The sequence below is a fragment of the Streptomyces rectiverticillatus genome (genome assembly GCF_013394065.1).
In the GTDB taxonomy this organism is placed as follows: Bacteria; Actinomycetota; Actinomycetes; order Streptomycetales; family Streptomycetaceae; genus Streptomyces; species Streptomyces rectiverticillatus.
This window is the reverse complement of sequence record NZ_CP040752.1, coordinates 5,302,648-5,359,419: the sequence shown is the minus strand read 5'-3', so window position 1 is coordinate 5,359,419 and position 56,772 is coordinate 5,302,648. Positions and strand designations below refer to the sequence as shown.

Here is a 56,772-nt window from a genome sequence, read left to right as displayed (position 1 = left end):
GCCGGGGCATGGGGCGGCTGCGGAGCCGCATGGGGCGGGGCCATGGCATAGGGCGCCGGCAGCGCATGGGGCCCGGAGGGTGTCACGGCGTCATGGGGACCGGGCTGCGCAGGAGGCTGAGGCGGTGTCACAGCGGTGGCACGAGGCGCCGGAGCGGTCCCGGCATGCTGCCCGGACGCCGGCCGGCCGGGCTTGTCGAGTGCGACCCGCCGCTTCGGCGGAGCCCAGGGATCGGGGTCCCGCGGCTCGGAGTGCCCATCGGCCCCGGCTGCCTTGCCAGACATAGCCCTCCCCAGTCGATACCCGTCATGCTAAGGCCTGAGGACAATCGTCGCGTACGTCCCGCATACGATGAACGGCACCCGTCGACAGGCTCCGGCCGACCGCGCCATGGAGGCATGCATGTCCGTACTCGACTCGTTCATCGCCGGGCTCCCCAAGGCGGAGCTCCATGTGCACCACGTCGGGTCGGCGTCCCCGCGCATCGTGGCCGAGCTGGCCGCCCGCCACCCGGATTCGCCCGTGCCTACCGACCCCGAGGCACTGGCCGACTTCTTCACCTTCCGCGACTTCGCCCACTTCATCGAGGTCTACCTCTCGGTCGTCGACCTGATCCGCGACGCCGAGGACGTACGGCTGCTGACGTACGAGGTCGCGCGCGACATGGCGCGGCAGAACATCCGCTACGCCGAACTGACCGTCACCCCCTTCAGCTCGACCAGGCGCGGCATCCCGGACGCCGCCTTCGTGGAGGCCATAGAGGACGCCCGCAAGGCGGCCGAGACGGAGCTGGGCGTCATGCTGCGCTGGTGCTTCGACATCCCGGGCGAGGCGGGGCTGGAAGCCGCGGAGGAGACCACACGGATCGCCTGCAAGCTCAAGCCCGAGGGGCTGGTCTCCTTCGGGCTGGGCGGACCGGAGATCGGCGTGCCCCGGCCCCAGTTCAAGCCGTACTTCGACCGGGCCATCTCCGAGGGCCTGCACAGCGTGCCCCATGCCGGTGAGACGACGGGCCCGCAGACCATCTGGGACGCCCTGGTCGACCTGCGCGCCGAGCGCATCGGCCACGGCACCAGCGCCCCGCAGGACCCGGCTCTGCTGGCCCACCTGGCGGAGCACCGCATCCCGCTGGAGGTCTGCCCGACGTCCAACCTCGCCACCCGCGCCGTGACCGACCTGGACCGCCACCCCATCAAGGAGATGGTGGCCGCGGGCGTCCTGGTGACCGTCAACAGCGACGACCCACCCATGTTCGGCACGGATCTCAACCGGGAGTACGGCGTCGCCGCGCGCCTCCTGGAGCTGGACGCAGCAGGCGTCGCCGGCCTCGCCAAGAACGCCGTGGACGCGTCGTTCATGGACGAGACGGGCAAGAAGGCGCTCCGGGCGGAGATCGACGCCTACACCGCGGCCTGGCGGGGCTGAGCTCGGCGGGCGCACGCCGCGGCCACAATGGGTCCCATGACCGGCCCGAACTCCCCTGCTGCAGACGCCCGCACCGTCACCGCCGTCGCCCACCGCGGCGATCCGTACCTGTTCCGGGAGAACACCCTCGCCTCGATCCGTTCGGCCCTGCGGGCCGGGGCGGGGGCGGTCGAGGTCGACGTCCGGCTGACGCGCGACGGCGTGCCCGTGCTGCTGCACGACGCGACGCTCGAGCGCCTGTGGGGGCACACTCGGGTCCTGGACTCGCTCACGGCGGACGAACTGCGGGAGCTGACCGGCGGCGGCGTGCCCACCCTGCACGAGGCCCTGCAGCTCGGCGCGGAGCGGTCCGGACCACGGCTGTTCATCGACCTGCCGGACGCGTCGGCCGCCGAGGCCGCCGTCGCCGAGGTGCACGCGAGTGGAGCCGCGGAGCGCGTGTACTACTGCGGTGGTGTGACATCGATGCTCGCAGTACGCCGCGCGGATCCGGCTGCGGAGACCGCCCTGACGTGGACGACGCTGGTGCCGCCGCGCCGGGCCCTGCTCAGCGCCGTGGCCCCGCGCTGGCTGAACTACCGCTTCGGGCTGGTGAGCCCCGGACTCGTCGCCCGCAACCACTCCGACGGGCTCCTGGTCTCCGCCTGGACCGCGGACACCCGCTTCACGATGCGCCGGCTGCTGGCAGCAGGCGTCGACGCGATCACCACCAACCGGGTCGGTACATTGCGGTCGCTGCTGCGGAAGTGAACGGGGTCCGGGCGGCGGGAGGCGCGGCACGAGGCGGCGGGCGCACGCCGCCGCATGGGGCGGCGTGAGGCGACCTGAGGCGGCCGCATGGGGCGGCATGCCCGGGGCCGCCCCATGCGGCGTGCGCGATCAGAGCCCGACGATCTCGTTCCACTCCTTGGTGAAGCCCGGCCGCTCCTTCGCGGTCATGTCGCGTGCCGTCGCGAGGCGTTTACGCATGTCGTCGCTCGGGAAGATGAGCGGGTTTCCGGCGAGCTCCGCGAGTTCCTTGTCGGAGGACGAGGCGAGAACGTCCCGCGCGGCCGGGACGGGGCAGACGTAGTTGACCGCCGCGGCGAGCTCGGCGGCCACCTCGGGCCGGTAGTAGTAGTCGACGAGTGCCTCGGCGTTGCGCTTGTGGCGGGCGAGGTTGGGCACCATGAGGCTCTCGGCCCACAGCTCGGCGCCCTCTTCCGGGACGACGAACTCGATGTCGGGGTTGTCGGCCTGGAGCTGGATGACGTCGCCGGAGTACGCCTGGCAAGCGAGCACATCGCCGGACGACAGGTCCTTGATGTAGTCGTTGCCGGTGAAGCGGCGGATGTGCCGCTTGCGCACGAGGCGGCGCAGCTGGTCGGTCATGGTGTGGAAGTCATCGGCGGTCCAGCGGGTGACGTCGGCACCGTTGCCCTGCATGAGCAGCGAGTACGCCTCGTCCAGGCCGGCCAGCAGCGTGACCCGGCCGCGCAGGTCGTCCTTCCACAGGTCGGAGGTGTGCCGGATCTCCCGGCCGAGCTTCTTTCGGTTGTACGCGATGCCCGTGATGCCGGACTGCCAGGGGACGGTGTGCAGCCGGCCGGGGTCGAAGGAGGGCTTGCGCAGCAGCGGGTCGAGGTTGCGGTCGACGTTCGGCTGGCGGGAGCGGTCCATCTCCTGGACCCAGCCCAGGCGCACGTAGCGGGAGGCCATCCAGTCGCTGACGACGATGAGGTCCCTCCCGGTCTCCTGATGGTTCATCAGAGCGGGACTGACCTTGCCGAAGAACTCGTCGTTGTCGTTGATCTCTTCGGTGTACTTCACCGATATGCCGCTGCGCTTCTCGAACGCGTCGAGCGTGGGGCGCTTCTGCGGGTCGTCCTCGTCGACGTCGATGTAGAGCGGCCAGTTGGCGAAGACGAGGCTCTTGTCGCGGCTGGAGCGATCCTCGCCGGCCCGGTCGGCCGGCTCGACGTACGCGGCGGGCACTCCGCACCCGGCGAGTGCGGCGGCCCCGGCGCCGGCGCCCAGCGCGCGCAGCAGGGTCCGGCGGGACAGGGGCTTCACGGGCTTCTCTCGCATTCCGGCAGCATGGCGGGGTCGGATCTTCGCGGACAATGTACGGCCTGTCCGGGAGGCGACCGCACTTCCCGACACCCTGACGGCCCGGAACGGCCGGCCGTCGATGATACCGGGGCACGACGCGCAGTGGTCCGTACCGGAAACGCCCGGTACGGACCACTGCAGGGTGTCTGCGTCCGCCCCGTGCCGCGGGACGGCATGGGGCACTGCCTTACCGCATGGGGCGGGCCGTTCTCACCGCATGAGGCGGGATTCCCTGCCGCACGGGGCGGCCCCGACCACACCGCAGAGACAGGCCCAGCCTCACCGCATGAGGCAGGCCCAGCCCCACCGCACGAGGCGGGCCGGCTTCGTCAGTCCAGCGACGTCATGACGTGCTTGACGCGCGTGTAGTCCTCGAAGCCGTAGGCGGACAGATCCTTGCCGTAGCCGGACTTCTTGAAGCCGCCGTGGGGCATCTCGGCGACCAGCGGGATGTGGGTGTTGATCCACACGCAGCCGAAGTCGAGCTTCTTGGACATCCGCATGGCGCGGCCGTGGTCCTTGGTCCACACAGAGGAGGCCAGCGCGTACTCGACGCCGTTGGCGTAGGCGACGGCCTGGTCCTCGTCCGCGAAGGACTGGACCGTGATCACGGGACCGAAGACCTCGTGCTGGATGATCTCGTCGTCCTGCTTGAGGCCGGAGACGACGGTCGGGGCGAAGAAGTAGCCCTTCTCCCCCACCCGGTGCCCGCCCGCTTCGAGCTTGGCGTGGCCGGGCAGCCGCTCGATGAAGCCGGCGACCTGCTTGAGCTGGTTGGCGTTGTTGAGCGGGCCGTAGAGGACGTCCTCGTCGTCCGGCCGCCCCGTCTTGGTCTCGGCGGCGGCCTTGGCGAGCGCGGTGACGAACTCGTCGTGGATCGACTCGTGGACGAGCACGCGGGTGGCGGCCGTACAGTCCTGGCCGGCGTTGAAGTAGCCGGCGACCGAGATGTCCTCGACGGCCTTGGCGATGTCGGCGTCGTCGAAGACGACGACGGGGGCCTTGCCGCCCAGCTCCAGGTGGACGCGCTTGAGGTCCTTGGAGGCGGACTCGGCGACCTGCATGCCGGCCCGCACGGAGCCGGTGATCGAGGCCATCGCCGGCACCGGGTGCTCGACCATGAGGCGGCCGGTCTCCCGGTCGCCGCAGATGACGTTGAAGACGCCCTTCGGGTGCCCGAGCTCCTCCAGCACGCCGCCGATGATCTCGGCGATGAGGACGGTGGACGCGGGCGTGGTGTCGGAGGGCTTGAGGACGACGGTGTTGCCCGCTGCGAGCGCCGGGGCGAACTTCCACACCGCCATCATCATCGGGTAGTTCCACGGGGCGACCTGGGCGCAGACGCCGATGGGCTCGCGCCGGATGATCGAAGTCAGGCCCTCCATGTACTCGCCCGCGGAGCGGCCCTCGAGCATCCGCGCGGCGCCCGCGAAGAAGCGGATCTGGTCCACCATCGGGGGGACCTCTTCGCTGCGGGTGAGGGCGACTGGCTTGCCGGTGTTCTCGGACTCCGCGGCGATCAGTTCCTCGGCGCGCGCCTCGAAGGCATCGGCGATCTTGAGGAGGACCTTCTGGCGCTCTCCGGGTACGAGGTCGCGCCAGGCCGGGAAGGCGGCCTCGGCCGCGGCCATGGCCGCGTCCACGTCCGCGGCGCCCGACAGCGGGGCGGTGGCGTAGGCCTCGCCTGTGGCCGGATTGACCACCTCGGTGGTACGCCCGTCGGCGGCGTCCCGGAACTCCCCGTCGATGAAATTGCGAAGACGACGCAGTTCGGTGGTCATGGCTGCCACCCCTCCTGTCAGATGTCCACTGGGTGAGACCGTCAGCCTAGTCAGTGAGGCCACGCTTTCGACATACCTCACACCCATGAACGACGGAATCAGTTATTCCTCAGCACCTAGACAACGAATTTCATCGCCTGAGGGTTGCCACACGGGCGAGACGCATGCACAGTGGAGTTGTGGCCACTCGTAGTCCAGACCCGAAGAGCGTGCACGGCACGCCACCGATCGACGCAGTCTCTCTGGCGATCATCGAGCAGCTCCAGGAAGACGGCCGCCGCCCCTACGCGGCGATCGGCAAAGCCGTGGGGCTGTCGGAGGCAGCCGTGCGGCAGCGTGTCCAGAAGCTGCTCGACCAGGGCGTCATGCAGATCGTCGCCGTCACCGACCCGCTCACCGTGGGCCTGCGGCGGCAGGCGATGGTCGGCATCAACGTCGAGGGCGACCTCGATCCCGTCGCCGACGCCCTGACCGCGATGGACGAGGTCGAGTACGTCGTCGTGACCGCAGGCTCCTTCGACCTCCTCATCGAGATCGTCTGCGAGGACGACGACCATCTCCTCGAAACGATCAACAAGCGCATCCGGACCCTGCCGGGCGTGCGCTCCACCGAGAGCTTCGTCTACCTCAAGCTCCGCAAGCAGACCTACACATGGGGAACCCGATAGCCGTGAGCAAGGACCTCTCCCAGACTGCATACGACCACCTGTGGATGCACTTCACCCGCATGTCGTCGTACGAGAACGCCCCCGTGCCGACCATCGTGCGCGGCGAGGGCACCTACATCTTCGACGACAAGGGCAAGCGCTACCTGGACGGTCTCGCGGGGCTGTTCGTGGTCCAGGCGGGCCACGGACGGGCCGAGCTGGCCGAGGCGGCCGCCAAGCAGGCTCAGGAGCTGGCCTTCTTCCCGGTGTGGAGTTACGCGCACCCCAAGGCGATCGAGCTCGCCGAGCGGCTCGCTCACCACGCCCCTGGCGACCTCAACAAGGTCTTCTTCACCACCGGCGGCGGCGAGGCCGTGGAGACCGCCTGGAAGCTCGCGAAGCAGTACCACAAGCTCACCGGCAACCCCACCAAGTACAAGGTGATATCCCGGGCCGTCGCCTACCACGGCACGCCCCAGGGCGCACTCGCCATCACCGGCCTGCCGGCCCTCAAAGCACCTTTCGAGCCACTCGTCCCCGGCGCGTACAAGGTGCCCAACACCAACATCTACCGGGCTCCGATCCACGGCGACGACCCCGAGGCGTTCGGCCGCTGGGCCGCCGACCAGATCGAGCAGCAGATCCTCTTCGAAGGCCCCGACACGGTCGCGGCGGTCTTCCTGGAGCCGGTTCAGAACGCGGGAGGCTGCTTCCCGCCCCCGCCCGGCTACTTCCAGCGGGTGCGCGAGATCTGTGATACGTACAACGTGCTGCTCGTCTCGGACGAGGTCATCTGCGCCTTCGGCCGCCTCGGCACGATGTTCGCCTGCGACAAGTTCGGCTACGTGCCCGACATCATCACCTGCGCCAAGGGCATGACGTCCGGCTACTCCCCCATCGGCGCGGCCGTCATCTCCGACCGGATCGCCGAGCCGTTCTTCAAGGGCAGCAATACCTTCCTGCACGGCTACACCTTCGGCGGCCACCCCGTCTCGGCGGCGGTCGCCCTCACCAACCTCGACATCTTCGAGCGCGAGGGCCTCAACCAGCACGTGCTGGACAACGAGGCGGCGTTCCACGCGACGCTCTCCAAGCTGCACGACCTGCCGATCGTGGGCGACGTCCGCGGCAACGGCTTCTTCTACGGCATCGAGCTGGTCAAGGACAAGGCCACCAAGGAGTCGTTCACGCCGGAGGAGTGCGAGCAGCTGCTCTACGGCTTCGTGTCCAAGAAGCTGTTCGAGAACGGCCTGTACTGCCGGGCCGACGACCGTGGCGACCCGGTCATCCAGGTCGCCCCGCCGCTGATCTCCGACCAGTCGACGTTCGACGAGATCGAGCAGATCGTCCGCGGCGTGCTCACGGAGGCCTGGACCAGGATCTGACCGGACCTCACGACAGGACCAGGACGAGCCGCCGGCACCGCCGGCGGCTCGCTCCGCCCGCCGTGGCCCCGCGCGACCCCCCACTGGTCACGCGCGCGTGGGCCACGGCCTTACTGCACGCGCGCGTAGGCCGGCCCACCCGGCGCACGTACCGCGCACCCCTCGCATGCGAGACGCACGCCCGTCGCACGCACACCACGCCCCACCGCACACCCGGTCGCACGTTCCGTCGCATTTGCGCTCCGACTCATATGCGACCCCTGGGGTATGAGGCCGACCGGAGGAAAGTCGGCGGTCCAGCGCCGAGCCTGGGCAAAGGCTAGGATCCCGGTTCCGTACGGTGCCAGTGACCCAATGGCCTCCGGTTCGTTCCCCCGGACAGGGGAACGGACCCTACAGCGACCCGAGGTGCTCGATATGGTGGCCCCGCCGGACAACGACGTGCTCTGGGCACGCGGCTTGCATTACGCCCACAGTGGTTCCCCCGCGCTCGCAGGGGTCTCCATCGGCGTACGCGAGGGAGAGATTCTCGCCATCACCGGGCCACGCGGCTCCGGCAAGACCACGCTCCTCAAATGCCTGTCCGGGCAGCTCCTTCCCTCGCCCGGAGAGGTGTGGTTCAACAGCGCCCCCGTCCACACCCTTTCGCGTGCTGCCCGCGAGCGGTTGCGGCGGGAGCGCTTCGGCTGGATCGACAGCGAGCCGCACCTCGTGCCGGAACTGAGCGCCTGGGAGAACGCCGCCCTGCCGCTGTTGCTGCGAGGCGTCGCGCACCGGACCGCCAAGCGCACGGCAAGTGAGTGGCTGGAGCGCCTCGACGTCGGCGACTGCCACCGCAAGCGGCCGGCGGCCCTGCTCCAGGCGCAGCGCCAGCGGGTCGCCATCGCGCGGGCGCTCGCCGGCGAGCCCACCGTCCTGTTCGCCGACGAGCCGACGGCGCCGCTGCACAACGCGGACCGCGCGCAGGTGCTGCGCACGCTGACCACGGCCGCCCGCTCGCACCACATCACGGTCGTCATCGCCACGCTGGACGACGAGATCGCCACCCTGGCCGACCGTACGGTCTCCCTGGTCGACGGCCGCCGAGGCACCGCCATCCCGGTACCCGACGCGCCCGAGGGGGAGGGCAGGGCGGCGTGCTCAGTCTCCGCCTAGCGCGCGGCGCGCACCCGCTGGTCCTGCTCCGGAGGCTGCTGGTGGCGGCGGCCGCGGCGGGCGTGGGATTCCTGCTGCTGTGCACCCTGGGGTACGCGGTGGCGCATCCGAAGTCGACGGGGCAGTCGCTCGTGCGGCTGGTCTGGTGCGCGGTGCCGCTGGCGGCGGTCGTGCAGTTCGCCGTCGCCGTGGCCCGTACGGACCCCGCCACGCGCCCTCGTGACGGCCTGGACGCCGCGGGGCTCGGCCCCGTGCGGCTCTCGGTCCTCGCGGCGGCGTCGACGGCGATCTCGTGCACGCTCGGCAGCGGTTTCGCCCTGCTGCTCTACAAGGTGCTCCGCGGTGACATCGGCGGGCCGCTGAGCGGTTCGGCGAGACGGCTGCTGGACGGGCAGGTGCACTTGCCGTGGGGCGCGACGCTGACCCTCCTCGGCCTCCTGCCCGCCCTCGCAGCGGGCACCTGCGTCCTCGCCCTGCACCCGCGGCGGGAGGCCGCTGCCAGGGTGCAGCAGCCCGCCGTAGAGCCCGTGGAGGGCGCAGAGGAGGTGGAGAGCACCGAGGCCCCGTCCGAGGGGCCCCAGGCGCCACCGCCCGCCCCCGCCCCCGCTCCGGCCTCCGTGCCCGTGCCCGGACCCGCCTACGCCGGCCTCCCGTGGGGCATCGCGATCATCGCCGTCGGGCTCGCCCTCGAGGCGTACGTGGGGCACGGCCCCGCGCCCGACCCCGACAGGCTGATCTCCTTGCCCGGCCGGACGGACGGCACCTCCCCCGGCGTGCTGGGCGGATGGCTCCTGGCCTCTCTCGGGCTCGTGCTGGCCGGCCCCGGGCTGACCCACTGGTGCGGGGTCCTGCTCGCCGCCGGGCGGCCCGGCGCGGTGCGGCTGCTGGCCGGCCGGATACTGCAGGACGCCGCCACCCGTATCGGCCGTCCGCTGGGCGTGCTGTGCGCGGTCGCCTCGGGGGCCCTGGCCGCCTCCGAACTCTACGGCGCGGCATGGGACTCCACCGGGCCGCGCCCTTTCGGCCCCCTCACCGGCCTCGGCGCGGCGCTCGTCATGGCCTGCGTCACGGCCACGGCCATCACCGCGGCCCTGGACAGCCGGCAGAGCCGGAACGGCACCACGGCGGCCCTGCAGCGTCTCGGCATCCCCGCCTCCATGCTGCGTGGGGCGGCCATCCTGCGCACCGGCGTGCTGCTGGCCGTTCTGGCACCTCTGACATGGGCGATCGCAGAGCTCGTAACGCTGCCCATGTCGCGGTGAGCGGGCCGCACGGGCCCGGCTTCCGGGCCCGCCGAGCGGCCGCAGCACAACAGTTCTTGACCAGTTCTTGACTCAAGGCAACTTCGTCGCCGAATTGCGCGTCTGCTTGAGGAGCACGACGGATATCCGGCGAACGGAGCTATTGGTGATCATCGGCCTTGTGACGGCTGTCGCGGCCTCGGCCTGTTATGGCACAGGTTCGGTCCTGCAAGCCGTGGGCTCGCGGAAATCTGCCCGCCGGGAGGCCGCGAAGGCATCCTCGACGGGCACCACCCAGCACGGTGGACCGAGCCTGTCCTCCACCGCGAAGGCCGCGGTGACGTGGGAGTTCATGGTCGGTACGGTCCTCGACTTCCTCGGCTTCGGGCTCGGCGCGCTCGCCGCCCGCATGCTGCCGCTCTTCCTCTCCCAGACGGTCATCAGCGCCAACCTCGTCGTGACCGCGCTGCTGAGCATCAAGCTCCTGGGCATCCGGCTGACCAAGCCCGAGTGGGCGTCGATCGGTGTCGTCTGTTCGGCGCTGGTGCTGCTGGCGACTGCGGCGGGCCACGAGGGCGGCGGCGACACGCCGATGTCCACCCACTGGTGGCTGCTGATCATCTCTGTGGTGCTGATGGGCGGCGGCACGGTGGCCGTCCGCCTGCTCGGCGGGCGGGCCGCGATCCTGGCCGGTCTGCTGTCCGGTCTGGGCTTCGGTGCGATCGGTGTCGGCGTGCGCATCCTGGACGGCATCGACCCGTTCGACCTGCCGAAGCTGATCGCCGACCCGGCGCTCTACGCGATCCTCATATCGGGTGCAGTCGGCATGTACCTGCACACGGTGGCGCTGCAGATCGGTTCGGTCAACGGTGCCACGGCTGCACTGGTGGTCGGCGAAACCATTCTCCCGGGCGCCATCGGTGTCCTATTGCTCGGTGACAACTCGCGCCCCGGCTTCGCCTGGGTCGCCGTTCTCGGCTTCGCCCTGGCGGTGGCAGGTGCCGTCGCGGTCGCCTGGTTCGGCGAGCCGGACACCCCCGTGGAGGCCGAACCCGAACCACAGGAACTCCAGCCGTCGGCAGTCCGCTGACCGACGCCTGAGCCCCAGCAGCCGCACCGGCTGCCGGGGCTCAGGCATATCCGTCCCGAGGGGGTCGCCGCCGCGGCAGAGGCCCTGCTCAGCCGTTCGCGGTACCGGCGCCGTCCAGCACGACGACATCCGCGACGTCGAAGGTGACGCCTACGCGGTCGCCGGCGGCGGGGGCCCCGTGCAGCCCGCATGCCGCCTCCAGCACGGGGCCGTCCGCGGGGCGCAGCATCAGTACGACGTGGTCGCCCCGGAACGTCCGCCCCGTGACGGTGCACGGGAGCCCCTCCGTCTCCGGCACCAGGCGCACTCCGGCAGGCCGTACGAGCAGCCGGCCCGTGCCCTGCCGCGACCCCGGCGGCACCGGGACCTTCCCCCACACGGTGTCCGCGCACTCGCCGCCGACCGTCGCCTCGACGACGTTGTCGAAGCCGAGGAATCGGGCCACGAACTCGGAGGCCGGGCGGCGCCAGACCTCCAGCGGGGTGCCGGCCTGAGCGATTCGTCCGTCACGCATCACGATCACGCGGTCGGCGAGGGCGAACGCCTCGCCCTGGTCGTGGGTGACGGCCAGCACGGTGGTGCCCAGGCGGCCGAAGAGGTCGCGCAGTTCGACGACCAGGCGCTCCCGCAGGCCTCGGTCCAGCTGCCCGAGCGGCTCGTCGAGCATCAGCAGCCGGGGCTGCGGTGCGAGGGCCCGCGCAAGGGCCACCCGCTGCTGCTCGCCGCCGGACAGGGCGGCGATGGAGCGGCGCTGCGCACCGGGCAGCCCCACCAGCTCCAGCAGCTCGGCGACCGTCCGTGCCGTCTCGGCCCGCCCCATGCCGCGCATGCGCAGCCCGAAGGCGACGTTGCCCGCCACGTCCCGCTGCGGGAACAGCTGGTGGTCCTGGAACATGAGGCCCACTCCGCGCCGGTGCGTGGGAACGCCGCTCTGATCGCGCCCCGTCAGGAGCACGCGCCCGGCATCCGCGCGCTGCAACCCGGCCACCACACGCAGCAGCGTGGACTTGCCGCTGCCGCTGGGGCCCAGCACGCAGACGATCTCGTGCTCGGCGACCTCAAGGTCCACCGCGTCGAGCGCCGCGCGCTCTCCGAAGTGCACATCGACCTTCTCCAGTCGCAGCAGGGCCATCAGAACTCCCCCGTACGGTCGGTGCGGATACGTTCCAGCACCAGCAGCGCCGCGGCGCACACCAGCATCAGGATCGTGCTCAAGGCCATCGCCTGCCCGTAGATGAGTTCCCCGGGGCGGCCCAGGAGCCGGGCCACCGCCACCGGCAGCGTGGGGCTGTCGGGGCGGGCGATGAAGACCGTGGCCCCGAACTCGCCCAACGACACGGCGAACGCGAAGCCGGCCGCGACCCCCAGAGCACGGCCGACCAGGGGCAGGTCCACCTCCCGCCATGCCCGCAGGGGGGAGGCCCCCAGTACGGCGGCGGCCTCGCGCAGCCGTACGTCCACGGCGCGCAGGACCGGCAGCACGGTTCGTACGACGAACGGCACGCCCACAAGGGCCTGTGCGAGCGGCACCAGGATCCAGGACGCCCTCAGGTCCAGCGGCGGCTCGTCCAGGCTGATGAGAAAGCCGAAGCCGACCGTCACGGCGGACGTGCCGAGCGGCAGCATCAGCAGGGCGTCGAAGCCGCGGACGAGCCGCCCCTCGCGCCGGGTCAGCGCCGCAGCCGCGAGCCCGCCGATGACGACCGCGATGGCCGTGGCAGCCAGGCCGTACGCGAGCGAGTTGCCGATCGCCTCCAGGGGTGCGACGACGAACGTGCCGCCGTTGCCGTCCGCCGAGGCCAGGGCGCGGTAGAAGGCCGGCCCGAAGCCGTCCGGGCCGTCGAAGGAGCGCAGCACGAGGACCACGAGCGGGGCGAGGATGAGCACGGCGACGACCGCCAGGACGGACGCCAGGAACGTCCACTCGGCCGCGCCCCGCGGGCGCCGCGCCGTGCGCGCCGGGTCGACCAGCCGCAGGGTCGCCTCACGGCGCCGCACCGTCCATGCGTGCACGGCCAGCAGCGCGGCGACGGCCACGAACTGCAGCAGCGTCAGGACGGCGGCCGTCGGCAGGTCGAGCATCTGGGCGGTCTGCTGATAGATCTCCACTTCCAGCGTGGCGTAGCGGGGGCCGCCGAGGATCTGCACGACGCCGAAGGAGGTGAAGGTGAAGAGGAAGACCATGAGGGCCGCGGCGGCCACGGCCGGCGCCAGCGCCGGCAGCGTGACCCGCCTCCAGGCCGTGAAGCGCCCCGCGCCCAGGACTCTGGCCGCCTCCTCCTGGCGCGGGTCGAGCTGGGCCCACAGGCCCCCCACGGTGCGGACGACCACGGCGTAGTTGAAGAACACGTGGGCGAGCAGGATCGCCCAGACGGTGGTGTCGAGGCGCACGCCCCACCACTCGTCCAGCAGCCCCCCGCGCCCGAGCAGCGCCAGGAAGGCCGAGCCGGCGACGACGGTCGGCAGGACGAACGGCACGGTCACCACGGCGCGCAGCGTGCGCTTGCCGGGGAAGTCGAACCGCGCGAAGGCGTACGCCCCGGGCAGGGCGAGGGCGAGCGTCAGGGCGGTGGAGGCGGCCGCCTGCCAGGTGGTGAACCACAGCACGCGGCCGATCGCCGGGTCGGTCACGACCTCGCCGATGCGGCCGAGCTGCCACTGCCCGCCGTCCTTCAGCCCCCGGGAGACGATCGAGGCGACGGGGTAGGCGAAGAAGACCGCGAAGAAGGCGAGCGGCAGGGCCATGAGGCCGAGCCGCACCGCCGTCCGCCGCCCGGCCCCGCCGGGGCCTCGTGCGGTGCCCCGTGCAGGGGCCTCGGGCCCTACTTCAGGACGAGCGAGGACCATGCCTTGACCCACTGGTCGCGGTTCTTGGCGATCTTCTCAGGGGCCATGGTGCCGGGCTCGTTCACCTGCGCGCCGTACTTGGTGAACACCTCGGGCAGCTTGGCGTCCTGGTTGGCGGGCTTGACGAACATCTGCAGCGGCATGTCCTCCTGGAACGTACGGCTCAGCAGGAAGTCGATCAGGGCCTTGCCGCCCTCTGTGTTCTTCGCGCCCTTCAGCAGCCCCGCGAACTCCGTCTGCTGGAAGCAGGTGCCCGTGGCGACGCCGGTCGGGCCCTCCGCGGGCTGCGGCTTCATGCCCAGGACCTCGGCAGGCGGGCTGGAGGCGTAGGAGACCACGAGGGGCTTGTCGCCCTTGGCCTTCTTGCCGCCCGCGGAGCCGGAGAAGCGCTCGTTGTAGGCCTGCTCCCAGCCGTCGACGACCTCGACGCCGTTGTCCTTGAGCTTCTTCCAGTAGTCCTGCCACCCGTCGTCGCCGTACTTGGCGACCGTGGCGAGCTGGAAGGCGAGGCCCGGGGAGGACGTGGCGACGTTCTCGGTGACGAGCAGGTTCTTGTACTCGGGCTTGACCAGGTCGTCGAGGGACGTCGGCGGGGCCAGCTTGCGGCCGGCGAAGTACGCGCGGTCGTAGTTGACGCAGATGTCGCCGGTGTCGATGGGCGTGACCCGGTGCTCGCCGGAGTCGGCCTGGAGCTTCCTCGGGACGCGGTCCAGGCCCTTGGCCTCGTACGGCGCGAAGATACCGTTGTCGAGCGCACGGGAGAGCAGGGTGTTGTCGACGCCGAAGAAGACGTCGCCCTGCGGGTGGCTCTTGGACAGGATGGCCTGGTTGACGGCCTGGCCGGCGTCGCCGCCCTTGAGGACCTTCACCTTGTACCCGGTCTGCCGGGTGAACTGCTTGAGCACCTCTTCGGACGCCGCGAAGGAGTTGTGCGAGACCAGGGTGACGGTCTTGTCCTTGCCTTCGGACGTGCCGGAGCCCCCGGAGCCGTCCGAGCCGCCGCACGCGGCCAGAGCCGGAAGGGCGAGTACGCCGACGGCGACTGCGCCGGCGGCACGCCGCAGGTTGGTGTTCATGATCGAGCTGACTCCCTACGCCGGTATGACCCGGATCAGGTCCGAGGGTCTGCGGGCGGTGCCGCACTCTCAGCGCCCCGTGGGCGCTCCCCTGTCGGATTGTTCATTTGTGCGAGGGCACCGTATCAGTGCCCTCCCCATGGATCGGTGTCTGACCTGCGGCCTTGGCTCAGCGCTCGGCCGCTGCCAGCTGCCCGCAGGCGCCGTCGATCTCCTGGCCGCGGGTGTCGCGGACGGTGACCGGCACCCCGTGCGAGGCGATCGCCGCGACGAAGGCCCGCTCGTCCTCGGGGCGCGAGGCCGTCCACTTCGACCCCGGCGTGGGGTTGAGCGGAATCAGGTTGACGTGCACGCGCTTGCCCTTGAGGAGCCGGCCCAGGAGGTCGCCGCGCCATGCCTGGTCGTTGATGTCGCGGATCAGGGCGTACTCGATGGAGACCCGGCGGCCGGACTTCTCCGCGTACTCCCACGCCGCGTCGAGGACCTCGCGGACCTTCCAGCGCGTATTGACCGGCACCAGGGTGTCGCGCAGCTCGTCGTCCGGTGCATGCAGGGAGACGGCCAGACGGCACTTGAAGCCCTCGTCGGCGAAGCGCAGCATCGCCGGGACCAGGCCCACCGTGGAGACCGTGATGCCGCGCTGGGAGAGCCCCAGGCCGTCCGGCTCGGGGTCCGTGAGGCGGCGGATGGCGCCGACGACCCGCTTGTAGTTGGCCAGCGGCTCGCCCATGCCCATGAAGACGATGTTGGACAGCCGCGCGGGGCCGCCGGGGACGTCTCCGTCGCGCAGCGCCCGCATGCCGTCCACGATCTGGTGGACGATCTCGGCCGTCGACAGGTTCCGGTCCAGACCGGCCTGGCCGGTGGCGCAGAACGGGCAGTTCATGCCGCAGCCGGCCTGCGAGCTGATGCACATGGTGACCCGGTCGGGGTAGCGCATCAGCACGGACTCCACCAGCTTGCCGTCGTGCAGCCGCCAGAGGGTCTTGCGGGTGGTGTCGTCGTCGCACGAGATGTGACGCACGACGCTCATGAGCTCCGGCAGCAGCTCGGCGGCGAGCTTCTCGCGCGCCGCCGCCGGGATGTCGGTCCACGCGGCGGGATCGTGCGCGTACCGGGCGAAGTAGTGCTGTGAGAGCTGCTTGGCCCGGAACGGCTTCTCACCGATCGCGGAGACCGCCTCGCGGCGCTCGGCGGGCGAAAGGTCGGCAAGGTGCCGCGGGGGCAGCTTCGCCCCACGGGGGGCGACGAACGTCAGTTCTCCAGGCGCGGGGGCCATGAGCAAAAACACCTCATTGACGACGGCGGATGACCTCCGCAATCGCGGAGCCAGCGGCAGGACGAGCCGGAACCCGGAGATCTCACAGGGGCACCCCCGCAGGCGCGGGGCCGGAAAAGGGCCCGCCGCACAGCGGCGAGCCCTTCCAGAGTACCCGGCCCCGCTCAGGAGCCGACGAAGACGACCATGAGGAGCCACACCACCGGCGCGGTCGGCAGGAGCGAGTCCAGCCGGTCCATGATGCCGCCGTGCCCCGGCAGCAGGGCGCCCATGTCCTTGATCCCGAGATCCCTCTTGATCATGGACTCGCCGAGGTCTCCCAGCGTGGCGCTGACGGCGACGGCGAGGCCGAGGAGCAGCCCCTCCCACCACACACCGCCGTCGATCAGGAACTGCATGCACAGGGCGCCGGCGACCATCGCGAAGGCGATCGCCCCGAGCAGCCCCTCGCGCGTCTTGCCGGGGCTGATGCGCGGCGCCAGCTTGCGCTTGCCGAACTTCCAGCCCACCGCGTACGCACCCGTGTCGCTGACCACGGTCAGGATCAGGAAGGTGAGCACCCGCCACGCGCCGTCCCCGGCGGCGAGCATGAGGGCCACGAAAGTGGCCAGGAACGGCACGTAGAAGGCCGCGAAGATGCCCGCCGTGACGTCCTTGAGGTAGTCGTCCGGCGACTCCGTCATCCGCCACACGAGGACGCCCAGGGCCGTGAAGGCCACGGCCACCCATGCGCCCTCGGCGCCGCTGGCGTAGCCGGCGACGATCATGGCGGCTCCGCCGACCGCGAGCGGCACCAGCGGGGCTCGGATCGCCTTGCGCTCGGCGAGGCGGGAGGTCAGCTCCCACAGCCCGACCACGACGGCGATCACGATCACGCCGAGGAAGACGGGCTTGTAGATGAACAGGGAGGCGAGGATGACCGCACCGAGGCCCACGCCGACCCCTATCGCCGCCCGCAGATCACGGCCGGCGCTCTTCTTTCCTGCCTTCGGCGACTCGGGGGAGGCAGGCACCGGGGCGGGGTCCTGGGGCCGGATGTCGGGCTCCTGTTCATCGCGGAACAGGGGGCCGCGAAGATGAGCGGCCCCCTGGTCACGGTCGTCCTGATCTCCGCCTGAGGGGGGCACGATGGGCATGGGCCGAGTCTGCGCCGCGATGCCCGCCTCGTGCACAGGACCCGCCGAACGGGCCGCAGAGGACGGCCCCCGGTCGGTGGACCCCCGGTATCCGGCGCTCGGCGGGGCCCCCCAGGATGTCTCGTTCATCAGACCTCGAGGAGCTCGGCTTCCTTGTGCTTGAGCAGCTCGTCCACCTGCGCGACGTACTTCGCGGTGGTGTCGTCGAGCTCCTTCTCCGCGCGGCGCACGTCGTCCTCGCCGGACTCCTTGTCCTTGACGAGCTTGTCCAGGGCGTCCTTGGCCTTGCGGCGGACGGAGCGGATCGAGACCTTGGCGTCCTCGCCCTTGCCCCGGGCCACCTTGATGAACTCCCGGCGGCGCTCCTCGGTCAGCTCCGGGAAGGTCACCCGGATGATGTTGCCGTCGTTGCTCGGATTGACGCCGAGGTCGGAGTCGCGGATCGCCTGCTCGATGTTGCGCAGCGCGCTCTTGTCGAACGGGGTGACCACGGCCATGCGCGGCTCGGGCACCGAGAAGGACGCCAGCTGGTTGATGGGCGTCAGCGCACCGTAGTAGTCCGCCACGATCTTGTTGAACATCGCCGGGTGCGCACGCCCCGTGCGGATCGCCGCGAAGTCCTCCTTGGCGACCACGACGGCCTTCTCCATCTTCTCCTCGGCCTCGAGGAGGATCTCTTCGATCACCACTTGCTCCTGGTGTTATCAGTAAGCAGAGCCTCGCCCCTGCGCGCGTCTTCTCCTGCACGGTGTCCGACCGGCAGGCAGTTGTCCATCCCCGTGCCGAGGTCTTCCCACGGCACGGAGTTGCCGTCCGTATCGGGCCAGGCCGCTACGGACGGCTGTGCGGGTCGTCAGTCCCGCGTGCTCTGGTCGCTCACGAGCGTGCCGATCTTCTCACCCTTGACCGCACGGCCGATGTTGCCCTCGGCGAGCAGCTCGAAGACCAGGATCGGCAGCTTGTTGTCCATGCACAGGCTGATGGCGGTGGCGTCGGCGACCTTCAGGCCCCGTGCGAGCACCTCGCTGTACTCGAGGGCGTCGAACTTGACCGCGTCGGGGTTCTTCTTCGGGTCGGAGTCGTAGATCCCGTCGACGCCGTTCTTGCCCATCAGGATCGCCTCGGCGTGGATCTCCAGGGCGCGCTGGGCGGCAGTGGTGTCGGTGGAGAAGTAGGGCATGCCCATGCCCGCGCCGAAGATCACGACGCGGCCCTTCTCCAGGTGGCGCACGGCGCGCAGCGGGATGAACGGCTCCGCGACCTGCCCCATGGTGATGCCGGTCTGCACGCGGGTCTCGATGCCTTCCTTGACCAGGAAGTCCTGGAGGGCGAGGGAGTTCATCACGGTGCCGAGCATGCCCATGTAGTCCGAGCGGGCCCGGTCCATGCCGCGCTGCTGCAGCTCCGCGCCGCGGAAGAAGTTGCCGCCGCCGATGACGACGGCGATCTCGTAGCCCTCGCGGACGACGGCCGCGATCTCACGGGCGATGGCGTGCACGACATCGGGGTCGACGCCGAGGCCGCCCCCGCCGGCGAACGCCTCGCCGGACAGTTTGAGCAAGAACCGGCGGCGTGGGCCGTGGTCAGCAATGGTGTCGTCGGCGGCCTGCCGGGCGTCCGCACCCTGATTCATTGGAGCTCTCCTCGTGCACATACGAAGAAGGCCATTGCCGGATGGGTCCTTTCGGTTCCCTGTGCGGCAATGGCCTCCTCGTCACATCAGCGGCCGACCGGTGAGGGATCGGCTGCATACGACCCTAGCGGGTCGCAGGTCAATCGCTGCCCTGCTGACGGGCTCAGGCGCCGACGCGGATGCGCGCGAAGCGCTTCAGCGTGACACCGGCCTCGTCCAGGACCTTCTGGACGGTCTTCTTGTTGTCCTTGGCGAACGCCTGCTCGAGAACGGAGTTCTCCTTGACGAAGCCGGTGACGCGACCCTCGATGATCTTCGGCAGGGCGGCCTCGGGCTTGCCCTCCTCGCGGGCGGTGGCCTCGGCGACGCGGCGCTCGTTCTCCAGGACGTCGGCCGGGATGTCCTCACGGGAGAGGAACTTCGGCGCGAACGCGGCGATGTGCTGCGCGATGTCCTTGGCGACCTCGGCGTTGGCCTTGTCCAGCTCGACCAGGACGCCGACCTGCGGGGGCAGGTCCGCGGCGGTGCGGTGCATGTAGGCGTAGACCAGGCCGTCGCCGAAGTGCGCGAAGCGGTCCACGACGATCTTCTCGCCGAGGGTGGCGTTGGCCTCGTCCACGAACGCCTGGACGGTCTTGCCAGCCTCGATCTCGGAGGCCATCAGGGCCTCGACGTCGGCCGGGGCGCTCTTGGCGACGTGGGCGGCCAGAGCCTCGGCGACGGCGACGAACTTCTCGCCCTTGGCGACGAAGTCGGTCTCGCACTTCAGCTCGACGATGACACCGGAGGTGTTGTCGTCGGCGATGGCGGAGACGACGGCACCGTTCTCGGTGGTGCGGCTCTCACGCTTGGCCACGCCCTTGAGGCCCTTGACGCGCACGATCTCGACGGCCTTCTCGAGGTTGCCCTCGGCCTCGTCCAGCGCCTTCTTGCAGTCCATCATGCCGGCGCCGGTGAGCTCGCGGAGCTTCTTGACGTCAGCGGCGGTGAAGTTCGCCATGGTCTGTGAATCTCTCTCGAAAGTCGTTGGTGACTACGGGTGCACGACGGGGGCGGCGCGTGTCGCGCCGTCCCCCGCCGTATCTACCGACTGAGTTGTCAGGCCTGCTCGGCGTCCGCGGCCGGAGCCTCGGCAGCGGTCTCGGCAGCAGCCTCGGCCGGCTTCTCGGCCTCGGCCTTCTTCTCGCCCTCGAGCAGGTCGCGCTCCCACTCGGCGAGGGGCTCGCCGGCGGCCTTGTCGGCCTTCGCGTCACCGGTGGCGGCACCGGAGCGGGCGATGAGGCCCTCGGCGACGGCGTCGGCGATCACACGGGTGAGCAGCGTGACGGAGCGGATCGCGTCGTCGTTGCCCGGGATCTTGTAGTCGACCTCGTCGGGGTCGCAGTTGGTGTCGAGGATCGCGACGACCGGGATGCGGAGCTTGCGCGCCTCACCGACGGCGATGTGCTCCTTCTTGGTGTCCACGATCCAGACGGCGCTCGGCACCTTCTGCATCTCGCGGATACCGCCGAGGGTCTTCTCCAGCTTGGCCTTCTCGCGGGAGAGGACCAGGAGCTCCTTCTTGGTGAGGCCGGAGGCGGCCACGTCCTCGAAGTCGATGAGCTCGAGCTCCTTCAGGCGCTGCAGGCGCTTGTAGACGGTCGAGAAGTTGGTGAGCATGCCGCCCAGCCAGCGCTGGTTGACGTACGGCATGCCGACGCGGGTCGCCTGCTCGGCGATGGCCTCCTGGGCCTGCTTCTTCGTACCGACGAACATGATGGAGCCGCCGTGCGCGACGGTCTCCTTGACGAACTCGTAGGCGCGGTCGATGTACGACAGCGACTGGAGCAGGTCGATGATGTAGATGCCGTTGCGCTCCGTGAAGATGAAACGCTTCATCTTCGGGTTCCAACGACGGGTCTGGTGACCGAAGTGGACGCCGCTCTCCAGCAGCTCCCGCATCGTGACGACGGCCATGGCCGCGCTCCTTGAAATACTCGGTTCCACGACGGCCGGGCGGCCGCCGCTCCTGACGCCCCGACGTGCCTGCCGTGGACGATGCCCTTGCGAGAACCGTTCCGCGGACCGAGAGACACGGCCACCGGGCTGCCCGAAAGGGACTGACGCGCCGGTAGCGGGGCGTGCGAAGTCGATCCGGTGACCCGGATCGCCATGAGAAGTGTACGGGACCCGGGAAGGCGCGGGTGACGACGTTGTGCACAACCCGCGAGTAGTCCACAGATCTCCGTCAAGATCCCCGCGAATGCCCGGGGTCCGCCACCGTACGGGCATGACTCTCATCGGATCTTTCACCCGACGCCTGCTCGCCGCGGCCGGCGTGGTCACGCTCTGTGTTCTCGCGGGCGCGGTGGCCAGTGGCACTGCCGCGGGCGCGGGGGCCGCGAGGACGGCCGCACCCGGCCCCGCCCCTGAAGCCCGGGGTGCACAAGCCCCGGCCGGGCCGCCCGGGCCGTCCGGGCCGGCAGGAGGCGTGGGGCAGGGCGAGCGGGCCTGGCCCGTCGACGGGTCGCGAGGGGGCCGGCCCCTGCTCGTACGGGCCTGGCGGCCGCCGCCGGTGCCCTGGGCGGCCGGGCACCGCGGGGTGGATCTCGTCGCCCGCGCCGGTCAGCCGGTACGGGCTGCGGCTCCCGGCACCGTCTCCTTCGCGGGCACCGTCGCAGGCCGGGGCGTGGTGTCGGTGCAGCACCCGGGCACGGGCGAGCCGCCGCTGCGGACCACGTACGAGCCCGTGCAGGCGACGGTGAAGGAAGGGGACCAGGTGGCGGCGGGGCAGGTGATCGGCACCCTGCAGGCGGGTCCGTTCCACTGCTCCGGGGGCTGCCTCCACTGGGGGCTGCTCCGCGGCAGGGTCTACCTCGACCCCTTGTCCCTGCTGCCGCCGTGGATGCTGCGCAGACCGCCGTCCCGCCTGCTGCCGTTGTCGGGCGGGCCCGGCGCGCCGGTGGTCAGCCCCTGACGCCGCGCAGCGCCATGGATACGGCCGCCTCGATGATGCTGTCGGGCTCCTCGGCCGCGCCCAGCTCGATCCGGCGCACGGCGGCGTCGACCACGCCCTGCAGCAGCATGGCGGCGAGACGCGGCTGCTCGTGGCCGAGGGCGACGAGCGCCTCCACGACCATGGCGATGAGCCCGCCGTGGGCGGCCCGGATCTTCTCGCGTGCGCCCGCGTCCAGCTCGCCGGCGGAGATCGCGACCACGGCGCGGTGGCGGCGGTCGCCGACCAGGGCCAGCTGGCGGCGCACATACGCCTCGATCTTCACCTCGGGAGTGTCCGCGCCCTCCATGGCGGCTTCGACCTCCGCCGCCCAGACGGGGAAGTCGACCGCGCAGAGCTCCTCGACCACGGCTGCCCGCGAGCGGAAGTACTCGTAGACCGAGGAGCGCGCCAGCCCGGTGCGCTCAGCCAGGGCGGGGAACGTCAACGCCTCCGTGCCGCCCTCGGACAGCAGGGAACGGGCGGCGTCCAGCAGGGCGCCGCGCTGCATGGTCCGGTGCTCGGCCACCGAGGCCGCTCGAATCCTGGGCACGTCCCCACTTTACGGATTGCCGGGAGCCGGGACGACGCCGAGGGAGGATTCGCGCCCCTCGTCGGCCTCTCAGGCCCTACCGGTCCGCCGGGCCTGCGCCCCTCGCAGCACCCCCCTGCAGGCCCTCCGGGCCCTCGTCGGCCTTCCGGGGTCCTCACCGGCCTCGCCGGCCCCTCGCCGCCCCTTCAGCGGCCGACGTCCGCCAGCTTCGCCCTCAACTGGAGCACCGACTTCGTGTGGATCTGGCTGACCCTGCTCTCCGTGACGCCGAGCACATGCCCGATCTCGGCGAGGGTGAGGCCCTCGTAGTAGTAGAGGGTGACCACGGTCTTCTCACGCTCGGGGAGGGTGTTGATCGCGCGGGCGAGGAGGCGGCGCAGCTCGCGGTCCTCGGCGACCTCGACGGGGTCGTCGGCGGCGGTGTCCTCGAGGGTGTCCATCAGGCTCAGCCGCTCGCCGCCTTCGGCGCCCGCGTGCAGGAGATCCTCCAGGGCGACCACGTTGGTCAGCGACAACTGGCTGAAAACGCCGTGCAGTTCCTCGATGGCGATGCCCATCTCGGCCGCGACCTCGGCCTCCGAGGGCGTGCGCCGCAGCTCGGCCTCCAGCGTGGCGTACGCGCGCTCGACCGCGCGCGCCTTCTGCCGGACGGAGCGCGGGATCCAGTCGAGCGCGCGCAGCTCGTCGATCATCGCGCCGCGGATCCGGGTGATGGCGTACGTCTCGAACTTGATCTCCCGGGCGGGGTCGAACTTCTCGATGGCGTCGATGAGTCCGAAGATCCCCGAGGAGACGAAGTCGGCCTGCTCGACGTTGGGCGGCAGGCCGACACTCACGCGCCCCGCCACGTACTTCACCAGGGGCGAGTAGTGGAGGATCAGCTGCTCCCGCAGCCGGTCGTCGCCCGAGGCCTTGTACGACCGCCACAGCTCATCGAGTGTCGAGGGTGCGGGAGGGCGCTCGGGGCCGCGCGCCGCGGGCGGCACCGCCGCGCGGTCCGAACCGGAGGTGTGCTGGGGCATTCGTCGTCTTGAGCCGTTCTGCTGTGACGTGGATCGAGTGGTACGAATGGCTGGAATCCCGTGAGCGTAGCGTGACTGCTGCGTTGCGGTATGCGATGAGTCCTCTTCGTCGGTGTGCGGATACGTTCCCCTGCCGGAAGCGCCGGCATGCGGCGCCGGGGGCCGGTGTCGGTACGGGCCTCGCCGTATCGGCGGCCGCGGTCGTCCCCTTAACCTTTTCACCCGATCGCCCCAGGTCAAGAACCGCCTCGCCGCGCGGACGGGCGCCGTCCGGGGGGCTTGGAGGTGCCGGATGTTGACGGTGGGGCGGCCAACTGCCAGTGATCACCGCGGCGTTCCACGAAGCCGAGGGACTGCAGCTCGTGCAGCCTGGCAAGCGTCTGATCCCTGCTCAGGCCCGCGTTTCGCGCGATGAGCTCCCCGTCCCCGCCGCCTCCGCCGGGCACGGCCTCCAGCACCGCGGCCGCCGCCGGAGCCAGCAGATCGCGCGCGACGACGGGACCGCGCCGCTCGGGGGCGAGGTCTCCGATCCCGCCGACCAGCTCGGCGATCTCGTCCGCGTCGGTGACCAGGGTGGCGTCCTCGCGGAGCAGTTCGTGCACGCCCGCCGACAAGCCCGACGTCACCGGCCCGGGCACGCCCATCGTCTGGCGGCCCAGCAGCCGTGCGCGACGGGCCGTCACCAGTGAGCCGCTGCGGTATTCGGCCTCCACGACCACGGTTCCCCTCGTCAATGCGGCGATGACGCGGTTGCGCAGGACGAAGCGGCTGCGGGTGGGGTGCCCGCCCGGGGGCAACTCCGCGAGCACCAGACCACGTTCCACGATCCGGTCGATCAGATCCGCATGGCCCCGCGGGTAGGGCACGTCGACCCCGCAGGCGAGCACGGCGAGGGTCGCCCCGTCCGCTGCGAGCGCTCCCCTGTGAGCGGCACCGTCGACGCCGTACGCGGCGCCGGAGACGACGACCCAGCCGCGGCGGGCCAGCCCGGCGCCGAGGAGGGAGGCGACGTGCGAGCCGTAGTCGGTGCAGGCGCGCGCCCCGACCACGGCGACGGAGCGCAACGCCCACAGCCGCAGGTCGGCCCCGCCTCGCACCCAGAGGCCGAGCGGGCGGGCATCACCGAGGTCGTCCAATTGTTGAGGCCACTCCCGGTCTCCGGGGCAGAGGAAGCGGCCGCCCAGCCTGGCGACGGCGTCGAGGTCGCGGTGGGGGTCGAGGGCGGCGGCGCGCTCCCGGCACCCGGCGAGCCGCTCGCGGCCGGCCCCCTGCGGCGCCGGACCCGCTCCCGTGAGCCCCCGCACCAGCGCCACGGCGCCCATTTCCCGGACCCATCGCCCCACGCGCTCGTCCCCGGGCTCGGTCAGGCGGGTGAGGGCGGCGCGGGCCAGCCGGTCTTCGGAGGCGAGGGCCGTCATGAATGGCCTCCGGCCACGACCGCGCCACGGTGGACGCCCGTGCGCAGTTCGAGCGCGCAGTTGACGTCCGAGGCGTCGGGGAGGTCGTGGCCGGCGAGGTCCGCAACCGTCCAGGCGACGCGCAGCACGCGGTCGAGGCCCCGCGCCGTCAGCATGCCCCGCTCCATGTCGCGTTCGGCCTCGTCGAGGGCGCCGGGGGCGACGCGCCAGCGCGTCCGCAGTTCGTGGCCGGGAACTTCGCTGTTGGTCTGCCAGGGCATGTCCGCGAGGCGGGCCGCGGCCCGCTCCCGGGCGGCGCGGACCCTGTCGGCCACCTCGGCGGTCGTCTCCGCCCCCGCCCCGGGGCCCGTCAGCTCGGAACGGGCCACCGCTTCGACCGTCACCCGCAGGTCGACCCGGTCCAGGAGGGGGCCGGACAGGCGCGCGCGGTAGCGCCTGACGGCCTGTGGAGTGCAGTCGCAACCCTCCCCCAGCATGCCGTGCCGTCCGCACGGGCAGGGGTTGGCGGCAAGGACGAGGAGAAACCGGGCGGGCAGCCGCAGGACACCGCCGGAGCGGGCCACGATGACGTGCCCCGACTCCAGCGGCTGCCTCAGAGCCTCCAGCACCCGTCCGGAGAACTCGGGTGCCTCGTCCATGAAGAGCACGCCGCGGTGGGCCAGGGACACGGCCCCGGGGCGCGGCAGCCCGCTGCCGCCGCCGACAAGCGAGGGCATGGACGCCGAGTGGTGCGGAGCGCAGTACGGGGCCCGGTCGAGGAGGGGCTGGCCCGCGGGAAGAGTGCCCGCTACGGAGTGCACTGCGGTGACCTCGAGGGACTCCTGGGATGTGAGGGGCGGCAGCAGGCCCGGGAGCCGCTCCGCAAGCATGGTCTTGCCCGCTCCGGGCGGGCCCTGGAGGAGGAGGTGGTGCCGTCCAGCGGCGGCCACTTCGAGGGCCATCCGGGCCCTGGCCTGCCCCGCGACCTCGGCGAGGTCGGGCCGGTGCTCCCCGTGCACGACCCCCGTACCCAGCCCCGCCCCGGGCACCGAGAGCCCGGCGAGCATCGGATCCGGGCTGCCCTCCTGCAGCGGCTCCTCCTCGGGCACCGGCTCGTCCGCCAGAACCGCGATCAGCTGGCGCAGGCTGCGGATGCCCAGGACCGAGACGCCGGGCACGAGGGACGCCTCGGCGGCCGTGCGCTCGGGGACGACCACCTGCCGGTAGCCCGCGTCGGCAGCGGCCAGGACCGCCGGCAGGACGCCCTGCACCGGGCGGACGCGGCCGTCGAGGCCGAGCTCGCCGATGAGCACCAGGTCGGCGAGCTCCCTGGGGTCAAGGCGCTCCGATGCGGCCAGGACGGCGCAGGCGACGGCGAGGTCGAAGCCGCTGCCGCCCTTGGGCACGGCCGCGGGGCTCAGGCCCACGGTCAGCTTCTTCTGCGGCCATTCGGCACCGGAGTTCACGACGGCTGCGCGGACGCGGTCCTTGCTCTCCACCAGGCTCTTGTCGGGCAGGCCGACGAGGGTGAAGGCGGCGACTCCGGGCTCCAGGTCGGCCTGGACCTCGACCACCACTCCCTCGACCCCGACCAGCGCCACCGAGCACGTACGGGCGAAGCCCATCACGCCACCCCCTTGGCGTGCTCCACGGCAGGGGCTCCCCGGTCAGGGACGATCACGCCCACCAGGTCGATCCGCACGCCGCCCGCGGGCGGTCCGCCGTGCCGAGCCAGCCAGCGCTCGGCGAGCCGGCGCAGCCGGTCGGCCTTCGCCGGGGTGACGGCGGCCATCGGATGTTCGTAGGCACCGGTGCGGCGGGTCTTGACCTCGCACACCACCAGGGTGTCGGCCTCCATGGCCACGATGTCGATCTCGCCCTCGCGGCATCTCCAGTTCCGTTCGAGGACGACGATGCCGGCCTGGGCCAGCCGGCGGACGGCGAGATTCTCGCCGTAGCGACCGAGTGCTTCTCGGGCGTTCACGGGCACCACCTCCGGCGCCCACCGTGCCGCCGGCACCCGGAATTGTTGGATCTTGGTGGATTACCCGTCGGTTGTGGAGAACTCAGCCACCCGGAAGGTCGAGGTCGCTCTTGTTCAGCTCCTCGATGTTCACGTCCTTGAACGTGAGCACCCGCACCTGTTTCACGAACCGGGCCGGGCGGTACATGTCCCAGACCCAGGCGTCGGCCATCGAGACCTCGAAGAAGACCTCGCCCTGGACGGAGTGCACCTGCATCTCGTAGTCGTTGGTGAGGTAGAAACGGCGCTCGGTCTCGATCACGTATTTGAACAGACCGACGACATCGCGGTACTCCCGGTAGAGCTTCAGCTCCATCTCGGTCTCGTACTTCTCGAGGTCCTCGGCGCTCATGGCATGTTCCCCTTCAGCCGTGCGTCCCCCCATTGTGCGTCAGGCGCGCTCCGTCTCCAGGAGCACCGGCGTACACGGGGGTCCCTCGTCGAGCAGCGTACGCAGCAGCCCGGCGAGCCTGGTCGGATACACCGTCTCACGGGTCGCGAGAAGTTCCTCGCAGGTCCACCAGCGCAGCCCCGTGACGCTGCGCCGCTCCAGTTCCGTCCCGCCGCCGGTCCACTTCCCGGGCTGCGCGGTGCGGGCCAGGAAGTAGCGCTCGTCCTGGTCCCAGCGGCGGCCGTCGAAGGGAAAGGAGCAGGTGCGGCACCACAGGACGGGGCCCAGGTCGACATCAGTGATCCCGGTCTCCTCGGCCAGCTCCCGGCGCGCCGCCTGCTCCCAGCTCTCGGCGCCCTCCAGGCCGCCGCCCGGGGTGAACCACCAGGTCGTCGTGGGGTCGCCAGGCTCGTAGCCGTGCATCAGCAGGATGCGGTCGTCCGGGTCGAGCAGGACGACCCGTGACGCCCTGCGCAGCTCGTCCGCTCCTGTGGCCGTCTCCCTCGCCGTGCGGGCGGGCCCTTCCTCAGCCATGGGCGGGCACCTCCTCCCTGCGCCTCGGCGTGACGAAGCGCGCCACGGGCCCGTACGCCGCGCCGCCCAGGATGAGCACCGCGCCGGCGACCACGGCTGCCAGCACCAGGGGCAGCGGGCCGGGCTGCGAGGTGCCGCCCGGGAGGGCGGCGAAGGACTCGGGTCTGTCCATCATGCCCCAGCCGCTCACGGGCCAGGCAGTGGCGTCCACGCGCGCCTTCACGGCACCGCGCGGCACGGAGCCGTGGGCGGCGTCGGTGAGGTGGCCGCGGGAGTCCACGGAGTCGTTGCGGTGGTCTCCGAGCAGGAAGAGCTGCCCCTCGGGGACGGTGGCGGAGAAGGCGGTGGGCGACGCCGGGCCCTTGGCCTGCAGATACGGTTCCTCGATCGGTTTGCCGTCGACCGTGAGGCGTCCTTGCCCGTCGCAGCAGGCCACGGTGTCGCCGCCCGTACCGACGACCCGCTTGACCATCGGAGAGTCGCCCCAGACCTTGTCCTTGAAGACGACGATGTCCCCGCGCCGCACGTCGCCGCCGTCGATGCGCTGGGCGAGGACCCGGTCGCCCCGCCCGATGGTCGGCGCCATCGAGTCGGTGGGGACGGTGTAGGGCTGGTAGAGCAGGGCGCCCCAGACGAAGCCGCCGAGGAAGAGCACACAGCCGACGGCCACGGCCAGCCCGGACAGCATCCTGCCCGCGCGGCCGTGGCCGTCGTCCGTACGTCCCGCTCCGCTCATCCCAGTGCTCCCGCCCCGCGTAGAAGATCGGACTCCGCATGCCCAGGGGCACGGGAACCGCACACTACCGGGCGGTATGCAGGCGAGTCAGCCCTTCGGCAGGCTCTGCCGGTCAGTCCCTGGGGGCGCTCCGGAGGGTAAGTCCCTCGGTGCCGCTCCGTGCGGTGAGCCTGCGCCGGCGCCACAGGACGAGCGGCACCGCTCCCGCGAGCCCGAGCGCCGAGGGCGCGGCTGCTGCGGCGGCGTTCAGCCCCGACTGGTCGAAGGTGCCGGGAACGCCGAGGAAGGACCAGCGATTGATCGGCCAGGCGACCACGAAGGCGCGGCCCACGACCTCGGACACCGGAACGAAGCCGTGGTCCTGGTTCGGGTGGTAGCGCGAGTCCAGGGAGTTCTGGCGGTGGTCGCCCATCACCCAGAGCTTGCCCTTGGGCACCTTGATCGGGCCGAAGGGCTGGTCGTCGCACGGGGTGTTGTCGGGGAAGAGATAGTCCTTCTCCGACAGCGCCTTGCCGTTGACCTTGACCGGGCCGCCCTTCTGGCACTCCACGGTATCCCCGCCGACCGCGATGACCCGCTTGATGAGGTCCTTCTCCTCGGCCGACGGCATGAGGCCGATGAAGCTGAGGACCTTCTGCACGCCGCCGCCCAGGGGGCCGGGCTGGGGCGTCTGGGTCTCGTCCCCGAGCCAGTTGTCCGGGTCGTGGAAGACCACCACCTCGCCGCGCTCGGGCTCGGCGCCGAACCACGGGGTGAGCTTGTCCACCAGCACGCGGTCACCGCGCTGGAGGGTGTTCTGCATCGAATCCGACGGGATCGAGAACGCCTGCACCAGGAACGTCTTGATCAGCAGCGCGAGGACCAGGGCGATACCGATCAGTATCGGCAGCTCTTTCCAGAAGGACCGCTGCTTCTTGGGCGCCGCACTGCGCGGGCCCTCTCCGTCCGCTTCCCCCGCCGGGCTCACGTCTTCGCCGTCCGTCCGCGCCGGTCCGCCCGCAGCCTCCTGGGATGCCTGGGACATGGCCTCCGCCGGCACGCCCGCCCCTGGCGACCCGTCAGCCTCCCCGGGCCGCTTCTCGGGCTCTTCGTGACCGGACCGTGCGCCGACCGCCAAGTCCCCCACATCCACTCCTCTCGCTCCGCTCTCCACGCTGCGGGCCGCCGTACACACGATGCAGGCCCACCACTCCCATAACGAGCGGGAGTTCCGCAGGGGTCGGGAGCTGGATCAATCCTTGCTGATCCATGAAGGACACACTATGCGCCGGACCGCGTGCTCGCGCCTCCGCCGGCGGCGCGTCATCGACCGTTGTGAAAGTGTCTCTTTCGGACAGCTGTCGCCAGTGACCCAGCGGCCACGCGATCACGACGGCACGGCCGACGACCAGTTCCTGCGGGACGGTGCCCTGCCCGGGACCGTCCAGGTGGAAGCGGGAATCAGCCGAGTTGGAGCGGTGGTCGCCCATCACGAAGTAGCGGTCTTGAGGCACCCGCACCGTGAAGTCGAGCTTCGAAGGGGCGTTGTCGGGGTGCAGATAGGGCTCGTCGAGCGGCATTCCGTTGACCGTGATTTTGCCGTTCGCGTCGCAGCACTTGACCGTGTCACCGCCGACGCCGATCACACGCTTGATCAGATCCTGCTCGTTCGCGGACGGAAGCAGGCCGATGAAAGTCAGCAGTTGTTTGGCTTGTTTGACCCCCACCGGGTCGGGCCCGGTCTTCAGCTGCTCCCCGTCCAGCCAGCCGCCGGGGTCCTTGAAGACGATGACGTCACCGCGCTGCGGGCGGGAGCCGAACCAGGGGGTCAGCTTGTCCACCAGGACGCGGTCGCCGATCCGGATGGTCTGCTCCATGGAGCCGGAGGGGATGACGAACGCCTGCACCAGGAACGTCTTGAACACCAAGGCGATCAGGAGCGCGACCGCTATGAGGATCGGCACCTCCTTGACCGCGGAACGGCGCCGGCGCCGTTTGACCCGCCGCGCCGCCTTCCGCCGCGCGGCGCGGCCGCCCGTGGCCGCGCCCGCCTCCAGTGCTCCCGCATCCGCCGGGCCAGCGGGGCCCGGCAGCGTGCGCCCCCTGCTACCCACCCGGCCTCCCGCCCCGTCCGGCGGGCTTCCCCGTGTGCCCGGCGGAGGCGTCGGCGCCCGGCACGCGCGCGTAGACGTCGGGACGCTTCAGTTCGGTCATCCGCCCGAACGGCCAGCCGATCCAGTCGGCCCGCCCGACGACCCTGCTCACCGGCACCATGCCGCCGCCGGGCTCCCCCAGGTGATCACGGGAGTCGCGGGAGTCGCCCCGGTGGTCGCCCATCACCCACAGCTTGCCCTCGGGGACCACGACGTCGAACGGCACGCGCGAAGGCACGTCGCCCGGGTAGAGGAAGCCCTCGTCCACCGGGTGACCGTTGATCTGCAGCCGGCCGCGCGCGTCGCAACAGGTGACTCTGTCGCCCCCGACGCCCACCACGCGCTTGATGTAGACGGTCGCCGCGGGCCCCATGAGGCCGACGGACGAGGCCCCCTTGCGGATCAGCGCCGCCGCCGGGTTCTCCGCCGGCACGTCGTGGAGGAAGGAGTCGGTGCCGTCGAAGACCACCACGTCGCCCCGCTCCGGCTTGTCCCCGAAGCTGTAGGCGAGCTTGTTGACGAGCACCCGGTCGCCCACCCGGAGCGTGTTCTCCATCGACCCGCTGGGGATCAGGAAGGGCTGCATCACATAGCTGCTGAGCAGCAGCAGGAAGACCAGGCAGAGCGTCAGCAGCACCCCCGCACGGCGCAGCGGGCCGCCGCCCCGCAGCCACGCCCGGGCGGCCTTGGCCCATGCGGCCGGGGAGGCGGGGAAACGCGAGGAGCGCGACCCCTGCTCCACGCCCTCTGCGGGGCGGGGAGAGCGGTCGCGCTCCGAAAGCTGTACGTCGGTGTCCATCGAGCCGAAAGCCTATCCGGCCAGGCGCGGACGCCGGACGGAAGCTCAGTTGTCGCGCTTCTCCTTGATCTTCGCGGCCTTGCCGCGGAGCTCACGGAGGTAGTACAGCTTGGCGCGACGGACGTCACCGCGGGTGACGAGCTCGACCTTCTCGAAGATCGGGCTGTGCACCGGGAAGGTGCGCTCGACGCCGACGGAGAACGAGACCTTGCGGACCGTGAAGGTCTCGCTGATGCCCGCACCCTGGCGGCGGATGACGACACCCTTGAACTGCTGGATACGGGAGCGGTTGCCCTCGATGACGCGGACGTGGACGTTCACGGTGTCGCCGGGGCGGAAGGCCGGGACGTCGGTGCGCAGCGACGCAGCGTTGACGTTGTCGAGCAGGGAGGACATGTTCGTCTGCTTCCTCGCCGATGCCACAGGTCATCAGCGGAATTCGTACTGAAGTGGGGATGGTGCCGGAACACCGGGCGAGCGTCGTTCCCCCTGTGGCAGGGGCGCACGCCGGGCGTAAGGCAACGGCTTATTCTTCCACGTCCGGGGCCACTCGCCCAAATCGGCCGTCGGGGCCGGGGCCCCAGCCCAGGATCGAGAGGATCTCGCGGTCCTTCTTGTCGAAGGCGGCAGGGTCCGCGCGCTCGATCAGATCGGGACGGTTGCGCACCGTGCGCCGGAACGCCTCGTCGCGGCGCCACCGGGCGATCTTGCCGTGGTGGCCGCTGAGCAGGACGTCGGGGATGCCGCGGCCGCGCCACTCCGGGGGCTTGGTGTAGACGGGGCCCTCGAGGAGGTCGGCCATGGCGCCCGGGGCGAAGGAGTCGTCGCGATGCGACTCGGCGTTGCCGAGCACGCCGGGGAGCAGCCGCGCGATGGCCTCGACCATGACGAGGACGGGGGCCTCGCCGCCGGCCAGCACGTAGTCGCCGATGGACACCTCGCGGACGTCGAGGCGGTCGCCGTACTCCTCGATGACGCGGCGGTCGATGCCCTCGTAGCGGGCGGGGGTGAAGACCAGCCACGGCTTCTCGGAGAGCTCGACCGCAAGTTCCTGGGTGAAGGGCCGGCCGCTGGGCGTCGGGACGACGATCATGGGCCGCCCCTCGCCCGACTCGATGATCGAGTCGAGGGCCTCGCCCCAGGGCTCCGGCTTCATGACCATGCCGGGGCCGCCGCCGTAGGGGGTGTCGTCGACGGTGTTGTGCTTGTCGTGCGCCCACGCGCGCAGGTCGTGCACCCGGACGTCGAGCCGGCCCCGCGCCCGCGCCTTGCCGACGAGTGAGACGTTCAGCGGCTCGAGGTACTCGGGGAAGATCGTGACGATGTCGAGGCGCATCAGGCGTCGCCCCGCTCGGAGCCGTTCTCAGAGCCGTTCCGGCCGCCGTTAACGGAGCTGTCCACGGAACCGGCCGGGGAGCCCTGCCCCGCCTCATGCCCCGCCTCGTGCCCCGCCTCGTGCCCCGCCTCGTGCCCCGCCTCACGCGTCGAAGCGATCTCCGCCTCGTCGGTGTCGATCAAGCCCCGCGGCGGATCGATGACGGCGCGCTGCTCGTCGAGGTCGATCTCCGTGACGATCTCGGAGACGAAGGGGATCATCACCTCGGCCCCGTCGGGCCGCTCCACGATGAAGAGGTCCTGCGAGGGCAGGTGGGAGATCTCGGTGATCCGGCCGATGACGGTGCCGTCGACCGTGACGACCTCCAGGTCCATCAGCTGGTGGTCGTAGAACTCCTCCGGGTCGTCCGGGGTCTCCTCCGGGTCCACCTCGGCGATGAGGAGGATGTTACGGAGCGCCTCCGCGGCAGTGCGGTCACCCACGCCCGCGAAGCGCAGCAGGAGCCGCCCGCTGTGCACGCGGCCGGACTCGATGGTCAGCGGCCCCGCGGCGGCGGGGTCCGTGGCCAGGACGGCGCCGGGGCCGAGCCGGAGCTCGGGCTCGTCCGTGCGCACCTCAACCGTGACCTCGCCCCGGATGCCGTGGGCGCGGCCGATCCTGCCGACTACGAGCTGCATGTTTCCTTCTCTGCTCTCCGTACGCGACAACGGGCCGGGAAGGGCCCAAGCCCTTCCCGGCCCGTGCCGGTGCTCAACCGCTTCTCAGCGGACCTGATCCACGTCGACGAGGTCGACGCGGATGCCACGGCCGCCGATGGCGCCCACGACGGTGCGCAGGGCACGCGCGGTGCGGCCGTTGCGGCCGATCACCTTGCCGAGGTCGTCCGGGTGAACCCGGACCTCCAGCACGCGCCCGCGGCGCAGGTTGCGCGAAGCGACCTGCACTTCGTCGGGGTTGTCGACGATGCCCTTCACGAGGTGCTCAAGGGCCTCCTCGAGCATCCTCAGGCCTCGGTCGACTCAGCGGACTCGGCCTCAGCGGCCTCGTCCTTCTTCTCCGACTTCTTCGCCTTCGGGGTGATGGCCTCACCCTTCGTCTCGCCCGCGGCGCTCACGACGGCGTCGAAGAGACCGCTGTGGTCCTTCTTCGGCTCGGCGACGAGCATCGGGGCCGGGGCCGGCAGGCCCTTGAACTTCTGCCAGTCGCCGGTGACCTTGAGGATGGCCATGACGGGCTCGGTCGGCTGCGCGCCGACACCCAGCCAGTACTGGACACGCTCGGAGTCGACCTCGATGCGCGAGGGGTTCTGCACCGGGTGGTACAGACCGATCTCCTCGATGGCCCGGCCGTCACGGCGGGTACGGGAGTCGGCGATGACGATGCGGTAGTGAGGCGAACGGATCTTGCCCAGACGCTTCAGCTTGATCTTGACTGCCACGGAAGTGGTGTCTCCTGGTCTTGACGTGGTTGGGCACAACGAGATGCCACGTGGGGTTGCGGTACTCGGATGCCCGATGGACGCGCCAGCCGGAGGAGAGAGGGGTCCTATGCGACTGTCGAGTACAGCGTCCCATTGTGCCACACCCCTCCAGGTCAGCCGACCGTGACCGCCTCGGGAATCCGGAAGGGCTGCCCGCAGCCGCCGCACATGATCGGCGCCTGGGCGAGCACGGAGGGCACGACCCGCACGTTCCGGCCGCAGTCGCACACCGCCTTGACCCGTACCCCGCCGCCGGACGAGCCGTGCCGCGCCGCCGGCCCGCGGAACGTCCGCGAGGTGTCGGCGGTGGTGGCGACCGTGTGCGCCTTGAGGGCGCGCTGCAGTCTGTCGATGGTGGGACGGTAGCGCTTGCGCGCCTCCGGGTTGAGCACGACCAGAGAGAAGCCGCTGCTGGGATGCGGATCCTCACTGTGGTCGAGTCCGAGCTCCTCGGCGATCGCCAGGAACCGGCGATTGTGGTAGCGGCCTGCGCGGGAGGTGTCACGGACACCGCGGGCGGCCGCGATGCCGTGCACTGCCTCGTGCAGCAGCCGTTCGAAGGAGAGCTCGGCGCCGCATGCGGACGACGACTCCCCGATCAGCGATTCGGGCGCGGCAAGATCTGGCAGCTCGGGGTGGTGCCGCTGAATATCGGCCCACGCCTGCGCCAGCTCTGCGGCGAGAACAGGTGGTGTCGTGCTCACGTCGTGACAACGAGCAGGGACGGCCCGGTGTTCCGATACCGGGCCATCCCAAATAATTTGCACGTACCAGTCAGTTTCACGCTCATGCGTCCCGACGAGGGCGGGTGCGCAGATCTATGGAGAAGCCGCGCACCCGTTCGCAACCCGGGACGTACTGACTCATCAGTAAGCGCGCACCGGGGGGCGTGCGCCCCTACGGACAGCGGGGCGCCCGAAGGCGCCCCGCGGAGCGTGAACGACGGCGGCGGCGCGGCGGGGCTTGTCGCCCCGCCGTGCCGCACGGGGCGAGGCCCCGTGCGCGGCGCCCTAGTAGGCGCGCGCCACGATCGCGATCGTGCCCGGGGCGTCGTCCGCCTCCGGCACCGAGCCGTCCTCGGCCACCAGGCAGCGCACGGACACGGCCTGCTCGGCCAGCTTGGCCTCGCCCTCCGGGCCCAGGTCGGCCCAGCGGATCCGCGCCCAGCCGCCGGCCACGGCGGCCTCGGCGGCCTCCTCGATCGTCGTCACGTCGGTCGTACGGGCCTCGCGGCGCTCGCGCGACTGGCTCAGCAGCAGCGCCTGGTCCTCCTCGAGGACCTTCGGCAGCAGCCCGACGAGCTCCTCGAGACGGACCGGCTCCTTGCCGCCCGGGATACGGCGGGCCAGCATCGCGGTGCCGTTCTCCAGGTCGCGCGGGCCGACCTCGATGCGCACCGGGACGCCCTTGAGCTCCCAGTCCACGGCGCGGCGGCCGAACGGCGTGTCGGTGCGGTCGTCGACCTGCACCCGGATCCCGGCGGCCTTCAGCTGGTCGCCGATCTCGCGCACCTTGGCGATGACGGCGTCGTCGCCCTTGATCGCGAGGACGACGGCCTGGACCGGCGCCAGGCGCGGCGGCACGCGCAGGCCGCTGTCGTCACCGTGCGACATGATCAGACCGCCCACCATGCGGGTGGAGACGCCCCAGGACGTCTGCCACACCAGCTCCTGGTGGCCGTCCTTGGACAGGTACGAGGTGTTGAAGGCCTTGGCGAAGTTCTGGCCCAGCTCGTGGCTGGTGCCCATCTGCAGCGCCTTGCCGTCGCCCATCATGCCCTCGAGGGTGAGGGTGTTGATCGCGCCCGCGAAGCGCTCCTTGGCCGTCTTGCGGCCCAGGACGACGTCGATGCCCAGAACGTTGACCATGAAGTCGTAGTAGACGTCGCGGTGGATGCGGGCGGCGTAATCGCGCGCGTCCTCGTATGTGGCGTGCGCCGTGTGGCCCTCCTGCCAGAGGAACTCGCTCGTGCGCAGGAAGACGCGCGGGCGCATCTCCCAACGAACCACGTTGGCCCACTGGTTGATCAGCAGGGGCAGGTCGCGGTAGCTCTGCACCCACTTGGAGAAGTACTCGTTGATGATCGTCTCGGAGGTGGGCCGGACGACGACCGGCTCCTCCAGCTCCTTGCCGCCGCCGTGCGTGACGACCGCGAGCTCGGGGGCGAAGCCCTCGACGTGCTCGGCCTCGCGGGTCAGGTACGACTGCGGGATGAAGAGGGGGAAGTAAGCGTTGGAGGCGCCCGCGTCCTTGATGCGCGCGTCCATCTCCTGCTGCATGCGCTCCCAGAGCCCGTACCCGTACGGTCGGATGACCATGGTGCCGCGCACCGGGCCGTTGTCGGCCAGCTCGGCCTTGTTGATCAAGTCCTGGTACCAGCGCGGGAAGTCGTCCGCCTGGGGGGTGAGAATGGGAGCCTTTGCCATGGTGCGAATGGTACGGGGCCGATCCGTCGGAGCGTGAATCCGCTCCCCTCGCCCCGCCCCGCGCCTTTCGTACGCCGCCCCCGGCGGGTCTGCGCCCCCTTGCGGCGCCCGTGCGGATGCGCCCGGCACATGCCATCGTGGGCGTACGGGAACGTGCCGGCGCCTTCCACTGGACTCGGGAACCGATGAGCAGTTCCCTGGCACAAGGGGGTGCTTTCTCCAGCAGTGCGCACGGCAGTACACGGGGGGCGGCGGATCGGGCATGCACACGTCTCTCGGCGGATTGGGGCGCTTTCCATGACACCTACGCTCGTACGGCGGCACCGGCCGTCCTCTTCGTCGCCCGAGTCGCGGGCCCGCGACTGGGCGGAAATCCAGGAACGGATGCTGGTGCCGCTCTACGAAGCGGTGTACGAGCGCCTGGAGGTCGGCTCCGGCACCAGGCTGCTCAGCCTGGGCTGCGGCTCCGGCCTGGCCCTGCTCATGGCGGCGTCCCGCGGCGCCGCGGTCTCCGGAGTGGACCCGGACGGGCGCCGGCTCGCCCTCGCCCGCGAGCGGCTGCTGCCCGAGGGCGCAGGCGCCGCGCGCCTGGGGCACGGGGCCCCCGAGAGCGTCGTGGACGCCGGTTCCCCGGCCTTCAATCTCGTCACCGCCTTCGACCCGCTGTACTGCGCGGGCGGCAGTGCTCAGGGCATGGCCACGGCGCTGGCCCGGGCCGCCTCGTGCGCGGAGCGGGGCGCCCCCGTGGTGCTGGCCGGCTGGGGCCCCCAGGAGCGCTGCGCGGCGTCGGGGGCGCTTCGAGTCGCGGCCCGGCTCGCGGACCCCATGTGCGCGCCGGCGCGCTGGCGGCCGTGCGGCCGCGACGACCTGGAGAACCTGGCCCAGCAGGCCGGGCTCCGGCCGGACGGCTCGGGACGCGTGGCGTGCCCCTATGGCTATGCCGACATGGGCAGCGCCGTGCGCGGCATGCTCTCCACCGGCGCCTTCGACGCGGCCGTCCGCGCCACCGACGAGGAGCAGGTCGTCAAGGAGCTCTCCGAGGCGCTCCACCCTTACCTGCGCCGTGACGGCACGGTGTGGATGCCCAATGTCTTCCGCTATCTGATAGCCCGCGCCTAGCACTGCATGCATGCGACAGCCCCCCGCGGCCTGCTCGGCCGCGGGGGGCTGTGACGTACTGCGCGGGGCGGGCGCCGCGGGGGCGCGCCGCACGGGGCCTTCCGGGACCGTTGGGTCAGCCCATGAACTTCTTGAACTCGTCCGGCAGTTCGAAGTCCTTCGCGTCCTGGCCCGCGGGCAGGCCCAGGGCGCCGCCCGCATGCTGCTCGCGGCGCGCGGCCGCGGCCTGCTCCTCGGCCTTGCGCTTCATCGGGTTGCCGCTCTGGCGCTTGCCCTTGGCCTGCTTCTGCTGCTTCTTCTTGCGGCCGGCGCCGCCGCCCATGCCCGGCAGACCCGGCATGCCCGGCATGCCGCCGCCCTGCGCCATGCGCGACATCATCTTGCGGGCGTCGAAGAACCGCTCCACCAGGTTCTTGACGGCGCTGACGTCCACGCCCGAACCCTTGGCGATGCGGGCCCGGCGCGAGCCGTTGATGATCGTCGGGTCCTGGCGCTCGCCCGGGGTCATCGACTTGATGATCGCGGCGGTGCGGTCGACGTCGCGCTCGTCCAGGTTGTTGATCTGGTCCTTGATCTGCCCCATGCCCGGCAGCATGCCGAGGAGCTTGCTGATGGAGCCCATCTTGCGGACCTGCTCCATCTGCGACAGGAAGTCGTCGAGCGTGAACTCCTTGGGGCCCTTCGCCAGCTTGGCCGCCATCTTCTCGGCCTCGTCCTGGCTGAAGGTCTGCTCGGCCTTCTCGATCAGGCTGAGCATGTCGCCCATGCCCAGGATGCGGGACGCCATGCGGTCCGGGTGGAACGCATCGAAGTCGTCCAGCTTCTCGCCGTTGGAGGCGAACATGACCTGCTTGCCGGTGACGTGCGCAACCGACAGGGCGGCACCGCCGCGGGCGTCGCCGTCGAGCTTGGAGAGCACCACGCCGTCGAAGCCGACGCCGTCGCGGAAGGCCTCGGCGGTGTTGACCGCGTCCTGACCGATCATGGCGTCGACGACGAAGAGGGTCTCGTCCGGCGAGACCGCATCGCGGATGTCGGCGGCCTGCTGCATCATCTCGGCGTCGATGCCGAGGCGGCCGGCGGTGTCGACGATGACGATGTCGTACTGCTTGGTGCGGGCGAACTCGATCGAGTCCTTGGCGACCTGGACGGGGTCACCCACGCCGTTGCCCGGCTGCGGCGCGTACACGCCGACGCCGGCGCGCTCGGCGACGACGCTGAGCTGGTTCACGGCGTTGGGGCGCTGGAGGTCACAGGCGACGAGCAGCGGGCTGTGCCCCTGGCCCTTCAGCCAGCGGCCGAGCTTGCCGGCGAGCGTCGTCTTACCGGCACCCTGGAGACCGGCGAGCATGATGACGGTCGGCGCGGTCTTGGCGAAGCGCAGGCGCCGGGTCTCGCCGCCGAGGATGCCGATGAGCTCCTCGTTGACGATCTTGATGACCTGCTGGGCGGGGTTGAGGGCCTGCGAGACCTCGGCGCCGAGCGCCCGCTCCTTGACCTGCTTGATGAACGAACGGACGACGGGCAGGGCCACGTCCGCCTCGAGCAGGGCGATACGGATCTCGCGCGCGGTGGCGTCGATGTCCGCCTCGGAGAGGCGGCCCTTGCCCCGGAGGTTCTTGAAAGTCGCTGCGAGGCGGTCGGAGAGGGTATCGAACACGGTGGTCGCGGATCCTTCTTGTTGAGTGTCAAGTCGGCGGCTGACCCCCAAGGGTATCCGCACCCTCCCGGTGCGGTCAGCCGCCCAGCGCCTCCTCCGTCGTGCGGGCAACCGCGGAGGCCGCACGGGGCGTGAGCGCGGCCCCGTCCGGGGCCGTCACGTAGAACGCATCCACCGCACTCGCCCCGAGCGTGCTCACACGGGCACTGCGCACCCACACCCCCGCCTCGTCCAGGGCCCGCCCGATGCGGTGCAGGAGGCCGGGCTCGTCCTGGGCGCGCACCTCCAGGACCGTGGCCCCGTGCGAGGCGGCCGCGGCGACGGTCACGCTCGGCGGGGCGTGCACCACGCCCCGCCGGCGCCTGCTGTACGCGGCCTCGCGCTCTGCCAGACGGCCCGGGACGTCGAGGGAGCCGTCCAGGGCGCGCACGAGGTCGTTGCGCAGGCGGGCGGCCTCGGGCGGGGCGCCGTACTCGGCCGCCACCCGCCAGCTCAGCAGCAGCGCCCCGTCCATGGCGCGCAGGTCCGCGGCCCGCACCGTCAGCCGGTGCAGCGCCAGGACGCCGGCGGCCGCGGGCAGGACGCCGGGCTGGTCGGGGACGGCGATCCGCAGCTCCATGCCGACCGGGGCCGGGGCGCCGTCCTCCGACGGCACCGTGCCCTCCGGGCGGGGCTCCAGGGTGAGCGCCGGTCCGCCCGTACGGAGGGCCTCGCGGGCCAGCCGGAGCGCCTCCGGGTCGGGCGGGCCCGGCGCACGGGGCCCCTCCTCCGCACCGCCCGCGAGGGCCGCCGTGGCACGGCGGACGAGGTCCGCGACGAGCGATGCCCGCCAGGCGCTCCATGCGGCGGGCCCCGTGGCGAGGGCGTCGGCCTCGGTGAGGGCGTGCAGGAGCTCCAGCGTGGCCGTGTCCGTCACGGCGTCGGTGACCGTCCGGACGGTGGCCGGGTCGGTGAGGTCGCGCCGGGTGGCGGTGTCGATGAGCAGCAGGTGGTGCCGGACGAGCGTGGCCAGGACGTCGGTGTCGGCGGTGCCGAAGCCGATCCGGCGGGCGATGCCGCGCGCGAGGGCCTCGCCCGTGACGGAGTGGTCGCCGGGCAGGCCCTTGCCGATGTCGTGCAGTAAGGCGGCGACGAGAAGGAGGTCCGGGCGCCCCACGCGGCGCGTGAGGGCGGCGGCCCGTACGGCGGTCTCGACGAGGTGCCGGTCGACGGTCCAGCGGTGGACGGCGTTGCGCTGGGGGCGGCAGCGCACGTGCTCCCATTCGGGCAGCAGCCGGGAGACGAGCCCCTCGGCTTCGAGGGCCTCCCAGACGGGCACGGTGGGCGGCCCCGCGCCCAGGAGGGTCACGAGCTGCTCGCGGGCGTCGGCCGGCCAGGGCTGCGGCATGGGGCCCGCGGAGGCCGCGAGGCGGCGCACCGCATGGGGCGACAACGGCAGGCCGGCCTGGGCCGCCGCCGCGGCAGCGCGCAGCGCCAGCACGGGGTCGCGCTCGGGCCGCGCGGTGCGGGCCAGCACGGCCTCGCCCTCCTGTTCCACGACACCGTCGGCGAGGGAGAGCCGCTCGACCTCGACGAAACCGCCACGCCCCCCGCGGCCGCCCAGGATGCGGCGCAGCCGGGGCCGCGTGGAGCGGGCGCGCAGGACCCGGCCGACCTCACGCCAGGTGACGTCCGCGGCGTAGGAGACCGTACGGGCGGCCTCGTACACCCCGTGCAGGAGGCGGTCGGCGTCGGTGAGGCCGAGGGCCGCGGCGACCTGGTCCTGCTCCTGGAGGGCGAGCCGGTCGGTGGCGCGCCCGGTGGTGAGGTGGAGGGCGTCGCGGACGTCGAGGAGATGCGTGCGGGCGCGTTCGAGCCCTGCACGGGGCGCGTCGGCGAGCCATGAGGCGGCGACGGCGCGCAGGGCGGTGGCGTCACGGAGGCCGCCCCGTGCCTCCTTGAGGTCGGGTTCGAGGAGGAAGCGGAGTTCGCCCTGGTGCCGGGTGCGCTCCTCGCCGAGCTCGCGCAGCTCGGCGAGGCGGGCGGGGGCCTGGGCGCGCCAGTCGGCGTAGGCGGTGGTGCGCAGTGCGGCGGTGAGCTGTTCGTCGCCGGCGAGGTGGCGGGCGTCGAGGAGGCCGAGGTGGACCTTGAGGTCGCCGGCGGCGGTGCGGCGGGCCTCTGCGGGGGTGCGTACGGAGTGGTCGAGGGCGAGCCCCATGTCCCAGACGGGGTACCAGACGCGGTCGGCGATGGCCGCGATCTTGGAGATGTCCGCGGTGCCGTCGTGCAGGAGGAGGACGTCGAGGTCGCTGCGGGGCGACAGTTCGCCCCGCCCGTAGCCGCCGACGGCGACGAGGGCGACGCCCCGGGTCTCGCCGAGCAGGGCGCCGAGCCACTGGTCGGTGAGGCGGGCGAGGGCGGCGCGGCGCGGCGGCCCGGTGAGCGCCCCCTGGTGCAGGAGGCGCAGCCGGGCCGCCGCGTAGCCGCTGGGTTCCGAGTCGGCGGGGCGGGTCTGCGGGTCGGTCAACTCGGCTCCCTTCACGGCGGGCTGGCGGGGGTCAGAGGGCGTCGGGGCCGCGCTCGCCGGTGCGTACGCGGACGACGGTCTCGACGGGGACGACCCAGACCTTGCCGTCACCGATCTTGCCGGTGTGGGCCTTCTTGAGGATGACGTCGATGACGTCCTCGGCGTCGTCGTCCTCGACGAGGACCTCGATGCGGGCCTTGGGGAGGAGGTCGACGCGGTACTCGGCGCCGCGGTAGACCTCGGTGTGGCCGCGCTGTCGGCCGTAGCCGCTGGCTTCGCTGACGGTCAGGCCCTGGACCCCGAAGGTCTGGAGGGCCTCCCTGATCTCGTCGACGCGGAAGGGCTTGACGATCGCGGTGATGAGCTTCATGCGTCCACCTTCTTGTTCTTCGGAGCGGCGGCCTGCTCCTGGTCGGCCCGCTCCCGATCAGCCCGCTCCCGGCCGACCTGCTCCCGGTCGGCCTGCTCGGGGGCCGCAGCCGGCCGGTGAAGGGCGGGCGCGGCGGTGCGGGTGACGGCACCGACGCCGGTGTGGTCGTAGGCGGTCTCGGCGTGGAAGGCCTGGTCGATGCCGCTGATCTCGTCGTCCTCGGCGGCCCGGAAGCCGATGGTCTTGTCCACGAGCTTGGCCAGCAGCCAGGAGACGGCGAACGAGTAGGCCATGACGGAGAAGGCGCCGGCGGCCTGGCGGCCGAGCTGCGTGATGCCGCCGACCCCATCGGTGGCGAGGAGGCCGACGAGGAGGGTGCCGATGACGCCGCCCACGAGGTGGACGCCGACGACGTCGAGGGAGTCGTCGAAGCCGAGCTTGAACTTCAGGCCGACCGCCCAGGAGCAGACCGCGCCGGCGACGACGCCGATGAGGAGGGCACCGAAGGCGTTGACCGCGGCACCGGAGGGCGTGATGGCGACGAGGCCCGCGACGGCGCCGGAGGCGGCGCCCAGGGTCGTGAAGGCGCCGTGCCGGATGCGCTCGTAGGCGAGCCAGCCGAGCATGGCGGCGGCGGTGGCGACCTGGGTGTTCATGGCCATGTTGGCGGCGGCGCCGTTGGCGGCGAGCGCGGAGCCGGCGTTGAAGCCGAACCAGCCGAACCACAGCAGGCCCGTCCCGAGCACCACCAGGGGCAGGCTGTGCGGGCGCATGGGGTCCTTCTTGAAGCCGATGCGCTTGCCGACGACGAGGACCGCGGCGAGGGCGCCGACGCCCGCGTTGATGTGGACGGCGGTGCCGCCCGCGAAGTCGATCACCTTCAGCTTGAACAGCCAGCCGTCGGCCTGCCAGACCCAGTGGGCGACGGGGAAGTAGACGACCGACACCCAGAGGGTGATGAACAGGGCCCAGGCGCTGAACTTCACGCGGTCGGCGAGCGCCCCGCTCATCAGCGCCGGAGTGATCACGGCGAACATCAACTGGAAGAGGGCGAAGGCGAAGACGGGAATGCCTTCCTTGCCTCCGGTCAGGGTCTCGGGGCCGATGCCCTTGAAGCCGATGTGGCCGAGATCGCCGAGCAGTCCTGCGCCGACGTCGTCGCCGAAGGCGAGCGAATAGCCGAAGAGCACCCACAGGACGGTGACGATGCCGAGCGAGATGAACGACATCATCAGCATGTTCAGGGCACTCTTGACCCGCACCATGCCGCCGTAGAAGAAAGCCAGCCCCGGTGTCATCAGCATCACGAGTGCGGCACTGATCAATACGAATGCGGTATCCGCGCCATTCATGGTCGGTGTCTCCTCGAAGCGGCGGCCCGAGCGGGCCGGTTTTCGCCATGAGGTTGGCGCAGCGGGATTTCAGCCGATGCAGCTGGTTGTTTCGCCGCAGTGACGAAGAAGGCGGGAGTGTTACGCCCGGGTGAATCGGCCGGGGCGAGCGGGTGATCACCGCTAACCTTCGCCGCCCCTGCGCCACTCGTGCCGGCGCACGGGGCCGGCCGCGACGTCCGCCCGGTGTGACCTGGCGTGGGGGAGCCGAGTCGGGCTGTTCGGGGGGAGCGTCGCGGCCGGGTACGGGGGCCGGGTGGTGGGTCAGACCGCTTGGACGGCTTCCACCGATTCCGGCAGGTGGACGGTGATCTGTTCGGTGAGGGCGACGACTTCGGCGACGTCCCCGAAATCACGCGCGGCATTGTCGACGGTCTTGCGGAGCCGGTTGTTGACCCGCTCCGAACGCACCTGCTTGGCGATCTTGAGGGCCTTGCCGGCGAGGACCGTGGACTGCTCGGGCTCGCCCTCCATCAGATGGACGGTGGCCATGCCGATGAGGTTGAGCGCATACGAACGGTGGTGCTCGGTGTCCTGCGCGAAGAGCTCGACGGCACGCTCCATCTTGGGGCGGGCGAGGGAGGCGTACGTGGGGCTGCGGCCGGCCACGTAGGCGAGGTCGCGGTAGGAATGGGCGTTCTCCGCGTTGAGCTCGGCCTCGGAGAAGAAGCGGATCCAGTCGGGATCGCCGTCGCCGGAGGAGCAGTCGGAGAAGCAGTCCTCCGCCATATTGACCGCGCGCTTGCACTTGGAGGGCTGCCCCATGTTGGCGTACGCGCGGGCCTCGACGGCGTACAGCATCGCCTGGGTGCGCGCGGTGGCCGTCTCGCGGGAGCCGTACTGGCCGAGCTGGATGAGCTCCAGGGCGTCGTCCGGGCGGCCGAGGTGGATCATCTGGCGGCCCATGCTGGAGAGGATGTACGCGCCGAGGGGGCGATCGCCCGCTTCCTTGGCGGCGTGGAGCGCCAGGACGAAGTACTTCTGGGCGGTGGGGTGCAGGCCGATGTCGTAGCTCATCCAGCCTGCGAGCTCGGCCAGTTCGGCGGCGGCCCGGAACAGTCTCTTGGAGGTGGCCTCGGGCTGGGGCTCCTGGAGGAGGTCGGTGACCTCGTGGAGCTGGCCGACGACGGCCTTGCGGCGCAGACCGCCGCCGCACTGGGCGTCCCACTGGCGGAACATCATGGTGGTCGACTCGAGGAGGTCGAGCTCGGGGCCGGAGAGGCGGCCCGCGCGCGGGGTGCGGTCCTGCCCGGCGCCGGAGCCGTCTCTGCCCGCGGCGCCGGGGGCCAGCCAGCGCTGCATGGGCTCGATGAGCGCGGGCCCGGCGGACAGGGCGAGCGAGGCGCCGAGGAAGCCGCGCCGCGCGAGCATCAGGTCACTGCGGGAGAACTCACTGATCAGCTCAACGGTCTGCGGGCCCGCCCAGGGCAGGTCGACGCCGGAGACGGACGGGGACTGATGGGCGGAGCGCAGACCGATGTCCTCGATGCCGACGACGCAGCCGAAGCGCTCGGAGAACAGCTCGGAGAGGATCTTCGGGATGGGCTCGCGCGGCTGCTCGCCGTCGAGCCAGCGGCGCACGCGCGAGGTGTCCGTGCTGATGTGGTGGGCCCCCAACTGCCGCGCCCTGCGGTTGACCTGCCGCGCGAGCTCGCCCTTGGACCATCCGCTGCGCAGGAACCAGGAACCCAACTGCTCGTTGGGGCGCTTGTCAGCCTTCTCGGCACCGCCGGTGCCGCTGCCGTTGCCGCCCACCTGGAAGCCCCCATCCCGAACTCTGCCGTCTGTGCGTGAACCGTGTGAACCACGCACAGCTTGCCGCTTTTTGCGGCGGCCCGTGCGGCGATGCACCCCCGGGCCGCGAAGAATTCCGGCCGGGCGACGAGACGGTTCATGCCTCCGGCATACCCACCGGTGGGGCACATCTCCCATGGGTTCGTGCACCGAAAGTAATCCTACGATCACGGCTGACGCGAGAGCAGTCCAGTAAACGCCACCATTCGCCACCCCAAGGAATGAACTCAACCGCACCTCCACGCGATTGACTTGACACAGGACGATCAGGGAGGGCCCAGGGACAGAGTGGATCGATGCGCGCCCCGGCGCATGGTCGGCACCGCACTACCCGTCGCACATCGTCGCGCCGCCGCCGGAAGGGATTCGGCAACGGTCCGTGTTCGAGACACTCCGACTCGTAACCATCCGCGAGCACGACCCGTTGGAGGGGGCATGGGCTTCACAATCGGCGGCATCCGGGACCTGCGCTCGAGCTCTCGGCGCCGCGGACGCGCGTACGAGTGCGTCACGACGGTGGCTGAGTACACCGGACTGTGGGGGTGGGATGTGGTGCCCGGCGCCCGCGCCTCCCGCAGCGGTCGCCCGGCCGGCGCGGTCTGCTCGTGCGGTGCCGACGACTGCCCCTCCCCCGGCGCACACCCGCTCTCCTTCGCCCCACGCGTGCCCGCGGGCGCCACGCTGGACGCGGCGGCGGCCGCATGGGCCGAGGTGCCGGGGGCGGCCGTGCTGCTGCCCGTCGGCCGCTCCTTCGACGCCCTGGAGGTCGCCGAGGCGGCCGGGCGGCACGCCCTGGCCCGGCTGGAGCGCATGGGGCTGCCGCTCGGCCCCGTGGCCCTCACGCCGCACGGCCGGGCGCTGTTCTTCGTCGCCCCCGGCGCCGCCGGCGAGCTCCCCCAGCTGCTCTACCGCATGGGCTGGGACGACGCCCGGCTCGACCTGCGCTGCCTGGGCCCCGGGGAGCACGTCACCGCACCGCCCTCGGACTACGCCGGCCTCGGCCCCATGCGCTGGCTCCGCCCGCCCACGCTGGACACCGCGGGCCGCCCCCCGCACGCCCGGCTGCTCCTCGGCACCCTCGCCTATGTGTGCCACCGGTCGGCGGCGTCCTGAGCCCCGGCGGCCTTCCGGCCGGGCCCCACGCGAAAGGGCCCCTTCCGCAGCTGCACCTGCGGAGGGGCCCTTTCTCGCCCGGATGCCGCCCGCCCGGCCGCTGGAGCCCCCCGGGGCGCTCCAGCAGGGCCGGCCGTTGCGGACGGGTGTACGGCGCGTCAGTCGCCGATGAGCGCGTCGACGAACGCCTCGGGCTCGAACGGCGCGAGGTCGTCCGCCCCCTCGCCCAGGCCGACGAGCTTCACGGGCACGCCCAGCTCGCGCTGGACGGCCACGACGATGCCGCCCTTGGCGGTGCCGTCGAGCTTGGTGAGGACGATGCCGGTGATGTTGACGACCTCGGCGAAGACGCGCGCCTGCACGAGGCCGTTCTGACCGGTGGTGGCGTCCAGGACGAGCAGCACCTCGTCGACCGAGCCGTGCTTCTCGAGGACCCGCTTGACCTTGCCGAGCTCGTCCATGAGGCCGGTCTTGGTGTGCAGGCGGCCGGCGGTGTCGACCAGGACGACGTCGGCGTTCTCGGCGATGCCCTCCTTGACGGCGTCGAAGGCGATCGACGCCGGGTCGCCGCCCTCGGGCCCGCGGACCGTGCGGGCGCCGACGCGCTCGCCCCAGGTCTGCAGCTGGTCGGCCGCAGCCGCACGGAAGGTGTCGGCGGCGCCGAGGACGACGGACTTGCCGTCGGCGACGAGCACGCGCGCGAGCTTGCCCGTGGTGGTGGTCTTACCGGTGCCGTTGACGCCGACGACCATGACGACGCCGGGCTTCTCCTCGCCGTTCACACCCACGCCGGGCTCGGTGTGGACACTGCGGTCGGCGTCGGTGCCGATGAGGGCCAGCAGCTCCTCACGGAGCAGGGCGCGCAGCTCCTCGGGGGTGCGGGTACCGAGCACCTTCACGCGCTCGCGCAAGCGCTCGACGAGCTCCTGCGTGGGGGCGACGCCGACGTCGGCGGTCAGCAGGGTGTCCTCGATCTCCTCCCACGTGTCCTCGTCGAGGTGCTCGCGGGACAGCAGGGTCAGCAGACCCTTGCCGAGGGAGTTCTGGGAACGCGAGAGACGGGTGCGCAGCCGCACGAGGCGGCCGGCGGTGGGCTCGGGCACCTCGACCGCGGGCGCGGCGGGCGCCTCGGGCTCGGCCGGGGCGGCGGACGCCTCGGCGGGGGCTTCGGCGGCCGGCGCCTCGGGGGCCGGGAGCTCGACCTCCTCCACGGTCCGGCGCGGCTCGGCGCTGGGGGTCTCGGCCTCCTCGCCGACGTGGGGCTCGGCGGGCGGCGCGGTGACGGACGGGCTGCTCGGCGGGGCCGGGGGCAGCTGCTTCTTCTTACGGCTGCTGACCACGAGCCCGCTGATCGCGCCGAGCGCGACCACAGCGATGACTACAGCAAGGATGACGATTTCCATAACGCCCCCAGTATCGGACACCGCGGCACCGAGAGGCGGCCTCGCCGGTGACGTCGCCGGTGACGTGCGCCTTTGGAGATTACGACAAGGACCAATGGCACTAAAAGCCTAAACTTGGAGCAAAGTACGATGGCGTGGGGCTGTGCGACGCGCGTAGAGTCCCCAAAGACCTTTTCTGCCCGGCTTCCCGCCCCGCTTCACCCGCACGGAGCCCCCCACATGGACAACGCGTCCAACCTGTCCACCGCCGAATCCGGCGGCGCGATAGAGACCCGCGGCATCGAGCCCGTTCCGGATCACGAGCGACACGGCCGGGTCCGTGAGCTCGTCCCGACCTGGGTCGCCGCCAACATCAGCGTGCTGCTGCTCACCATGGGCGCGGCCCTGGTGGTCTTCAACGAACTGAACTTCTGGCAGGTCCTGATCGTCGCCGCCTGCGCCGCGCTCGCGTCGTTCGGCATGGTCGGCGTCCTGTCGGTCTCCGGAAAGTGGGGCGGCGCGCCCGGCGCGATGCTCTCCCGCGCGACGTTCGGCGTCCGCGGCAACCTCTTCCCCGGCGCGATCCTGTGGGTCGCCCGCTTCGGCTGGGAGACGATCAACGCGGTCACCGGTGCCTACGCGGTGCTGACCGTTCTCGACCTGCTCCTCGGCGTTAAGAGCAACACCCCGCTGATCGTCATCACGCTCTTCGCCTTCGTCGCCTGCACGTTCCTCGTGAGCGGCATGGGGCGCAAGGCGCTGAACGTGTGCAACAAGTGGTCGACGTACCTCTTCGGTGTCTTCAGCGTCCTGGTGCTGGTCTACCTGATCGCCAACATCAAGTGGGACGAGGTCTTCTCGAAGCCGGCCGGCACCACCGCGATGATGATCGCCGGCATCGGCACCATCGCCGCCGGCGGCATCAGCTGGGTCCCCACCGGCCCCGACTTCGCGCGCTACCTGCCGCACGCCGCGTCCGGTAGGAAGATCGTCGGTGCCACGGTCTCCGGTGCGGGCGTCGTGATGGTCCCCATGGTCCTGATGGGCGCCGTCATGGCCGTCGCCACCCCGGGCCTGGCCGACGCCCCGGACCCGGTCTCCTTCCTCGGCGACATCCTGCCGACCTGGCTGGCCGTGCCGTACCTGATCACCGCCATCGTCGGCATGCTGCTGATCAACAGCCTCTCGATGTACTCGGCCGGCTTCACCGCCCAAACCATGGGCGTGAAGCTGCCCCGCGCCATGGCCGTCAGCATCAACGCCGTGATCTCGCTGGTCGGCGGTCTGCTGCTGATGCTGGTCGCGAAGAGCTTCCTCAGCTCCTTCATCACCTTCCTGATCCTGCTCGCGGTCTCCTTCTCCGCCTGGATCGGCGTCTACACGGTCGACATGGCGCGCCGCAAGGCCCGCGCCGTGCGCTACGACGCGGAGGCGCTGATGGACACCGGCCGCACCAGCCGCTACTGGTACGTGGGCGGCTTCTGCTGGCAGGCGATGACGGCCTGGACCGTCGCGCTGGCCGCGGGTATGTGCTTCACCAAGTGCGACTGGTTCACCGGCCCGCTGGCCTCGACGTTCGTCGGCAAGTACGGGCTGGGCTGGGCCGCCACGATCGCCATCTCGGCGCTGATCATGGCCGTGCTGCCGGTGCCGCGTGAGGTTGCCGCGGCGGACGCCGCGGGTGCCGTCGTCGGCGACGAGGAGCGCGTGAAGGTCGGCGCCTGACGCGCCGCCGCCGCTTGCTGAACGCGGGTGCCCCCACCGTCCTGACGGTGGGGGCACCCGCGTTTTCACCTCGCGGCGAGCGACCTCGGCTCGCTCCGCGCCGGGGCTGAGCGCCGCGGGGCGGGCGGGGCGGCGCACGGCCGGCCTCAGCTCTGCGGCCAAGCGCCGCGGCGGTGGGAGGCAGCGGCGCAGTGGGGCCGCGGGGGGCCGGAAGCCGGCAGGAGGCACGGGGCAACAGCCCGATGCGGCAGCCGACACGGCACCGCCGGACATCGTCGTCGTGGCTGAGCGCCACGGCGGCGGGAGGGGTTGGCGACGGCCGGGATGCGGACGGGGCGCCCCCCCCCGCATCAACGGCCAGTTGGTCAGGCCGATACGCCCTACTGCACGCCGGTACGGGACCACCCGGTCTCAGTCTCGTGGCCGAGCGCAGCAGCAGGAGCCCCATGGGGCGCGTCCCGTGGTCACAGCGCGACGCGCAGTAGGCCCGGCTCGTACGGGACCGGCGGTCTCCGCCGTACGGCTCGGCGCCTCGCGCCCCGGGCATGGGGCCGTGCGCCCCACCACGCCACCGCCCCCCGCTCGTCGCCGTACGCAAAACAGGACGCTGCCCCGGCTCGTCGGTGAGCCGGGGCAGCGTCCTGTTGAGGAGAGGGCGGCGGGGGGGTTAGCCCATCTCCTCCAACGCCTTGCCCTTCGTCTCCTTGACGTACTTGAGCACGAAGGGGATCGAGAGCACGGCGAAGAACGCGTAGATGACGTACGTACCGGAGAGGTTCCAGTCCGACAGGCTCGGGAAGCTCGCGGTGATGACCCAGTTGGCCACCCACTGGGCGGAGGCGGCGACGCCGAGTGCCGCGGCGCGGATGCGGTTGGGGAACATCTCGCCGAGGAAGACCCAGACCACGACGCCCCACGAGAGTGCGAAGAAGAGGACGAAGGCGTGCGCCGCGACGAGGGCGACCGTGCCCTGCGTGGTCGGCAGGGAGCCGTCGGCGGCCTGCGCGGAGAAGGCCCAGGCTTCGAGGGCGAGGGAGAGGGCCATACCGGCCGAACCGACGATGGCGAGCGGCTTGCGGCCGACGCGGTCGACGAAGATCATCGCGATCACGGTGCCGACGATGTTGATGATCGACGTCGTGAAGGAGTACAGGAAGGAGTCGCTCGGGTCGATGCCGACGGACTGCCAGAGGGTGGCCGAGTAGTAGAAGGCCACGTTGATGCCGACGAGCTGCTGGAAGACCGACAGGCCGATGCCGACCCAGACGATGGGCAGGAGGCCCGCCTTGCCGCCGAGGAGGTCCTTGAAGGTGGACTTCTCCTCGCTGTGCATCGCGAGCTCGATCTCGGCCACGCGCTTGTCGAGGTCAACGGTGTGGCCCTCGACGTCGGCCAGCACGCTCTTCGCCTTGTCGACCTTGCCGACGGAGATCAGGAAGCGGGGCGACTCGGGGATCGCGAAGGAGAGCAGGCCGTAGAGGACGGCCGGGACGACCATGACGCCGAGCATCAGCTGCCAGGCCTCGATGCCCATGAGGTGACCGCGCTGGTCGCCGTCGGCGAGGTTGAGGATGCCCCAGTTGACGAGCTGCGAGACGGCGATGCCGACGACGATCGCGGCCTGCTGGAAGGAGCCGAGGCGGCCGCGGTAGGCGGGCGGCGAGACCTCGGCGATGTACGCCGGGCCGATGACCGAGGCCATACCGATGGCGATGCCGCCGAGGACGCGCCAGAAGGCGAGGTCCCACAGGGCGAACGGCAGGGCCGAGCCGACGGCGCTGATCGTGAAGAGCGTCGCGGATATCTGCATGACGCGGATGCGGCCGATGCGGTCCGCGAGCCGGCCCGCGGTGGCGGCGCCGATCGCGCAGCCGATGAGGGCGATGGCGATGACCTGGGCCAGGGCGGCGGAGCCGACGTCGTACTTCCCGCGAATGCCCTCGACGGCGCCGTTGATCACGGAGCTGTCGTAGCCGAAGAGAAAGCCACCCATGGCCGCGGCCGCGGTGATGAAGATGACATGGCCGAGGTGGTCCGGCTGGGCCTTGCGGCCCTCGGACCCCTGCGCCGTCGCAGTGCTGGTCAACGTGTACTCCTGAGGCCCGGCGGCACTGCCGGGCGTGGGGGCTGGCCCTTCAAGTGGGGCACAGGACTTGGGGGGCCACCACTTGAAGGTATTAGCAACGCTGCAGACCCTATGTCTTCATTTTCTTAAGTCAATAGGTCGTAACCAAGAAGTTTCCAGGAGGCTTCTCACGCGTTGAGTTCAACACTTGAAGAAGTGAAGGCGTTACCGCGCGATTACAAGATCAACGCAGTCGCTGACTGATCACCTTCGAGACGCCGTCACCCTGCATGGAGACGCCGTAGAGCGCGTCGGCGACCTCCATCGTCCGCTTCTGGTGCGTGATCACGATCAGCTGCGAGCTTTCCTGGAGCTCCTTCATGATCCCGATCAGCCGCTGGAGGTTGGTGTCGTCCAGCGCCGCCTCGACCTCGTCCATCACGTAGAACGGGCTCGGCCGCGCCTTGAAGATCGCGACCAGCAGCGCCACCGCGGTCAGCGAGCGCTCCCCGCCCGACAGCAGCGACAGGCGCTTGACCTTCTTGCCCGGCGGCCGCGCCTCGACGTCCACGCCGGTGGCCAGCATGTCGTCCGGGTCGGTGAGGACGAGCCGCCCCTCGCCGCCGGGGAAGAGGCGGGAGAAGACGCCTTCGAACTCCCGGGCCGTGTCCCGGTACGCCTCCGTGAAGACCTCTTCGACGCGCTTGTCGACGTCCTTGACGACCTGAAGCAGGTCGCTGCGGGTCTTCTTGAGGTCCTCCAGCTGCTCGGAGAGGAACTTGTGCCGCTCCTCCAGCGCCGCGAACTCCTCCAGCGCCAGCGGATTGACCTTGCCCAGCTGCTGATAGGCGCGCTCGGCGGCACGGAGCCGCTTCTCCTGCTCCGCCCGTACGTACCGCACGGGGCGGTTCCTGGGGTGCTCCGGGTCCTCCGGCAGCTCCTCGCCCTCGGCCGGCGGGGACGGCGGTACGGGCTGGTCCGGCCCGTACTCCGCGACCAGGCCCGCGGGTTCGACGCCGAGCTCCTCCAGGGCCCTGGCCTCCAGCTGCTCGATGCGCAGCCGCTTCTCCGCCCCGAGCACCTCGCCCTTGTGCACCGTGTCGGTGAGCTTGTCCAGCTCGCTCTTCAGCTCGCGGCCCCGGTTGCGTTCGGCCGCCAGCTCGCGCTCCCGGGCGCCCTTCGCCTCCTCGGCGCTCCGCTTCTCCTCGTCGGCGCGCACGAGGGAGACCTCGACGTGCGCGAGGAGCTGCCGGGCCCCCGACGCGACGGCCGCGGCGACGCGGGCCTCGTGCTGCAGCCTGGCGCGGCGCCGCTCCGCACGGGCCCGCGCCTCGCGCTCGGCACGGGCCGCCCGGTCCAGGCCGTCCGCCCGTCCCGCGAGGGCCTTGACGCGCTCCTCGTGCGTACGGACCTGGAGGCGCGCCTCCATCTCGGTCTGCCGGGCGTTGGCGCCGTCCGCGGCGAGCCGGTCCCGTACGGAGGTGTCGGGCTCCCCGTCGCCCTCGGCCGGGGCGGACTCCTCGGCGACGGCCAGGCGCTCGGCCAGCTCCTCGGCCTCCTCGCCGGCCCGCGCGAGGGCTTCCTCTGCACGGGCCACGGCCGCGGCCGTCCGCCCGGCCTCGTCGGCCGCCGCGCGCGCCTGCCCGGAGAGCCGCCCGAGGGCCTGGGCGACCTGGGACTTCTCCCGGTCGGCCGCGCTGCGCACGGAGGCCAGTTCCTCTACGCGGGCGGCGCACTCCGCGCGCCGTGCGGCCGCGGCGTGCTGGGCCGCCTGCAGGCCGTCGCACCGTGCGTCCAGGTCGGCCAGTTCGGCGGTGGCCTCGTCGACGGCGGCCTGGACCTCCAGGAGGCTCGGCGCGCCTCCGGAGCCGCCCTGCGCGAAGTGGGCCCCGAGCAGGTCGCCCTCGGCGGTGACGGCGACGGCTCCGGGCCGTTCGCCGACCAGTTCCTCGGCGTCCTCCAGCGTCGGGACGACCACGACGTCGCGCAGGAGCACGCGCACGGCATCGAGGACGGGGGCGGGCCCGTCGACGAGTTCGAGGGCGGGGCGGGGTCCGCATGAGGCGGGGCGGGAGCCGCATGAGGCGGTGTTCACTCCGCCCCGTGCGGGCGGCTGCACGGGGCCCGCCGCGGAGGCCGCCGCCGCGCCGCGCTCCAGGCCCCGCGCCACGACGAGCGCCGCCCGCCCCGCGTCCTGCTTGCGCAGCAGCCGCAGTGCCTCGGCCGCCGTGGCGGTGTCGGTGACGGCGAGTGCGTCAGCCGCGGCGCCCAGGGCCGCCGCGACGGGCAGTTCGTAGCCGGGGGAGACGGTCAGCAGCTCGGCCGCCGGGCCCAGCAGCCCGGACAAACGATCCTGCGCCGCCAGCAGCGCCCCCGTGCCGTCCTTGCGGCGCAGGCCCAGGGCGAGCGCGTCGCGGCGTGCGCCGGTCGCCGCGCGGCGGCGCTCGGTGGCGGTGGCCTCCTCGCGCGCCTCGGTCAGCGCGGCCTCCGCGGCGGCGAGTTCCTGCTTGGCGGCCTCGTGCCGGCCGGCCAGCTCGGCATCCCCCGCGTCGAGCCCCTCGACCTCGGCCTGCTGTCGCTCGTACTCCTCCTGGGCGGCGGCCGCCCGCTCCCGGGCCTCGTCACGGGCGGCGGCCAGCCGGTCGATCTCGGCCTGCGCGGAGGCCGCCCGGCCGCGAGCGGCGGTGACGCGGCCCTGAAGCCGGGCGAGCTCCTCACGGTGGTCGGCGATGGCGCGGGCGGCGTCACGCAGGCGGCGCTCTTCGTCCGCCAGCTGCCGCTCCAGGGCCGCACGGTGCTCGGTGGTGTCCTCCAGGGCCCGGCTCGCCGCCTCCAGGGCGGCCTCCAGTTCGGCTTCCTGCTCGCGGACGCGGGCCGCCTCGCGCTCCAGGTCCTCCGGTTCGCGGCCGCGCCGCTCCTCGGCGGGGGCGGAGGTGGCGCTGGTGACACGGGCATCGGCGAGCCCGATCGTGCCGCGCACGCGCTCGGCGAGGCGCGAGAGCTCGTACCAGTTCTGCTGGGCGGCGGCCAGGCGCGGTGCGAGCGTGCGCACCTGCTCCTCCAGGGCCGCTTCACGCTGCAGGGCGGCCTTCAGCTCGGCCTCGGCGCCGTCCTTGCGGGCCTTGAGGGCGGCCTCGTCGGCGAGCTCGGCCCGCAGCGCCTCCCGGAGGGTGACGAGGTCGTCGGCGAGAAGCCGCAGGCGGGCGTCGCGCAGATCGGCCTGGATGACGGCGGCACGGCGCGCGACGGCCGCCTGCCGGCCGAGCGGCTTGAGCTGCCTGCGGAGCTCGTCGGTGAGGTCCTGGACGCGGGCGAGGTTCGCGCGCATCGCATCGAGCTTCCGCAGCGCCTTCTCCTTGCGCTTGCGGTGCTTGAGGACGCCCGCGGCCTCCTCGATGAAGGCGCGGCGGCCCGCGGGGTCGGCGTGCAGCACGGAGTCGAGCTGGCCCTGGCCGACGATGACGTGCATCTCGCGGCCGATGCCGGAGTCCGAGAGCAGTTCCTGGATGTCGAGGAGCCGGCAGGTGTCGCCGTTGAGCTGGTACTCGCTGCCGCCGTTGCGGAACATGATCCGCGTGATGGTGACCTCGGAGTAGTCGATCGGCAGGGCTCCGTCGGAGTTGTCGATCGTGAGGGAGACCTCGGCGCGGCCCAGCGGCGGGCGGCCGGTCGTCCCGGCGAAGATCACGTCTTCCATCTTGCCGCCGCGCAGGGACTTGGCCCCCTGCTCGCCCATGACCCAGGACAGGGCGTCGACGACATTGGACTTGCCGGAGCCGTTGGGCCCCACGACGCAGGTGATCCCGGGCTCGAAGCGCAGGGTCGTCGCGGAGGCGAAGGATTTGAACCCCCGCAGGGTCAGGCTCTTGAGGTGCACGCGGTAGGACTCTACCGGCCGGGCCTCTCCCGGGACCGCCCCGGACGGCATGCTGGCGTGCCGCGCCCTTCAATTGGTTTCACCTGGGAAGGGGCAGGGCACATCAGTCGTTAAGGACGCACCGAAAAGTGGGAAAAAATAGCCGCAATCACTGGGAATCACCGCGACGATACGATGATCGGAAATGACGAAGGGACGCCGAAGCGTCCCTTGCAACTCTCAAGCGGCTGACAGTGCAGCCCGACCGGCCCCCGGGGCAGGGCCTCTGGTCAGGCGAGCGCAGGCTCCGCCTTGGAAACGTCGATGCTGTCGAGCAGCGAGTCGCCGTGGTGAGCGGCGGCAGACAGCGCGTCATTCTCGGCCTGCATCCGGATGAGCTCGGATTCGAGGTCCTGGACACGCTGCTGAAGCCGTCGCATCTCGGCGAGGACTCGGGGGTCGGAGCCGCCGACGTAACCGAGAAGCGCCTTTGCCATGATGGATGGTCCTCCACACTGAGTGACCGACCGAAGCGGTGTGGGTCGTGAGGGATTCGCACCCGCGGTGTCTGCCATCGCTACTGCAGTGCTCAATGCCAAACAGCTAAGGTGCGCGGGGCTTCCAGAGTCTCACCAAAAAGTTTGACGGTCAACACGATCACACCCCGTATCCGCGGGCGTCCCGGGGGGCGCGGCGGTCAATGCGCGGCGCCGACACGGCCGGGGCCCGAAGGGGCGTGGAGATCATCCGTTGCCTCGCAGCCTTCCACGCCGGGACCGTCTTGGCAACCATCAGGGAATTTCTCTCCCGCGCATATGCCAAAGGCATATCACTAAGGTCATCGTGACCCTCGGCCCCCGTTCTTCACGGCCCCCGCGCACGCACTCCCGGACGATTTCCCGTTTTCCGAACCGTTATGGTCAGCGGATCTCGAACCCGTCATAACCGCCCCGCGGGGCACCCCAGATCTCGGTGACCCCTTCCACCCGCCCGGGCGTGTCGCCCGCCCGCAGCCAATCGAGCAGAAGTTCGCACCCCTCGCGCGGGCCCTCCGCCACGACCTGGACCCGGCCGTCGGCCAGATTCGACGCGAAGCCGGCGAGTGCTCCGATGCGCAAAGCGTTCTCCCGCGTGAACCACCGGAAGCCGACACCTTGCACATGTCCACGGACCCACGCCGTGAGACGGACATTCTCGTTCAT

50 protein-coding genes and 1 riboswitch are annotated in these 56,772 nt (G+C 71.5%); of the genes, 11 read left to right on the top strand and 39 right to left on the bottom strand.

Translation table 11 applies throughout. The features are described from left to right. The first annotated feature begins 402 nt into the window (after positions 1–402). Together FGW37_RS23595 and FGW37_RS23590 are read left to right on the top strand one after the other, a co-directional pair. Positions 403–1,425, top strand: coding sequence for an adenosine deaminase (locus FGW37_RS23595; RefSeq protein WP_179082866.1), 1,023 nt, complete (start codon positions 403–405; stop codon positions 1,423–1,425). Positions 1,426–1,461: 36 nt separating this feature from the next. Beyond that, a complete protein-coding gene (locus FGW37_RS23590; RefSeq protein ID WP_179082865.1) occupies positions 1,462–2,175 on the top strand; it encodes a glycerophosphodiester phosphodiesterase in 714 nt (237 codons plus the stop codon). 129 nt (positions 2,176–2,304) lie between these two features. Here FGW37_RS23590 and FGW37_RS23585 read toward each other — a convergent pair whose 3' ends face one another. Together FGW37_RS23585 and FGW37_RS23580 are read right to left on the bottom strand one after the other, a co-directional pair. Next, positions 2,305–3,492 (bottom strand): polyamine ABC transporter substrate-binding protein, encoded by a 1,188-nt coding sequence (locus tag FGW37_RS23585; protein ID WP_179082864.1) that lies wholly within the window; start codon positions 3,490–3,492, stop codon positions 2,305–2,307. 353 nt (positions 3,493–3,845) lie between these two features. After that, positions 3,846–5,297, bottom strand: coding sequence for a gamma-aminobutyraldehyde dehydrogenase (locus FGW37_RS23580; RefSeq protein ID WP_179082863.1), 1,452 nt, complete (start codon positions 5,295–5,297; stop codon positions 3,846–3,848). A 164-nt stretch (positions 5,298–5,461) separates the two neighbouring features. Here FGW37_RS23580 and FGW37_RS23575 point away from each other — a divergent pair, with 164 nt between their 5' ends. From FGW37_RS23575 to FGW37_RS23555, 5 genes are all read left to right on the top strand, one after another. Beyond that, positions 5,462–5,965, top strand: coding sequence for an Lrp/AsnC family transcriptional regulator (locus tag FGW37_RS23575; protein WP_058046499.1), 504 nt, complete (start codon positions 5,462–5,464; stop codon positions 5,963–5,965). Then, positions 5,950–7,329 carry an aspartate aminotransferase family protein gene (locus tag FGW37_RS23570; RefSeq protein ID WP_179082862.1) on the top strand — a complete coding sequence of 460 codons (1,380 nt, stop codon included), beginning with the start codon at positions 5,950–5,952 and terminating at the stop codon, positions 7,327–7,329. The genes FGW37_RS23575 and FGW37_RS23570 overlap by 16 nt, the downstream gene beginning before the upstream one ends. Before the next feature lie 417 nt (positions 7,330–7,746). Further along, complete coding sequence (locus FGW37_RS23565) at positions 7,747–8,484, top strand: ABC transporter ATP-binding protein (RefSeq protein ID WP_179082861.1); 738 nt, start codon at positions 7,747–7,749, stop codon at positions 8,482–8,484. Further along, on the top strand, positions 8,466–9,746 hold the full coding sequence (locus tag FGW37_RS23560) for a hypothetical protein (RefSeq protein ID WP_179082860.1): 1,281 nt from the start codon (positions 8,466–8,468) through the stop codon (positions 9,744–9,746). Before FGW37_RS23565 ends, FGW37_RS23560 begins: the two co-directional genes overlap by 19 nt. 145 nt (positions 9,747–9,891) lie before the next feature. Further along, positions 9,892–10,815: a DMT family protein gene (locus FGW37_RS23555; RefSeq protein WP_179084874.1), complete on the top strand. Its 924-nt coding sequence runs from the start codon at positions 9,892–9,894 to the stop codon at positions 10,813–10,815. A gap of 88 nt (positions 10,816–10,903) precedes the next feature. On the opposite strand, the gene FGW37_RS23550 is transcribed toward FGW37_RS23555, so the two are convergent. The 9 genes from FGW37_RS23550 to rpsB all read right to left on the bottom strand — a co-directional run bounded on the left by FGW37_RS23550 (position 10,904) and on the right by rpsB (position 20,742). After that, complete coding sequence (locus tag FGW37_RS23550; protein WP_179082859.1) at positions 10,904–11,947, bottom strand: ABC transporter ATP-binding protein; 1,044 nt, start codon at positions 11,945–11,947, stop codon at positions 10,904–10,906. Continuing rightward, entirely contained in the window at positions 11,947–13,662 is a 1,716-nt protein-coding gene (locus tag FGW37_RS23545; RefSeq protein WP_179082858.1) for an ABC transporter permease, read from the bottom strand. The genes FGW37_RS23550 and FGW37_RS23545 overlap by 1 nt, the downstream gene beginning before the upstream one ends. After that, positions 13,638–14,738: a thiamine ABC transporter substrate-binding protein gene (locus tag FGW37_RS23540; RefSeq protein ID WP_179082857.1), complete on the bottom strand. Its 1,101-nt coding sequence runs from the start codon at positions 14,736–14,738 to the stop codon at positions 13,638–13,640. Before FGW37_RS23540 ends, FGW37_RS23545 begins: the two co-directional genes overlap by 25 nt. After that, a riboswitch (TPP riboswitch) is annotated at positions 14,734–14,841 on the bottom strand. It overlaps the preceding gene by 5 nt. Positions 14,842–14,907: 66 nt before the next feature. Then, on the bottom strand, positions 14,908–16,017 hold the full coding sequence (rlmN, locus tag FGW37_RS23535) for a dual-specificity RNA methyltransferase RlmN (RefSeq protein ID WP_179082856.1): 1,110 nt from the start codon (positions 16,015–16,017) through the stop codon (positions 14,908–14,910). A 164-nt stretch (positions 16,018–16,181) separates the two neighbouring features. Further along, positions 16,182–17,282, bottom strand: a complete 1,101-nt coding sequence (locus FGW37_RS23530; RefSeq protein ID WP_179082855.1) for a phosphatidate cytidylyltransferase — start codon at positions 17,280–17,282, stop codon at positions 16,182–16,184. Then, positions 17,282–17,839: a ribosome recycling factor gene (gene frr / locus FGW37_RS23525; protein WP_179082854.1), complete on the bottom strand. Its 558-nt coding sequence runs from the start codon at positions 17,837–17,839 to the stop codon at positions 17,282–17,284. Before frr ends, FGW37_RS23530 begins: the two co-directional genes overlap by 1 nt. A 167-nt stretch (positions 17,840–18,006) precedes the next feature. Continuing rightward, positions 18,007–18,786, bottom strand: a complete 780-nt coding sequence (gene pyrH / locus FGW37_RS23520; protein ID WP_218650597.1) for a UMP kinase — start codon at positions 18,784–18,786, stop codon at positions 18,007–18,009. 163 nt (positions 18,787–18,949) lie between these two features. Continuing rightward, positions 18,950–19,786: a translation elongation factor Ts gene (tsf, locus tag FGW37_RS23515; protein ID WP_179082853.1), complete on the bottom strand. Its 837-nt coding sequence runs from the start codon at positions 19,784–19,786 to the stop codon at positions 18,950–18,952. Between the two features lie 98 nt (positions 19,787–19,884). Then, complete coding sequence (gene rpsB, locus FGW37_RS23510) at positions 19,885–20,742, bottom strand: 30S ribosomal protein S2 (RefSeq protein WP_179082852.1); 858 nt, start codon at positions 20,740–20,742, stop codon at positions 19,885–19,887. Between the two features lie 313 nt (positions 20,743–21,055). On the opposite strand from rpsB, the gene FGW37_RS23505 reads away from it, so the two are divergent. Further along, positions 21,056–21,742: a M23 family metallopeptidase gene (locus FGW37_RS23505; RefSeq protein WP_179082851.1), complete on the top strand. Its 687-nt coding sequence runs from the start codon at positions 21,056–21,058 to the stop codon at positions 21,740–21,742. Here the strand turns inward: FGW37_RS23505 and FGW37_RS23500 are convergent. The 18 genes from FGW37_RS23500 to proS all read right to left on the bottom strand — a co-directional run bounded on the left by FGW37_RS23500 (position 21,732) and on the right by proS (position 36,589). Beyond that, on the bottom strand, positions 21,732–22,271 hold the full coding sequence (locus tag FGW37_RS23500) for a TetR/AcrR family transcriptional regulator (RefSeq protein ID WP_179084872.1): 540 nt from the start codon (positions 22,269–22,271) through the stop codon (positions 21,732–21,734). The two genes, FGW37_RS23505 and FGW37_RS23500, sit on opposite strands and share 11 nt — an antisense overlap. A 227-nt stretch (positions 22,272–22,498) precedes the next feature. Next, the gene (gene whiG, locus FGW37_RS23495) at positions 22,499–23,335 is read right to left on the bottom strand and encodes an RNA polymerase sigma factor WhiG (protein ID WP_058046485.1); all 837 of its coding nucleotides are present in this window, start codon (positions 23,333–23,335) and stop codon (positions 22,499–22,501) included. Between the two features lie 236 nt (positions 23,336–23,571). Further along, positions 23,572–24,753 carry a DNA-processing protein DprA gene (gene dprA / locus FGW37_RS23490; RefSeq protein ID WP_179082850.1) on the bottom strand — a complete coding sequence of 394 codons (1,182 nt, stop codon included), beginning with the start codon at positions 24,751–24,753 and terminating at the stop codon, positions 23,572–23,574. Then, positions 24,750–26,357, bottom strand: coding sequence for a YifB family Mg chelatase-like AAA ATPase (locus tag FGW37_RS23485; RefSeq protein WP_179084871.1), 1,608 nt, complete (start codon positions 26,355–26,357; stop codon positions 24,750–24,752). Before FGW37_RS23485 ends, dprA begins: the two co-directional genes overlap by 4 nt. Then, complete coding sequence (locus tag FGW37_RS23480; RefSeq protein ID WP_058046482.1) at positions 26,357–26,716, bottom strand: YraN family protein; 360 nt, start codon at positions 26,714–26,716, stop codon at positions 26,357–26,359. Before FGW37_RS23480 ends, FGW37_RS23485 begins: the two co-directional genes overlap by 1 nt. 82 nt (positions 26,717–26,798) lie before the next feature. Then, entirely contained in the window at positions 26,799–27,107 is a 309-nt protein-coding gene (locus tag FGW37_RS23475) for a DUF2469 domain-containing protein (RefSeq protein ID WP_009714730.1), read from the bottom strand. A 39-nt stretch (positions 27,108–27,146) separates the two neighbouring features. Next, positions 27,147–27,680: an NUDIX hydrolase gene (locus tag FGW37_RS23470; RefSeq protein ID WP_179082849.1), complete on the bottom strand. Its 534-nt coding sequence runs from the start codon at positions 27,678–27,680 to the stop codon at positions 27,147–27,149. Next, positions 27,673–28,416, bottom strand: coding sequence for a signal peptidase I (gene lepB / locus FGW37_RS23465; RefSeq protein ID WP_179082848.1), 744 nt, complete (start codon positions 28,414–28,416; stop codon positions 27,673–27,675). Before lepB (FGW37_RS23465) ends, FGW37_RS23470 begins: the two co-directional genes overlap by 8 nt. 112 nt (positions 28,417–28,528) lie before the next feature. Then, a complete protein-coding gene (gene lepB / locus FGW37_RS23460) occupies positions 28,529–29,533 on the bottom strand; it encodes a signal peptidase I (protein ID WP_179084870.1) in 1,005 nt (334 codons plus the stop codon). Continuing rightward, positions 29,475–30,359 (bottom strand): signal peptidase I, encoded by an 885-nt coding sequence (lepB, locus tag FGW37_RS23455; protein ID WP_425506583.1) that lies wholly within the window; start codon positions 30,357–30,359, stop codon positions 29,475–29,477. Before lepB (FGW37_RS23455) ends, lepB (FGW37_RS23460) begins: the two co-directional genes overlap by 59 nt. Positions 30,360–30,501: 142 nt before the next feature. Then, a complete protein-coding gene (gene lepB / locus FGW37_RS23450; protein WP_179082846.1) occupies positions 30,502–31,347 on the bottom strand; it encodes a signal peptidase I in 846 nt (281 codons plus the stop codon). 45 nt (positions 31,348–31,392) lie between these two features. Then, the gene (gene rplS / locus FGW37_RS23445; protein ID WP_030369336.1) at positions 31,393–31,743 is read right to left on the bottom strand and encodes a 50S ribosomal protein L19; all 351 of its coding nucleotides are present in this window, start codon (positions 31,741–31,743) and stop codon (positions 31,393–31,395) included. 130 nt (positions 31,744–31,873) lie between these two features. Further along, positions 31,874–32,683: a tRNA (guanosine(37)-N1)-methyltransferase TrmD gene (gene trmD, locus FGW37_RS23440; RefSeq protein ID WP_179082845.1), complete on the bottom strand. Its 810-nt coding sequence runs from the start codon at positions 32,681–32,683 to the stop codon at positions 31,874–31,876. Then, complete coding sequence (gene rimM, locus FGW37_RS23435) at positions 32,683–33,360, bottom strand: ribosome maturation factor RimM (protein ID WP_179082844.1); 678 nt, start codon at positions 33,358–33,360, stop codon at positions 32,683–32,685. The genes trmD and rimM overlap by 1 nt, the downstream gene beginning before the upstream one ends. 84 nt (positions 33,361–33,444) lie before the next feature. Then, positions 33,445–33,684: an RNA-binding protein gene (locus tag FGW37_RS23430; protein WP_020868149.1), complete on the bottom strand. Its 240-nt coding sequence runs from the start codon at positions 33,682–33,684 to the stop codon at positions 33,445–33,447. Between the two features lie 2 nt (positions 33,685–33,686). Continuing rightward, complete coding sequence (gene rpsP, locus FGW37_RS23425; protein WP_179082843.1) at positions 33,687–34,121, bottom strand: 30S ribosomal protein S16; 435 nt, start codon at positions 34,119–34,121, stop codon at positions 33,687–33,689. Positions 34,122–34,276: 155 nt separating this feature from the next. Continuing rightward, positions 34,277–34,867 (bottom strand): hypothetical protein, encoded by a 591-nt coding sequence (locus FGW37_RS23420; RefSeq protein ID WP_058046476.1) that lies wholly within the window; start codon positions 34,865–34,867, stop codon positions 34,277–34,279. A gap of 306 nt (positions 34,868–35,173) precedes the next feature. Continuing rightward, positions 35,174–36,589 (bottom strand): proline--tRNA ligase, encoded by a 1,416-nt coding sequence (gene proS, locus FGW37_RS23415; RefSeq protein WP_058046475.1) that lies wholly within the window; start codon positions 36,587–36,589, stop codon positions 35,174–35,176. A 297-nt stretch (positions 36,590–36,886) separates the two neighbouring features. On the opposite strand from proS, the gene FGW37_RS23410 reads away from it, so the two are divergent. Continuing rightward, complete coding sequence (locus FGW37_RS23410; RefSeq protein WP_179082842.1) at positions 36,887–37,708, top strand: methyltransferase domain-containing protein; 822 nt, start codon at positions 36,887–36,889, stop codon at positions 37,706–37,708. A 115-nt stretch (positions 37,709–37,823) separates the two neighbouring features. Here the strand turns inward: FGW37_RS23410 and ffh are convergent, their stop codons facing one another. The 5 genes from ffh to nsdA all read right to left on the bottom strand — a co-directional run bounded on the left by ffh (position 37,824) and on the right by nsdA (position 45,390). Then, complete coding sequence (gene ffh, locus FGW37_RS23405) at positions 37,824–39,368, bottom strand: signal recognition particle protein (protein WP_179082841.1); 1,545 nt, start codon at positions 39,366–39,368, stop codon at positions 37,824–37,826. Positions 39,369–39,444: 76 nt separating this feature from the next. Then, positions 39,445–41,874: a [protein-PII] uridylyltransferase gene (locus FGW37_RS23400; RefSeq protein ID WP_179082840.1), complete on the bottom strand. Its 2,430-nt coding sequence runs from the start codon at positions 41,872–41,874 to the stop codon at positions 39,445–39,447. A gap of 31 nt (positions 41,875–41,905) precedes the next feature. After that, positions 41,906–42,244, bottom strand: a complete 339-nt coding sequence (locus tag FGW37_RS23395) for a P-II family nitrogen regulator (RefSeq protein ID WP_058046471.1) — start codon at positions 42,242–42,244, stop codon at positions 41,906–41,908. Beyond that, complete coding sequence (locus tag FGW37_RS23390) at positions 42,241–43,596, bottom strand: ammonium transporter (protein ID WP_179082839.1); 1,356 nt, start codon at positions 43,594–43,596, stop codon at positions 42,241–42,243. Before FGW37_RS23390 ends, FGW37_RS23395 begins: the two co-directional genes overlap by 4 nt. Before the next feature lie 303 nt (positions 43,597–43,899). Beyond that, complete coding sequence (gene nsdA / locus FGW37_RS23385; RefSeq protein ID WP_179082838.1) at positions 43,900–45,390, bottom strand: transcriptional repressor NsdA; 1,491 nt, start codon at positions 45,388–45,390, stop codon at positions 43,900–43,902. Between the two features lie 474 nt (positions 45,391–45,864). On the opposite strand from nsdA, the gene FGW37_RS23380 reads away from it, so the two are divergent. Beyond that, positions 45,865–46,542: a bifunctional DNA primase/polymerase gene (locus FGW37_RS23380; RefSeq protein WP_179082837.1), complete on the top strand. Its 678-nt coding sequence runs from the start codon at positions 45,865–45,867 to the stop codon at positions 46,540–46,542. Positions 46,543–46,700: 158 nt separating this feature from the next. Here the strand turns inward: FGW37_RS23380 and ftsY are convergent, their stop codons facing one another. Beyond that, positions 46,701–47,945, bottom strand: a complete 1,245-nt coding sequence (gene ftsY / locus FGW37_RS23375) for a signal recognition particle-docking protein FtsY (protein WP_179082836.1) — start codon at positions 47,943–47,945, stop codon at positions 46,701–46,703. Between the two features lie 219 nt (positions 47,946–48,164). Between ftsY and FGW37_RS23370 the strand changes: the two genes are divergently transcribed. Then, entirely contained in the window at positions 48,165–49,649 is a 1,485-nt protein-coding gene (locus FGW37_RS23370) for a purine-cytosine permease family protein (protein ID WP_179082835.1), read from the top strand. 667 nt (positions 49,650–50,316) lie between these two features. On the opposite strand, the gene FGW37_RS23365 is transcribed toward FGW37_RS23370, so the two are convergent. The 4 genes from FGW37_RS23365 to FGW37_RS23350 form a co-directional block, all read right to left on the bottom strand. Continuing rightward, positions 50,317–51,735: a sugar porter family MFS transporter gene (locus FGW37_RS23365; RefSeq protein ID WP_179082834.1), complete on the bottom strand. Its 1,419-nt coding sequence runs from the start codon at positions 51,733–51,735 to the stop codon at positions 50,317–50,319. Positions 51,736–51,958: 223 nt separating this feature from the next. Next, positions 51,959–55,591: a chromosome segregation protein SMC gene (gene smc, locus FGW37_RS23360; RefSeq protein ID WP_179082833.1), complete on the bottom strand. Its 3,633-nt coding sequence runs from the start codon at positions 55,589–55,591 to the stop codon at positions 51,959–51,961. 269 nt (positions 55,592–55,860) lie between these two features. Continuing rightward, entirely contained in the window at positions 55,861–56,067 is a 207-nt protein-coding gene (locus FGW37_RS23355) for a hypothetical protein (protein ID WP_030369319.1), read from the bottom strand. Positions 56,068–56,490: 423 nt separating this feature from the next. Next, positions 56,491–56,772, bottom strand: a complete 282-nt coding sequence (locus FGW37_RS23350; protein WP_179082832.1) for an acylphosphatase — start codon at positions 56,770–56,772, stop codon at positions 56,491–56,493.

Coding starts and splice junctions, on each gene's coding strand:
- FGW37_RS23595 (WP_179082866.1), top strand. CDS start 403: ATGTCCGTACTCGACTCGTTCATCGCCGGGCTCCCCAAGGCGGAGCTC.
- FGW37_RS23590 (WP_179082865.1), top strand. CDS start 1,462: ATGACCGGCCCGAACTCCCCTGCTGCAGACGCCCGCACCGTCACCGCC.
- FGW37_RS23585 (WP_179082864.1), bottom strand. CDS start 3,492: ATGCGAGAGAAGCCCGTGAAGCCCCTGTCCCGCCGGACCCTGCTGCGC.
- FGW37_RS23580 (WP_179082863.1), bottom strand. CDS start 5,297: ATGACCACCGAACTGCGTCGTCTTCGCAATTTCATCGACGGGGAGTTC.
- FGW37_RS23575 (WP_058046499.1), top strand. CDS start 5,462: ATGCACAGTGGAGTTGTGGCCACTCGTAGTCCAGACCCGAAGAGCGTG.
- FGW37_RS23570 (WP_179082862.1), top strand. CDS start 5,950: ATGGGGAACCCGATAGCCGTGAGCAAGGACCTCTCCCAGACTGCATAC.
- FGW37_RS23565 (WP_179082861.1), top strand. CDS start 7,747: ATGGTGGCCCCGCCGGACAACGACGTGCTCTGGGCACGCGGCTTGCAT.
- FGW37_RS23550 (WP_179082859.1), bottom strand. CDS start 11,947: ATGGCCCTGCTGCGACTGGAGAAGGTCGATGTGCACTTCGGAGAGCGC.
- FGW37_RS23545 (WP_179082858.1), bottom strand. CDS start 13,662: ATGGTCCTCGCTCGTCCTGAAGTAGGGCCCGAGGCCCCTGCACGGGGC.
- FGW37_RS23540 (WP_179082857.1), bottom strand. CDS start 14,738: ATGAACACCAACCTGCGGCGTGCCGCCGGCGCAGTCGCCGTCGGCGTA.
- rlmN (WP_179082856.1), bottom strand. CDS start 16,017: ATGGCCCCCGCGCCTGGAGAACTGACGTTCGTCGCCCCCCGTGGGGCG.
- FGW37_RS23530 (WP_179082855.1), bottom strand. CDS start 17,282: ATGAACGAGACATCCTGGGGGGCCCCGCCGAGCGCCGGATACCGGGGG.
- pyrH (WP_218650597.1), bottom strand. CDS start 18,786: ATGAATCAGGGTGCGGACGCCCGGCAGGCCGCCGACGACACCATTGCT.
- tsf (WP_179082853.1), bottom strand. CDS start 19,786: ATGGCGAACTTCACCGCCGCTGACGTCAAGAAGCTCCGCGAGCTCACC.
- rpsB (WP_179082852.1), bottom strand. CDS start 20,742: ATGGCCGTCGTCACGATGCGGGAGCTGCTGGAGAGCGGCGTCCACTTC.
- FGW37_RS23505 (WP_179082851.1), top strand. CDS start 21,056: ATGACTCTCATCGGATCTTTCACCCGACGCCTGCTCGCCGCGGCCGGC.
- FGW37_RS23500 (WP_179084872.1), bottom strand. CDS start 22,271: ATGCAGCGCGGCGCCCTGCTGGACGCCGCCCGTTCCCTGCTGTCCGAG.
- whiG (WP_058046485.1), bottom strand. CDS start 23,335: ATGCCCCAGCACACCTCCGGTTCGGACCGCGCGGCGGTGCCGCCCGCG.
- dprA (WP_179082850.1), bottom strand. CDS start 24,753: ATGACGGCCCTCGCCTCCGAAGACCGGCTGGCCCGCGCCGCCCTCACC.
- FGW37_RS23485 (WP_179084871.1), bottom strand. CDS start 26,357: ATGGGCTTCGCCCGTACGTGCTCGGTGGCGCTGGTCGGGGTCGAGGGA.
- FGW37_RS23475 (WP_009714730.1), bottom strand. CDS start 27,107: ATGAGCGCCGAGGACCTCGAGAAGTACGAGACCGAGATGGAGCTGAAG.
- FGW37_RS23470 (WP_179082849.1), bottom strand. CDS start 27,680: ATGGCTGAGGAAGGGCCCGCCCGCACGGCGAGGGAGACGGCCACAGGA.
- lepB (WP_179082848.1), bottom strand. CDS start 28,416: ATGAGCGGAGCGGGACGTACGGACGACGGCCACGGCCGCGCGGGCAGG.
- lepB (WP_179082846.1), bottom strand. CDS start 31,347: ATGGACACCGACGTACAGCTTTCGGAGCGCGACCGCTCTCCCCGCCCC.
- rplS (WP_030369336.1), bottom strand. CDS start 31,743: ATGTCCTCCCTGCTCGACAACGTCAACGCTGCGTCGCTGCGCACCGAC.
- trmD (WP_179082845.1), bottom strand. CDS start 32,683: ATGCGCCTCGACATCGTCACGATCTTCCCCGAGTACCTCGAGCCGCTG.
- rimM (WP_179082844.1), bottom strand. CDS start 33,360: ATGCAGCTCGTAGTCGGCAGGATCGGCCGCGCCCACGGCATCCGGGGC.
- FGW37_RS23430 (WP_020868149.1), bottom strand. CDS start 33,684: ATGCTCGAGGAGGCCCTTGAGCACCTCGTGAAGGGCATCGTCGACAAC.
- proS (WP_058046475.1), bottom strand. CDS start 36,589: ATGGCAAAGGCTCCCATTCTCACCCCCCAGGCGGACGACTTCCCGCGC.
- FGW37_RS23410 (WP_179082842.1), top strand. CDS start 36,887: ATGACACCTACGCTCGTACGGCGGCACCGGCCGTCCTCTTCGTCGCCC.
- FGW37_RS23395 (WP_058046471.1), bottom strand. CDS start 42,244: ATGAAGCTCATCACCGCGATCGTCAAGCCCTTCCGCGTCGACGAGATC.
- FGW37_RS23390 (WP_179082839.1), bottom strand. CDS start 43,596: ATGAATGGCGCGGATACCGCATTCGTATTGATCAGTGCCGCACTCGTG.
- FGW37_RS23380 (WP_179082837.1), top strand. CDS start 45,865: ATGGGCTTCACAATCGGCGGCATCCGGGACCTGCGCTCGAGCTCTCGG.
- ftsY (WP_179082836.1), bottom strand. CDS start 47,945: ATGGAAATCGTCATCCTTGCTGTAGTCATCGCTGTGGTCGCGCTCGGC.
- FGW37_RS23370 (WP_179082835.1), top strand. CDS start 48,165: ATGGACAACGCGTCCAACCTGTCCACCGCCGAATCCGGCGGCGCGATA.
- FGW37_RS23355 (WP_030369319.1), bottom strand. CDS start 56,067: ATGGCAAAGGCGCTTCTCGGTTACGTCGGCGGCTCCGACCCCCGAGTC.
- FGW37_RS23350 (WP_179082832.1), bottom strand. CDS start 56,772: ATGAACGAGAATGTCCGTCTCACGGCGTGGGTCCGTGGACATGTGCAA.